General features: G+C 66.6%; 53 protein-coding genes, 3 pseudogenes and 1 riboswitch (1 of these 57 cut by a window edge). Of the genes and pseudogenes, 24 read left to right on the forward strand and 32 right to left on the reverse strand.

From position 1 onward, the window contains the following. Window positions 1–109 precede the first annotated feature (109 nt). The 3 genes from ACP694_RS07245 to ACP694_RS07255 all read right to left on the reverse strand — a co-directional run bounded on the left by ACP694_RS07245 (window position 110) and on the right by ACP694_RS07255 (window position 2,395). Window positions 110–778 carry a response regulator gene (locus ACP694_RS07245; protein WP_426011465.1) on the reverse strand — a complete coding sequence of 223 codons (669 nt, stop codon included), beginning with the start codon at window positions 776–778 and terminating at the stop codon, window positions 110–112. Window positions 779–1,107: 329 nt separating this feature from the next. Beyond that, complete coding sequence (locus ACP694_RS07250) at window positions 1,108–2,259, reverse strand: DSD1 family PLP-dependent enzyme (protein WP_426011466.1); 1,152 nt, start codon at window positions 2,257–2,259, stop codon at window positions 1,108–1,110. 13 nt (window positions 2,260–2,272) lie between these two features. Further along, window positions 2,273–2,395, reverse strand: a complete 123-nt coding sequence (locus tag ACP694_RS07255; protein WP_426011828.1) for a D-arabinono-1,4-lactone oxidase — start codon at window positions 2,393–2,395, stop codon at window positions 2,273–2,275. 423 nt (window positions 2,396–2,818) lie between these two features. Here ACP694_RS07255 and ACP694_RS07260 point away from each other — a divergent pair, with 423 nt between their 5' ends. Together ACP694_RS07260 and ACP694_RS07265 are read left to right on the forward strand one after the other, a co-directional pair. Beyond that, a complete protein-coding gene (locus ACP694_RS07260) occupies window positions 2,819–3,784 on the forward strand; it encodes an IS1595 family transposase (RefSeq protein WP_426011467.1) in 966 nt (321 codons plus the stop codon). 170 nt (window positions 3,785–3,954) lie between these two features. Further along, window positions 3,955–4,572 (forward strand): hypothetical protein, encoded by a 618-nt coding sequence (locus ACP694_RS07265; RefSeq protein WP_426011468.1) that lies wholly within the window; start codon window positions 3,955–3,957, stop codon window positions 4,570–4,572. Between the two features lie 276 nt (window positions 4,573–4,848). Here the strand turns inward: ACP694_RS07265 and ACP694_RS07270 are convergent, their stop codons facing one another. From ACP694_RS07270 to ACP694_RS07355, 18 genes and pseudogenes are all read right to left on the reverse strand, one after another. Continuing rightward, a complete protein-coding gene (locus ACP694_RS07270) occupies window positions 4,849–5,466 on the reverse strand; it encodes a hypothetical protein (RefSeq protein ID WP_426011469.1) in 618 nt (205 codons plus the stop codon). Between the two features lie 308 nt (window positions 5,467–5,774). Continuing rightward, the gene (locus ACP694_RS07275) at window positions 5,775–6,026 is read right to left on the reverse strand and encodes a hypothetical protein (RefSeq protein ID WP_426011470.1); all 252 of its coding nucleotides are present in this window, start codon (window positions 6,024–6,026) and stop codon (window positions 5,775–5,777) included. A 336-nt stretch (window positions 6,027–6,362) separates the two neighbouring features. Further along, a pseudogene (locus tag ACP694_RS07280) lies at window positions 6,363–6,452 on the reverse strand (winged helix-turn-helix domain-containing protein); the annotation flags it as partial. A gap of 106 nt (window positions 6,453–6,558) precedes the next feature. Then, complete coding sequence (locus ACP694_RS07285) at window positions 6,559–7,827, reverse strand: class I SAM-dependent methyltransferase (RefSeq protein WP_426011471.1); 1,269 nt, start codon at window positions 7,825–7,827, stop codon at window positions 6,559–6,561. Further along, window positions 7,824–8,945, reverse strand: coding sequence for a glycosyltransferase family 4 protein (locus tag ACP694_RS07290; protein ID WP_426011472.1), 1,122 nt, complete (start codon window positions 8,943–8,945; stop codon window positions 7,824–7,826). The genes ACP694_RS07285 and ACP694_RS07290 overlap by 4 nt, the downstream gene beginning before the upstream one ends. Continuing rightward, window positions 8,945–10,177, reverse strand: a complete 1,233-nt coding sequence (locus ACP694_RS07295; protein ID WP_426011473.1) for a hypothetical protein — start codon at window positions 10,175–10,177, stop codon at window positions 8,945–8,947. Before ACP694_RS07295 ends, ACP694_RS07290 begins: the two co-directional genes overlap by 1 nt. A 62-nt stretch (window positions 10,178–10,239) precedes the next feature. Then, window positions 10,240–10,521, reverse strand: a complete 282-nt coding sequence (locus ACP694_RS07300) for a hypothetical protein (RefSeq protein WP_426011474.1) — start codon at window positions 10,519–10,521, stop codon at window positions 10,240–10,242. A 74-nt stretch (window positions 10,522–10,595) separates the two neighbouring features. After that, window positions 10,596–11,189: pseudogene (locus ACP694_RS07305) on the reverse strand (ABC transporter ATP-binding protein); the annotation flags it as partial. Between the two features lie 77 nt (window positions 11,190–11,266). Further along, window positions 11,267–12,589 carry a TolC family protein gene (locus tag ACP694_RS07310; RefSeq protein WP_426011475.1) on the reverse strand — a complete coding sequence of 441 codons (1,323 nt, stop codon included), beginning with the start codon at window positions 12,587–12,589 and terminating at the stop codon, window positions 11,267–11,269. After that, a complete protein-coding gene (locus ACP694_RS07315) occupies window positions 12,586–13,491 on the reverse strand; it encodes an HlyD family secretion protein (protein WP_426011476.1) in 906 nt (301 codons plus the stop codon). The genes ACP694_RS07310 and ACP694_RS07315 overlap by 4 nt, the downstream gene beginning before the upstream one ends. Before the next feature lie 8 nt (window positions 13,492–13,499). Beyond that, a complete protein-coding gene (locus ACP694_RS07320; RefSeq protein ID WP_426011477.1) occupies window positions 13,500–14,630 on the reverse strand; it encodes an ABC transporter permease in 1,131 nt (376 codons plus the stop codon). Next, window positions 14,627–15,052, reverse strand: a complete 426-nt coding sequence (locus tag ACP694_RS07325) for a hypothetical protein (RefSeq protein ID WP_426011478.1) — start codon at window positions 15,050–15,052, stop codon at window positions 14,627–14,629. The genes ACP694_RS07320 and ACP694_RS07325 overlap by 4 nt, the downstream gene beginning before the upstream one ends. Further along, window positions 15,049–16,161 carry a GNAT family N-acetyltransferase gene (locus tag ACP694_RS07330; RefSeq protein ID WP_426011479.1) on the reverse strand — a complete coding sequence of 371 codons (1,113 nt, stop codon included), beginning with the start codon at window positions 16,159–16,161 and terminating at the stop codon, window positions 15,049–15,051. Before ACP694_RS07330 ends, ACP694_RS07325 begins: the two co-directional genes overlap by 4 nt. Beyond that, on the reverse strand, window positions 16,154–16,990 hold the full coding sequence (locus ACP694_RS07335; protein WP_426011480.1) for an alpha/beta hydrolase: 837 nt from the start codon (window positions 16,988–16,990) through the stop codon (window positions 16,154–16,156). The genes ACP694_RS07330 and ACP694_RS07335 overlap by 8 nt, the downstream gene beginning before the upstream one ends. Beyond that, window positions 16,987–17,355, reverse strand: coding sequence for a permease (locus tag ACP694_RS07340; protein ID WP_426011481.1), 369 nt, complete (start codon window positions 17,353–17,355; stop codon window positions 16,987–16,989). Before ACP694_RS07340 ends, ACP694_RS07335 begins: the two co-directional genes overlap by 4 nt. Continuing rightward, entirely contained in the window at window positions 17,352–18,260 is a 909-nt protein-coding gene (locus ACP694_RS07345) for a hypothetical protein (protein ID WP_426011482.1), read from the reverse strand. Before ACP694_RS07345 ends, ACP694_RS07340 begins: the two co-directional genes overlap by 4 nt. 7 nt (window positions 18,261–18,267) lie before the next feature. Continuing rightward, window positions 18,268–19,665 carry an aspartate aminotransferase family protein gene (locus ACP694_RS07350; protein ID WP_426011483.1) on the reverse strand — a complete coding sequence of 466 codons (1,398 nt, stop codon included), beginning with the start codon at window positions 19,663–19,665 and terminating at the stop codon, window positions 18,268–18,270. A 14-nt stretch (window positions 19,666–19,679) separates the two neighbouring features. After that, entirely contained in the window at window positions 19,680–20,357 is a 678-nt protein-coding gene (locus ACP694_RS07355) for an MtnX-like HAD-IB family phosphatase (RefSeq protein WP_426011484.1), read from the reverse strand. Window positions 20,358–20,613: 256 nt separating this feature from the next. Between ACP694_RS07355 and ACP694_RS07360 the strand changes: the two genes are divergently transcribed. The 5 genes and pseudogenes from ACP694_RS07360 (at window position 20,614) to ACP694_RS07380 (ending at window position 25,589) form a co-directional block, all read left to right on the forward strand. Next, entirely contained in the window at window positions 20,614–21,138 is a 525-nt protein-coding gene (locus ACP694_RS07360) for an RNA polymerase sigma factor (RefSeq protein WP_426011485.1), read from the forward strand. 112 nt (window positions 21,139–21,250) lie between these two features. Then, window positions 21,251–22,246, forward strand: coding sequence for a FecR family protein (locus ACP694_RS07365; protein WP_426011486.1), 996 nt, complete (start codon window positions 21,251–21,253; stop codon window positions 22,244–22,246). Between the two features lie 2 nt (window positions 22,247–22,248). Further along, window positions 22,249–24,669: a TonB-dependent receptor gene (locus ACP694_RS07370; RefSeq protein WP_426011487.1), complete on the forward strand. Its 2,421-nt coding sequence runs from the start codon at window positions 22,249–22,251 to the stop codon at window positions 24,667–24,669. A 105-nt stretch (window positions 24,670–24,774) separates the two neighbouring features. Beyond that, window positions 24,775–24,894: pseudogene (locus tag ACP694_RS07375) on the forward strand (IS5/IS1182 family transposase); the annotation flags it as partial. Window positions 24,895–24,899: 5 nt separating this feature from the next. Then, complete coding sequence (locus tag ACP694_RS07380) at window positions 24,900–25,589, forward strand: DNA polymerase III subunit epsilon (protein ID WP_426011488.1); 690 nt, start codon at window positions 24,900–24,902, stop codon at window positions 25,587–25,589. Window positions 25,590–25,724: 135 nt separating this feature from the next. Here ACP694_RS07380 and ACP694_RS07385 read toward each other — a convergent pair whose 3' ends face one another. The 3 genes from ACP694_RS07385 to ACP694_RS07395 form a co-directional block, all read right to left on the reverse strand. Next, window positions 25,725–27,287: an alpha-N-arabinofuranosidase gene (locus ACP694_RS07385; protein WP_426011489.1), complete on the reverse strand. Its 1,563-nt coding sequence runs from the start codon at window positions 27,285–27,287 to the stop codon at window positions 25,725–25,727. A 74-nt stretch (window positions 27,288–27,361) separates the two neighbouring features. Further along, window positions 27,362–29,164 carry an IlvD/Edd family dehydratase gene (locus ACP694_RS07390; protein WP_426011490.1) on the reverse strand — a complete coding sequence of 601 codons (1,803 nt, stop codon included), beginning with the start codon at window positions 29,162–29,164 and terminating at the stop codon, window positions 27,362–27,364. A 271-nt stretch (window positions 29,165–29,435) separates the two neighbouring features. After that, the gene (locus tag ACP694_RS07395) at window positions 29,436–30,164 is read right to left on the reverse strand and encodes a FadR/GntR family transcriptional regulator (RefSeq protein WP_426011829.1); all 729 of its coding nucleotides are present in this window, start codon (window positions 30,162–30,164) and stop codon (window positions 29,436–29,438) included. A gap of 343 nt (window positions 30,165–30,507) precedes the next feature. On the opposite strand from ACP694_RS07395, the gene araD1 reads away from it, so the two are divergent. The 3 genes from araD1 to ACP694_RS07410 all read left to right on the forward strand — a co-directional run bounded on the left by araD1 (window position 30,508) and on the right by ACP694_RS07410 (window position 34,600). Further along, window positions 30,508–31,500: an AraD1 family protein gene (gene araD1, locus ACP694_RS07400; RefSeq protein WP_426011491.1), complete on the forward strand. Its 993-nt coding sequence runs from the start codon at window positions 30,508–30,510 to the stop codon at window positions 31,498–31,500. A gap of 260 nt (window positions 31,501–31,760) precedes the next feature. Then, complete coding sequence (locus ACP694_RS07405) at window positions 31,761–33,287, forward strand: aldehyde dehydrogenase (NADP(+)) (protein WP_426011492.1); 1,527 nt, start codon at window positions 31,761–31,763, stop codon at window positions 33,285–33,287. Window positions 33,288–33,451: 164 nt separating this feature from the next. After that, window positions 33,452–34,600 (forward strand): aldose epimerase family protein, encoded by a 1,149-nt coding sequence (locus ACP694_RS07410; RefSeq protein ID WP_426011493.1) that lies wholly within the window; start codon window positions 33,452–33,454, stop codon window positions 34,598–34,600. A gap of 352 nt (window positions 34,601–34,952) precedes the next feature. On the opposite strand, the gene ACP694_RS07415 is transcribed toward ACP694_RS07410, so the two are convergent. The 5 genes from ACP694_RS07415 to ACP694_RS07435 form a co-directional block, all read right to left on the reverse strand. Continuing rightward, on the reverse strand, window positions 34,953–35,747 hold the full coding sequence (locus tag ACP694_RS07415; protein ID WP_426011494.1) for a polysaccharide deacetylase family protein: 795 nt from the start codon (window positions 35,745–35,747) through the stop codon (window positions 34,953–34,955). Between the two features lie 9 nt (window positions 35,748–35,756). Continuing rightward, window positions 35,757–36,602 (reverse strand): glycosyltransferase family 2 protein, encoded by an 846-nt coding sequence (locus ACP694_RS07420; RefSeq protein WP_426011495.1) that lies wholly within the window; start codon window positions 36,600–36,602, stop codon window positions 35,757–35,759. Between the two features lie 143 nt (window positions 36,603–36,745). After that, the gene (locus tag ACP694_RS07425) at window positions 36,746–39,097 is read right to left on the reverse strand and encodes a TonB-dependent receptor (RefSeq protein WP_426011496.1); all 2,352 of its coding nucleotides are present in this window, start codon (window positions 39,095–39,097) and stop codon (window positions 36,746–36,748) included. Between the two features lie 187 nt (window positions 39,098–39,284). Beyond that, the gene (locus ACP694_RS07430) at window positions 39,285–40,253 is read right to left on the reverse strand and encodes a FecR family protein (protein ID WP_426011497.1); all 969 of its coding nucleotides are present in this window, start codon (window positions 40,251–40,253) and stop codon (window positions 39,285–39,287) included. Window positions 40,254–40,347: 94 nt separating this feature from the next. After that, window positions 40,348–40,866 carry an RNA polymerase sigma factor gene (locus tag ACP694_RS07435; RefSeq protein WP_426011498.1) on the reverse strand — a complete coding sequence of 173 codons (519 nt, stop codon included), beginning with the start codon at window positions 40,864–40,866 and terminating at the stop codon, window positions 40,348–40,350. Window positions 40,867–41,044: 178 nt separating this feature from the next. Between ACP694_RS07435 and ACP694_RS07440 the strand changes: the two genes are divergently transcribed. Continuing rightward, window positions 41,045–41,512 carry a hypothetical protein gene (locus ACP694_RS07440; protein WP_426011499.1) on the forward strand — a complete coding sequence of 156 codons (468 nt, stop codon included), beginning with the start codon at window positions 41,045–41,047 and terminating at the stop codon, window positions 41,510–41,512. Between the two features lie 51 nt (window positions 41,513–41,563). Here the strand turns inward: ACP694_RS07440 and ACP694_RS07445 are convergent, their stop codons facing one another. After that, window positions 41,564–42,352 carry a TOBE domain-containing protein gene (locus ACP694_RS07445; RefSeq protein WP_426011500.1) on the reverse strand — a complete coding sequence of 263 codons (789 nt, stop codon included), beginning with the start codon at window positions 42,350–42,352 and terminating at the stop codon, window positions 41,564–41,566. An 88-nt stretch (window positions 42,353–42,440) separates the two neighbouring features. On the opposite strand from ACP694_RS07445, the gene modA reads away from it, so the two are divergent. Next, complete coding sequence (gene modA / locus ACP694_RS07450; protein ID WP_426011501.1) at window positions 42,441–43,199, forward strand: molybdate ABC transporter substrate-binding protein; 759 nt, start codon at window positions 42,441–42,443, stop codon at window positions 43,197–43,199. A 2-nt stretch (window positions 43,200–43,201) separates the two neighbouring features. Next, on the forward strand, window positions 43,202–43,873 hold the full coding sequence (gene modB / locus ACP694_RS07455; protein ID WP_426011502.1) for a molybdate ABC transporter permease subunit: 672 nt from the start codon (window positions 43,202–43,204) through the stop codon (window positions 43,871–43,873). A gap of 190 nt (window positions 43,874–44,063) precedes the next feature. Here modB and ACP694_RS07460 read toward each other — a convergent pair whose 3' ends face one another. Next, window positions 44,064–44,963: a TauD/TfdA dioxygenase family protein gene (locus ACP694_RS07460; RefSeq protein ID WP_426011503.1), complete on the reverse strand. Its 900-nt coding sequence runs from the start codon at window positions 44,961–44,963 to the stop codon at window positions 44,064–44,066. Window positions 44,964–45,055: 92 nt separating this feature from the next. Next, complete coding sequence (gene cobU, locus ACP694_RS07465; protein WP_426011504.1) at window positions 45,056–45,571, reverse strand: bifunctional adenosylcobinamide kinase/adenosylcobinamide-phosphate guanylyltransferase; 516 nt, start codon at window positions 45,569–45,571, stop codon at window positions 45,056–45,058. Window positions 45,572–45,607: 36 nt separating this feature from the next. Continuing rightward, window positions 45,608–45,807: riboswitch (cobalamin riboswitch) on the forward strand. Between the two features lie 108 nt (window positions 45,808–45,915). Here cobU and ACP694_RS07470 point away from each other — a divergent pair. The 11 genes from ACP694_RS07470 to ACP694_RS07520 all read left to right on the forward strand — a co-directional run. Continuing rightward, entirely contained in the window at window positions 45,916–47,868 is a 1,953-nt protein-coding gene (locus tag ACP694_RS07470) for a TonB-dependent receptor plug domain-containing protein (RefSeq protein WP_426011505.1), read from the forward strand. A gap of 2 nt (window positions 47,869–47,870) precedes the next feature. Further along, on the forward strand, window positions 47,871–48,857 hold the full coding sequence (gene cobD, locus ACP694_RS07475; protein ID WP_426011506.1) for a threonine-phosphate decarboxylase CobD: 987 nt from the start codon (window positions 47,871–47,873) through the stop codon (window positions 48,855–48,857). After that, window positions 48,854–49,459, forward strand: coding sequence for a cob(I)yrinic acid a,c-diamide adenosyltransferase (cobO, locus tag ACP694_RS07480; protein WP_426011507.1), 606 nt, complete (start codon window positions 48,854–48,856; stop codon window positions 49,457–49,459). Before cobD ends, cobO begins: the two co-directional genes overlap by 4 nt. Next, the gene (locus tag ACP694_RS07485; RefSeq protein ID WP_426011508.1) at window positions 49,456–50,301 is read left to right on the forward strand and encodes an ABC transporter substrate-binding protein; all 846 of its coding nucleotides are present in this window, start codon (window positions 49,456–49,458) and stop codon (window positions 50,299–50,301) included. Before cobO ends, ACP694_RS07485 begins: the two co-directional genes overlap by 4 nt. After that, the gene (locus tag ACP694_RS07490) at window positions 50,298–51,281 is read left to right on the forward strand and encodes a FecCD family ABC transporter permease (RefSeq protein WP_426011509.1); all 984 of its coding nucleotides are present in this window, start codon (window positions 50,298–50,300) and stop codon (window positions 51,279–51,281) included. The genes ACP694_RS07485 and ACP694_RS07490 overlap by 4 nt, the downstream gene beginning before the upstream one ends. After that, window positions 51,278–52,072: an ABC transporter ATP-binding protein gene (locus ACP694_RS07495; protein WP_426011510.1), complete on the forward strand. Its 795-nt coding sequence runs from the start codon at window positions 51,278–51,280 to the stop codon at window positions 52,070–52,072. Before ACP694_RS07490 ends, ACP694_RS07495 begins: the two co-directional genes overlap by 4 nt. Then, window positions 52,065–53,021: an adenosylcobinamide-phosphate synthase CbiB gene (cbiB, locus tag ACP694_RS07500; RefSeq protein WP_426011511.1), complete on the forward strand. Its 957-nt coding sequence runs from the start codon at window positions 52,065–52,067 to the stop codon at window positions 53,019–53,021. The genes ACP694_RS07495 and cbiB overlap by 8 nt, the downstream gene beginning before the upstream one ends. 28 nt (window positions 53,022–53,049) lie before the next feature. Next, on the forward strand, window positions 53,050–54,084 hold the full coding sequence (gene cobT / locus ACP694_RS07505) for a nicotinate-nucleotide--dimethylbenzimidazole phosphoribosyltransferase (protein WP_426011512.1): 1,035 nt from the start codon (window positions 53,050–53,052) through the stop codon (window positions 54,082–54,084). After that, window positions 54,084–54,842 carry an adenosylcobinamide-GDP ribazoletransferase gene (cobS, locus tag ACP694_RS07510; RefSeq protein WP_426011513.1) on the forward strand — a complete coding sequence of 253 codons (759 nt, stop codon included), beginning with the start codon at window positions 54,084–54,086 and terminating at the stop codon, window positions 54,840–54,842. The genes cobT and cobS overlap by 1 nt, the downstream gene beginning before the upstream one ends. Continuing rightward, window positions 54,839–55,351 (forward strand): tyrosine phosphatase family protein, encoded by a 513-nt coding sequence (locus tag ACP694_RS07515; RefSeq protein ID WP_426011514.1) that lies wholly within the window; start codon window positions 54,839–54,841, stop codon window positions 55,349–55,351. Before cobS ends, ACP694_RS07515 begins: the two co-directional genes overlap by 4 nt. An 84-nt stretch (window positions 55,352–55,435) precedes the next feature. Then, window positions 55,436–56,018, forward strand: partial view of a DNA glycosylase AlkZ-like family protein gene (locus ACP694_RS07520; protein WP_426011515.1) — the 5' portion only. 128 nt of this gene lie beyond the right edge of the window; the window shows 583 of its 711 coding nt (coding positions 1–583); its start codon is at window positions 55,436–55,438; its stop codon lies off the right edge, out of view.

Consider the following 56,018-nt stretch of genomic DNA (forward strand, 5'->3'; position numbering starts at 1 on the left):
GCGCGGGGGGCGCGCGGCGCCCCCGGGCCGCCCCCCCCCCCCCCCCCCCCCCCCCGCCCCCCCCCCCCCCCCCCCCCCCCCCCCCCCCCCCCCGCGGCGCAGCCAGTCGCTAGGCCTCGATCAGCCTGTTGCGAATGGCGTAGCGCACGATGTCGGCGAGCGAATGCGCGCCCAATTTGCGCATGATGTTTCCGCGGTGGCTCTCGACCGTCTTGACGCTGATGTCCAGCATCGAGGCGATAACCTTGTTGCTGCGGGATTCCGCGAGCAGCTGAACGATCAGCAGCTCGCGCGTCGTCAGCGCCTCCGAGCCCTCAATGACCCCGCCAAGGCCGTGTCCTCTAGGGGACGGATAGCTGCGCAGAACAGCGGCGGTTATGCCGGGACAGAAGTAGGGCTTGTGGTTCAACAGGGACGCCACGGCGGCGATGATGTTTTCCGTCGACGCCGACTTCAGTACGAACCCTCGCGCGCCGGCGCTCAGCACTTCGCGAACCAGTTGCTCGCTGTCATGCATCGTGAAGATGAGCAATTCGGTGTGGGTCTTCAGCTTCCGAACGTCTCGCGCAACGATGACGCCGCTCAGATCCGGCATGCTGATGTCCAGGATCATGACGTCGGGCGTTAGTTCCTTGGCCATCCGCACCGCGTCTCGGCCATTTGAGGCCTCACCGCAGATCGTCCACCCTGGCTGGGACTCGAGCGCCTCGCGCAAACCCGCCCTGACGATGGAATGATCGTCGGCCAGCAAGATTGTGGGCGAACTTGTCGATAGCATCGAAAACTCTCGGTGGAATAGTGAAGACGCGCGTTAATTCTCTACTTCCGTTTGAAATAGATGGTGAATTCGCCGCGCAAGGTTGCAACAAGCTGCAGCATTGAGATTAGGAATCGCTTGGGGGCACATATTGGTAGGTGCAAAAGGCGTTCGATCTGGCGGGTCTCGCGGGAGACCCTTCTGTTCACCGGCGGCTTGCTGCTGCTGATCGGCTCGTTTCAAGATCTTGTCGAGTGTCCTGGCGCCGAACGCAGCACTCGCGCCACCGCCCGCGCCGCTGGCCGAACGACCGGTCGGCATCGTGATTTCCCCCTTGCAGCGGCGACCGCCTATCGCGAGCGCCCCCGGGCCGAGACGGGCCACAAGGCCACAAGGGTGTCGCCATCCACCACATGATAGGTGTCGTAGAGGTTTACGGTGGGATCGCAGTGCGGCGCGCCCAGGATCACCCGGTCGCCCAAGGCGGGCGCCGCTTGGCCTGAGGGTGGCAGGATGGCCCCGTGCTCGTCGCCCATGAAAAAATAGCGCGAGCCTTCCGGCGCGCCGCCCAGCACTTTTGGCGGTTCGGCGTCGGTCGACATGGCCTTGAAGCCCGCATCGACAGTGGCCATGCCGGGGTTGTTGGCGCTGACCACTCGGGCGTCGATCAGCAGCGACGCCTCGTAGGGACTGGCGTCCGCGCCGTCGCCGGCGATGTCGCAGATCAGGTACTGGCCGTCCATGAACACGTAGGAGCCGACCTGGAACTCGGTGAAGATTCCAAGCTCGGCGTCGATGCGGTGTGAACCCGTACCCGAGCCGGATACGATGGGCGGCGGGCCTCCAGCTGCGGTCAAGGCTTCGATCACCGAGCGGATATAGTCGCCGCGGCCCTCCAGGTTGGCCTTGCGGTCGGCGAAACTCTCGATGTGCTGCTGCATGCCGCAATAGCATTGCAGCCCAGCATAGATCAGTCCGGGCTGGCCGCCGATGGCCTCCAACAGCGCGACCGCGGCCTCGGGCGAGGCGACGCCGGTGCGGTGGATGCCCGGATCCAGATCGATCATGACCTTCAGCGGCTTCCCGGCCGCGGCGGCGGCCAGGCCGAGCGCCGCGATATTGGCAGGGTGATCGGTAACGACCATCAGGTCGGTCGTCACGGCGTTGAGGGCGATCAGGCGCGCGATGGCCGGGGTTGAAACCACGGGCGAGGTGATCAGCAGGCCGTTCGTCACCCCGCCTTCGGCAAGGGCCTCGGCCTCGCCGATCTTGGCGCAGCACAGGCCCACGGCGCCGGCCGCAAGTTGCAGCTTGGCGATGTCGACGCTCTTGTGGGTCTTGGCGTGGGGACGCAGCTTCAGACCCTTGCCAGCGGCAAACTCGGCCATGCGGGCGATATTGCGTTCCAAGGCAGGCTTGTCGATCACCAGCACCGGCGTGTTGAGATCACGACGCGAGCCTTGGGCGCCGATCAGGTGGGCGTGCAGGTCGTGGTCGGTCATGGCGCGGTTCCGATCAGAGGCCGAAAAGTTCGGTCAGGTGTGTATTGGCGAACTTGCCGGTCGGGTCCCAGGTCTTGCGCGCGGCCAGGAAATCGGCGGCGCGCGGATAAAGCCTGTGGACGTCGGCGGCGGTCAGCGTGTGTCGCTTGGCCCAGTGTGGTCAGCCCGCGCCGTCGCGCAGACCCGACTCCATCTCGGCGAAGGCTGGCCGCCAGGGCAGCTTGGCGTATTGATGGAACGAGATCGAGGCGCAGGTCCAGCGTTGAACGGGCTTATCCAGATGTCGTCACCAGCCGCGAGGCGAAACTCGAACGGAAAGCTGATCGGCAATCTGCGCTTGCGGATGTGATCGATGGACGGCATCCACCACGACCTGCGAAGAAACCCAAGGGCGCTCGAGGGCGTAAGGGGAGGGTCGGCATGCCCCGTGGGCATAGTCAGGAATATATTCCTAACACCCTAGCGCGCCCGGGATTGTCCGCCTTGCCGACCAGTGAAGATAGGACAATATTCCTTACTATGCACTTTACATACCAAGCCAATTTCGGTATGAAAGCGCATGGCAACCGCAACGCTTTCAGATCCGATCTTCCACGACGCAGACGCCGCCCGCGCGCACTTCGAAAAGCTGCGCTGGCCCGACGGTCGTGTGTGCCCGCATTGCGGCGTGGTTGGTGACGATTCCTCGACCCTGCTCAAGGGCAAGTCGCACCGCGCCGGGCTCTACAAGTGCAAGGCTTGTGACTTGCCCTTCACCGCGACCATCGGCACCGTCTACGAGGATAGCAAGGTTCCCCTGAACAAGTGGCTGCTGGCCACTCACCTAATGTGCGCCAGCAAGAAGGGCATCAGCGCCCTCCAATTGCAACGCGAGTTGGCCCTTGGCTCGTACCGCACCGCTTGGTTCATGGCGCACCGCATCCGCGAGGCGATGACCGACACCGACGACACCCCTCTGGGTGGCGAAGGCAAGATCGTGGAAGCCGACGAAACCTATTATGGCAAGCCCGCCGTCTCGCCCGTGAAGCGGGCCGATGGTCGCGAGTTCATCAAGCGCAGAAAGAAGGCCCGCAATAGCCGCCCCGTTGTCGCCCTGGTCGAGCGTGGCGGTCGCGCAAAGGTGTTTCACGTCGCGGTGGCGGACAAGGCGACCGTGTCGGCTATCGTCATGGCGAACGTTCACCCGGCGACCCGCCTGCACACCGACGAGAGCCGCCTCTACAAGGGCTCTGCCGACGTGTTCGCGTCACATGAGACCGTCAAGCACTCCGCTGGCGAATACGCCCGTGGCGATGTGAACACGAACAGCGCTGAAGGCTTCTTCGGCGTGTTCAAGAAAGGCATGAAGGGCGTGTATCAACACTGCTCCGAGAAGCACCTGAACCGCTACGTCACCGAGTTTGGGTTCCGCCATAACACCCGCGCCCTGCTGGGCTTCAACGATGGGGAACGGACGGATGCTGCGATCAAAGGCACGATCGGCAAGCGCCTGACGTACCGACAGACTGACGAAGCCTACGTTTAAGTTTCAGGCTTTGCGTTTGGCGCGGAAGCGTCGGCGGAAGCCTTCCGCTTCTTGGGACTCACCTTAGGCTGTGGCGGGGTGGCGAGCATTCGCTTGACCACCTCATCACGGCGGCGGGCGGCTTCCTCGGGGGTGAGCTGATCTGTGTCCATCATGGGCGAGAAGATAACATGAGTTCGGGCGCGGGCGACAAGATGAGCGCCCAAGAAGCTATTGATCGCGCCTTCGCCATGCACACCAGTGTCGTGGGCGAGGTCGCTTACCATTGGAATCTGCTGCATGAGCGCTTGGGCGTCCTATTCAGCATAGCCGCTGCCATCAACAACCAAGTGGGGATGGCCGTCTGGTATTCCGTGCAAAGCGACCGAGGGCAGCGCGAAATGCTGCTAGCTGCACTGCGGGCCAACAAAGAGGATACTTGGGAGATACGGCCTAAGGCAAAGGTCGAAATCAAATGGCTGACCGACTATGTTTCGGGAACACTTGCGGATCGGCGCAACGACGCCCTGCACGCCCCATGCGAATTGGGCGTGGGTATTTTTCAGGACAAAGACGGTAATCTTTTGCACTCGATTGAGGTCGGCCCGGCCTATTTTTTGGGAAACCCGCGCGCCTCAAAGCTGAGCCAAAAGAACCTGTACAAGGAGTTCACTTGGTATGCCGAGACCGCGCAAGCGCTGGCACATTACGCCGACGCCATGGTCAAAGCTCTAACGGTGATAGAGGCGCCATGGCCAGAAAGACCGCGACTGCCATCCCTCGGCCAGTCTCGCTCCCAAACGGCATAATGTCGCCGAAGGCCCGCCATAGAACGTCAGCCCCCGCCTCGATCATCTCGTCAGTAATCTCAGTCTCGGTAAGCGCCGGCCTGTCGGTGTCGATCATAGGGCTATATTCCAGGTATGCAAAGTGCATAGTTAGGACAATATTCCTAACGATCCACTTTGCACACCTAGAATATAGTCTTATGGTCGGCACCGACAGTCTGGCGCTAGAAGAGATTAAAATTACTCCCGAGATGATCGAGGCGGGGGCTGACGTCGTATGGCGGGCTTTCGGCGACATCATGTCTTTCGGGAATGAGACTGGCGGAGCGACGGCAGTCGTGGTCTTTCTGGCCATGTTGCCTCTATCACCGTTAGAGCGGTGACCATGGCGTCAGCGTAGCGCGCCAGCGCTTGCGCGGTCTCTGCATACCAAGTGAACTCCTTGTGCAGGTTCTTTTGGCTTAGCTTTGAGGCGCGTGGGTTTCCTAAGAAATAGGCCGGACCTACCTCAATCGCCTGCGAAAGATTGCCGTCCCTATCCTCAAAAATACCCATCCCCAATTCGCATGGGGCATGCAGGGCGTCGTTGCGCCGTTCCGCAAGCGTTCCCGATACATAGTCGGTCAGCCATTTGATTTCGGCCTTGGCCTTAGGTCGTATCTCCCAAACGTCCTCTTTGTTGGCGCGCAGTGCAGCTAGCAGCATTCCGCGCTGCCCTCGGTCGCTTTGCACGGAGTACCAGACGGCCATTCCCACTTGATTGTTGATGGCGGCGGCTATGCTGAACAGGACGCCCAAGCGCTCATGCAGCAGATTCCAGTAGTAAGCGACCTCGCCTACGACGCTAGTGTGCCTAGCGAAGGCGCGCTCTATGGCCTCCTGGGCGCTCATCTTTTCGCCCGCGTCCGCACTCATGCTAGCCTCCTGACATGAAAGACGATCAGCACCTAGAAGACGAAACCGCGCGCCGCCGTGACAGGTGGTCAAGCGTATGCTCGACACCCCGCCACAGCCTAAGGTGAGTCCCAAGAAGCGGAAGCCTTCCGCCGACGCTTCCGCGCCTGCCGCAAAGCCTGAAACCTAAACGTAGGCTTCGTCAGCTTGTCGGTACGTCAGGCGCTTGCCGATCGTACCTTTGGTCGCAGCGTCCGTCCGTTCCCCATCGTTGAAGCCCAGCAGGGCGCCGGTGTTGTGGCGGAACCCAAACTCAGTGACGTAAAGGTTCAGGTGCTTCTCAGAGCAGCGCTGATACACGCGACCGCGACGTGAAAGACCTTGGCTCGACGCTGGCTGAGCATCCGCTTCAGGGCGTCGGTGCTGGGATGAGCCGCGTGCCAGCCCTGGACGATCCAGGCTCGGGGCCGCAGCGCTCGCACGACATCCGCCCCCGAGGCGTCGTACATGCCGTGATGCCCCGCGACGGCGACCTCGACCGGGCCCGCGACTTGGGCGGCGGGGGTCTCGGCGTCGCGCAAAGGCGGGGCGCCGTCGAAGGTGGCGAAAGCGTGAGAATCATTGTTTGTCTACGCGCCTAAGTAATATTATCAGCAATAATGTTATGACTCCTAGCCACCGAATTTGAGGTTTCCAAGATCCTTGCAAACCGCCGGCTTTCACGACGTTCCCGCTTGCGAATGTCCCAACGCACTGACGTGACTCCATAATCCATGAGAATCTCAGTCTCAGATTTTGGAGTCAGAACCCGGACCAATTGGAGTCAGTTGCGGAGTTTGGAGTCAGCCACCCCCGCGCCCCCAAAGGCTTTCGCATTCTCAGGGTTTGGAGTCTTTTGACACGCTCTCACTAACGGAATGAAAATCCCAGACGCTCTCCAGCAGCATGGTGCGGGTCACCAGCCGGCTGGCGTGGCGCATCAGATATTCCAGCAGCTGAAATTCCCGCTTCAGATAGGCGGCGGCTTCCTTGTCGTCCTCGACCAGCAACAGCTTCATGCGATCAACCTGCCTCTATTCGTGCGGAGAGGAAGGGCAAATCGCCCAGGAGGCGTCACCAATCGCCTAGCCGCTCGCCCCAGAAGACCGCGGCTTCGCGCGCTCGCAGCGTGGCCTCCGCGTCGTTCAAATAGTCACGAGTCATCGGAACGGCGTCTTGCCGGCGGGCGAGCTGCACCTGGAACACCACGACCTGTTCGTAGCGAAAGGCTGTCTCCGACATCGCCAGATAGTACTCCCACATCCGACAGAAGCGCTCGTCGAACATCGCCACCGCCTCGTCGCGGCGGGCCATGAAGGCCTGCCGCCAAGCCCGCAAAGTCTCGGCGTAGTGCAGCCGCAGCACCTCGATGTCGGTAACCACCAGGCCCGACCGCTCGACCGCCTTGAGGATATCCGACAGCGACGGCAGATGGCCGCCCGGGAAGATGTAGCGGGTGATCCATGGATTGGTGACGCTGGGCTCGTCCGAGCAACCGATGGTGTGCAGCAGCATCACGCCGTCATCGGTCAGGCGCTCGCGGCAGGTTCGGAAGAAGGTCTCGTAGTTTCCCAGGCCGACATGCTCGAACATCCCGACCGAGACGATGCGGTCGAACCGGCCCTCGACCGCGCGGTAGTCGGTCAGGGCGAAGCGGGCCCGGTCCGCCAGCCCTGACGCCCGGGCCCGAGCTTCGGCACGCGCGATCTGTTCCTCGGACAGGGTGACGCCCAACACCTCCGCCACACGCGCGACGCCGGACAGATAGAGCGCCAGGCCGCCCCAGCCGCACCCGATGTCCAGCACCCGATGGTCCGGTTTCAGCAGCAGCTTGGCGGCGATATGGCGCTTCTTGGCTCGCTGGGCGTCGGCCAGGCTCTGGCCCGGATGCTCGAAATAGGCGCAGGAATATTGCCAGTCCGGATCCAGGAACAGGGCGTAGAACGCGTCGCCCAGGTCGTAGTGATGAGCGACATTGCGGCGCGATCGACGCGGATCATTGCGCTGGCGCCAGAGCTGGGTCGCGATGCGAAGGCGGTCTAACGCCCGGACGATCGGCGATGGGTTTGGCGGGCCGTCATTGTCGAGGATCAGGCTGAGGAAGTCGTAGATCGAGCCGCGCTCCATCACCAGCCGACCATCGGTGAACAGCTCGCCGGTCCGCATGTCGGGGTCTAGCAGCAGGGTCCAGACAGCGGGGTTGTCGATCAGGCGGGCGATGATCGGCTCGCCTGCGCCATCGCCGAACACCAGGCGCTCGCCGGAAGGTGCGATCAGCGTCAGGGCGCCGCGCGGGACCAGCGGCGTCAGCGCCTTGCCCAGCGCCCAGGCCGCCAGGCTCACGAGGCCAGGCTCGTGAGCGCCGTGACAGCCCGATCCCGCCTGACCGGAAGGCGGGCGAAGATCTCAGCGCCCGTTGCCGCAAAGCGCGCCTGGCCAAACCGGTCCAGCACTCGTGAGCGCGCGACCTCGCCCATCGTCGCCAGCTTGTCCGGCGCAAGCAGCAACCGCTTCAAACCCTTGGCCAAGTCCTCGCTATCGCAGGGCGCGACGACCCGTCCCGTCAGCCCGTCCACGACGCTGTAGGGCATCTCGCCCACGGCGGTGACCAAGGCCGGCAGGCCGGCTTGCATCGCCTCGTGCACCGCGATGCACAGGCCCTCGCGCCGCGAGGGTTGCAGATAAAGATGCAGTCCGCTCAGGAACTCGCGCGGCGTGTCGCAAAAGCCGGTTAGGAACACATTGTCCAGGCCCGCCTGGTCAATCATGGCCTGCAGCCGTTCTCGCTGCGCGCCCTCCCCGGCGATGCGAACCTCGAACGGTGTCGGCGAGCGAAAGCCGGTCGCGCGCAGGTGCGCCAGGGCCTTGATCAGCACGTCGTAGCCCTTGGCGGGGTGCAAACGGCCGAGCGCGCCCAACTGAAGCGTCTCGCCTGGCCGCCAGGGCGTCGCCTGTGGCGCGCTCGCATCGGCGGCGAACAGCGGCCAGGTCGCGAGGCGATCGGCCTTCACATTCAATCGCGAGGCGGTCAGGGTCGTGACGCTCTGAGAGTCTCCGATCCACAATCCCGAAAGTCCCTGGGTCGCGCGCAGCAGCAGCCGATTAGCGGGCTTCAGGAAGGCGTTATGCTGCCAGCTGACGACGGGCACGCGGCGGCGCAGCCCGACGATCTGACCCAGCAAGGTGGCGCGGGTCAGCGAGGTCCAGATCAGGTCTGGCTGTTCCTCGGCGACGATGCGGTCGAGCCAAGCCAGGGCGTCGACCTGATCGCGCTCGCCGCCCTGCCTGACATGGACCTTGAGCCCCTGGCGGGTCATCGGCGGCAGAGCCCGGCCGTCACGTTGCGTCAGGGCGAGAATCTCAACGTCCGCGCCCTGGTCGGCCAAAACCTTGGCCACGGCCGGAACCGGGAGGGCCGCTCCGCCGCCCTCAAGGGAGTTGATCACGTAGAAGATGCGCATCAGAACGCCCCTGTTCCGATGCGCGCCGGCTCGTGTTCAACAACCGCCGATCCGATCGGCAGATCGAGCCAGGCCTGCCCCGCGAACCGCGCAACGGCGCGCGCCGCGCGCTCGGACGAGGGTTCGTCGGTCAGGTCGAAACTCTCGTCGAACAGGGCCTCCTGGACCGGCCGCCAGACGGTCTCATGCTCCTGACGGGACTGGGTTATGGCTGCGCCCAGATCGGCGACATCCTCGATCACCGGACCCGCGCGCCAATGACCGAAGTTGGGGTCGCCGGTCCAGGCGAAACGGTGGCTGTTGAGGAAGACGCACGGCCGGGGCTTGAGCAGGAACTCGTAGACCTGGCTGCTGGCGTCGCCGAGATAGAGATCGGCGCGCTGTGTGTAGGCCATGGTCGTCGAGGCCCGGCTGCCCAGGTCGATATGGATGTTGGGTGCGCGCAGGTAGCGCTCCTCGATCCGGCCGGCGCGGTCGAGCCGCAGCTTGTCGATCGTCGCCACGAACGGTCGCTCGAACAGCATGACGTGGGGCGCGAAGACCAGGTTGTGGTCATCGTGCTCGACGAACCAGTCCAGCACCTGGCGACCGGCCTCGTACCAGGACGACAGGTGTGGTGAGACGTGAGGGTTGTACAGCGCAACGGGCCGGCCGTCGTCGAGCAGCGGATGGGTCGACGCCTTCGCGGGCAGCAGGTCGAACTTGGGGTAGCCGACGATCGAGATCCTGGTCGGATCGACGCCGGTCTCATGGACCAACCGGTCGCGGATCTTGCGGCCGGAGACCAGCACATGGTCGAACCCGGCGCTGGCCTTGTCGAAACCGATGGCGCGATCGCCGGCCCCATGGCGGGTGTGAACGATCTTCAGGTCGCGAAGGCCATAGCGGGTCTTGAGGATCAGCGAGGTCTTCTCGGCGACCACCAGCACGTCGAGCGACCGAAAAAAGTCGAGGTTGTCGCTGTAGACCAGCAGTTTGGTCGCTGGCAGCACCGCCTCGGTCGTGGCGGCCAGCAGCCTGGACGTACGCCGGGTCAGGCCCAGCTCGACCAGGTCCACGCCGTGGCCGATCAGGCCCCCGCCCAACCGGATCACTTCGGCGGTTAGGCGGCGATTGGTGGTGGCCACCACGATGTCCAGGTCAGTGCCGCCGCGCGCCAAGGCCAAGGCGATCGGCAGGCTGTGGGCGACCTGATGGACCTGATCGTGGTTGAAGAGGAATCCAATGCGCATAATCCAACGACGCCAGGCCCAGGAAAACCCCTCACCGATTTTTCAACCGCAGCACGGGCTGGTCAGGCCGCTCGGCGTGGCAAGCTTGAGGGAGGCGAGACGCGGGCCTTGAGACGGTCCATCAGCGCGCCGAGCGTTGCGCAGTCGGCGCCGACGAGGTCGTCGATCTCGACATGGAAATGGTCCTCGATCTCGACCAGCACCGCCATATAGGCCTCCAGCGGCAGGCCCAGGTCGCAGATCCGGGTCGGGCGCTGCAGACCGTAGCGGCCAGTCTTGCTGGAGATCAGGTTGGCGATGTCGTCGTCTGTCAGGAAGGCGTGGGCGAAAAGGGCGTCGGTCATGGCGCGATACTCCCGTGGAGGTCTGGCCCAATGACGCCGCACGCCCTACCGCCCCTCACCGATTTACGCGTCGCTCACGCCAGCATCCTGCCGTCTTCCATGCACAGGACCTGATCGGCCAGGTCAGCGAGCCGAGAGTCGTGGGTCACGCACACCACCGTGGCGCCGCTGGCGTGCGCCTCGGCGCGGAGGAGAGCGGCGATCTGCCGTCCGTTCTCGGAGTCCAGGGCCGAAGTCGGCTCGTCGGCGAAGATCAAGGCGGGGCGCTTGGCCAAGGCGCGGGCGATGGCGACACGCTGCTTTTCGCCACCCGACATCTCGCCGGGTCGATTGGACATCCGCCGCTCCAGACCGACCGCCGCCAGGGCCTGGGCGGCCCGTGACCTCGCCTCCCGCGCCGGTACGCCCAGTCGCCGCAGCACAATCTCGACCTGTTCGCTGGCGGTCAGGGCGGGCAGCAGATGGAAGCCCTGAAAGATGAAACCGGAATGGGCCAACCGAAAGCGGTCGCGCTGGTCGCCGCTCATCGGCGTCAAGGCGCTGCCCAGGGCCTCGACCGATCCCGCATCGGGGCTCAGCAGTCCGGAAAGAATCGCCAGCAGGGTCGACTTCCCCGATCCCGATGGGCCGGTGATCATCACCATCTCGCCGGACCTCAGGCTCAGACTGACGGGGTGCAAGGCATCAACACGCTGGACACCTTGGCCGTAGTGTTTCCGCACCGCTCCGGCGCGCAGCGACACCGTCATGTCGCTTGGCCGCCCAAGGTCAACAGCAGATCGACATAGGCCCGGGCCCGGGCGGCCTGGGCGTTGGTCAGCGCCACGTCCGCGTCCACGGCGCGCGCCTCCAGCGTGGCCAGGGCGACCCCGTCCATGTCGCCGTCCTGATGCCGCGTCTGGCCCGCTCCGAACCCCGCGACCGCCTGGGTCCAGGCCTTCCTCGCCAGATGCTCGGCTGCGCTGGCGTCCTGCAGCGTGGCCAGATCCAATCGCGATTGGCCCCAGGCCTCGCCGACCGCCTTGCGATAGGCCAGTTCGGCCAACGCCGCTTCAGCCGCGGCGCCGCGCTTGCGAGCCTTGGCCGCGCCGCCGTCCAGCAACTCGTGAGACAGCCCACCGGCGACCGCCCAAGCCAAGGCTCGGACGTCCAGCAGATAGAGCAGGTCGGGATCGCCCGACCCGATCCCGGCAGTCAGCATGAAGCGGGGTCGCGACGCGGCGACGGCTTCGGCCCGACGCGCGTCGGCGGCTTGAAGTCGGGCGAACGCGGCCTGGATGTCAGGACGCGCCAGCACGGCCTCGGACGAGATCGTGTGAACTGACGGGGTGACCGGGATTTCGTCGCCCGCATAGGCCGGCTCGTCGATGGGAGCCTCTTGCCCGAGCAACAGCCCCAGTCGCAGACAATTGGCCTCGACGATGTGACCGGCGACTTGAACCTCGGCGCGCGCCTGGGCCTGAGCCGAGCGCGCGGTCGTCAGGTCTCCGTCCGTGGCTGAACCCTCCAACGTCCGGTGGCGGATCAGATCCGCAGTCCGTTGGACCAGGGTCGCCTTGAGCTCGGCGGCGATCCGGTGCTCCTGGTCGGCGCGCAGGGTCACATAGGACCTGGCCACTTCCGCCAGCACCAGCCGGCGCGCGGCTGCGGCGTCCTGCAGGGCGGCGGTCTCATCGGATCTGGCCGCATCCAGACCCCGCTTGAGCCGGTGGAAGAGGTCGACCTCGTAGCTGCCTAGCACCGGGGCGCCGACCCCGGAGGTGCTCGACGAGAAATCGGCGCCGCCGATCGCGGCCTCGGCGCCGATCGTCAGGTGCGGCCGACGCCCGGCCTGGGCCAGGTCGACATCGGCGCGGGCCTTCTCCAGCCGCGCCAGGGCCATGCGAATATCCAACGAGCCCAGTTCGGTGCGGATCAGCAGATCCGCCAGAACGGGATCGGCGAGATCTGGAGACCAGGGCCGCTCCAATTGTGCAGAGGCCACAGGCGCATCCATCCCACCCCTTGCCGCCGCGAACGCCATCGCGGGTGTTGCGACCAAGGCGGCGGCCAGAATATGCCCGATCATTGTCCTATCCTCGCCAGCACGCGCTGGCCCAGTCGCAAGGTGTTTGGCTCTTCGATGGACAGGATCAGGCGCAGCACCCGACCGTCGGCGCGTCCGCCCGGCTGGTCGTCCAGGGCCGCAGCCTCGAACGCTGGCGAAATCCTCACGACCCGCGCCTTGAAGACACGCCCGCCGCCGCTCGCATCGGTGACCCAGGCGCTGGCCCCGGGGCTGATCCGTCCGACGAAGGCTTCGTCGAGCTCGGCGCGGATGATCCGGGGGCCGTCTGGGGCCAGAACGAACAGCGGCGTACCGGAGGCGGCGACCGCAGCCGCGCCCACCGCTGCTGTTCGGCGCAGAACCAGGCCCGACATGGGCGCGCGGACGGTGCGGACGGTCCGTTCCAGCTCGGCCAGGCGCTGGCGGGTTCGCGCCACGTCCACGGCGCGGGCCGCCTCCTCGCTCTGGGCCAAGGTCAACGTCGCCGCCTGCCTGGCCTGCTTGGCCTCGTGCTCTGAAACGGCGTCCGCCGAGGCCAGGCGCGCAAGGCGCGCGGCTTCGGCCTGGGCGGCGGACGACCTGGCCTGGGCGCCGCGCCAAGCGGCTTCTCCCTGCGCGGTCTCCGCCGCGGCTTGGGCCGCCAGCAGGACGCTGCGGTCGGTGTCGAGCTGGGCCAGCACCGCCCCGCGATCGACGTGCGCGCCCTCCTCGACATTGACCTTGGCGATCAGGCCGTCACGCGGCGCGGCGATTGGGATCAAGCCCCCTTCGATGGCGACCACGCCGCGGGCCACGGCCGCAGCCGCTGGACGGTTTTGGGCGTGAGCGGCGTCAGGTCCCCGCTGGCAAGCGGTTAGCAACGCGCCTGTCGCCAGCAGGATCGGTAAAAGGACGCGGCCGGACGGCGCGTGGCGAAGGACCATGAAAAACCTCATAGAAGCAACGCGGCGGGATCGGCCCGCGCGACACGGCGCAGCGCCCAGAGACCGGAACCGAAGGCGACCAGCGCCACCAGACCGATCGCGCCCGCGACCATCGGCGCGGTCATCACCAGGGGCGTAGATGACGCAGTCGCCACCGCCGCCAGGATCGCGGCCAGGACGCCGGCCAGAAGCACGCCGGCCGCCGCGATCCAGGCGGTCTGGGCCAGGACGATGACGCGCAGGGCGCCGATGGTGAACCCCAGGGCCCGCAAGGCCGCGTAGTCCTTGAGAGAGGCGGCCACGGCGGCCGCCAAGGTCTGGCTGGTGACGATCACCGCCACCAGAATGGCCACGGCGCTGCCGAACACGAAGGCTACGCCGGCTCCTGACTCGCTCAGCCAGTAGCGGACGCTTCGATCGGCGAAGGCCTGGCGGGTCATCGGCTCGAAGCCCCGCTGGCGTCCCACCTCGCGCAGATCGGCGACAGCCGCGGCGGCCTGGGTAGGATCGTTGAGCCGGGCGGTGAAATAGGCCGCGCCCTCCCCGTCACCAAGGGCGGTATCCAGCCGATGGGCCGTGGCGGCCGAGGCGATGACATTGACACCGCCCAAGGCGCGCAGCCCCTCGGTGACCCCGACGATCCGCACCCGCCGGCCGTTGATCTCGGCGAGACCCCCGACGCTCGTCTCCAGCTTGCCCAGGTCGGCGCGATCCACCAGCACCGCGTCCGGCTCGGCCAGCGCGGCGCGCAGGTCGGTCGACAGGACGTCGGACAGCACCATCGCGCCAGGCATAGGGTCCAGGCCGACAATGTAGACATTGACCATGCCGTGCCGGCCGGTGCGCCATTCGCCCGTGCCCCAATAGAAGGGCTCGACCTGGGCGATGCGCGGGTCGGCGCGGAGGAAGAGCTCGGTGGCCCCGCCGATCGGCCGGCCCAGATCGATGCTCTGCACGCCCGGAAATCCAACCCACAGGTCAGCCGAGGACTTGGTCACGTAGACGCTGGCCAGAGAGAACACGCCCAGGATCAATCCGGCCTGCAGCAGCACCAGAAGGCCGGAAAAGCCCACCGCCACGGCCGCCGGCGCGAAACGACGCCACTCGAACAACAGGGTCTTGAGCGCGATGGAGGTCATGCGTCGGCTTCCGACGCGGCCAACTCGACCGTCTTGGCGCCGCGGCCGATCAGCAGGACGCCGAGCAGGATCGCCAGGCTGCCGACCACCTGCAGCCCGCTGATGGGCTCATGAAAGACCACCGCGCTGGCGGCGATGATCAGCACATAGCTGACAGCCGACAACGGGAACGCCGCGCTGAGCGGCATCTCCGCCAACACCGTCATCCAGGCCGCGAAGGCGGCGATCTCCAGCGCCACCAACAGCCGAACGCTGGGCATGCGCGCGGCGGCGGCCAACCACGCCAGATCGAACCGCGCGTGCGCCAGTTGGTTGGCCGAGGTCTTGGCGGTGATCTGGTAGGCCAGACTGATGATCGGCAGGATGGCGAACAGGATGGCCGGCGCGAAACGGCGGCGCGGCTTGTGGATCGCGATGTTCATGCGGCCAAGCCTTCGAGCGCGTCGCCCATGAGCAGCGGCGCCAGCAGGCGTAGCGCGCCGTTGACCAGCCCATTGCGATGCTTGAAATACATGGCCACGGGGGTCAGCCGACTGCCCAGTCGCAGCTTGTCGCCCAGATTGGCCTGGCCGCTTTGGTAGCGCTTCAAGCCAAGCTCGAGGCAGCGCTCCAGATTGAAGAACCAGCTGAGAAAATAGAGGTTGTGGGCGCGGCCGCGTGCGGCCTCCATGCAGAAGAACTTGTCGAGCAGGACCTCGCCGTCTTCGAGCAGCAGGTTGAAGGCCAACAGGTCATCCTCGACATAGTAGAGGGCGAACACCGCCCGGCCGGGCATGCGCTCGGCCACGGCCTTGAAGAAGCCCGGCGTCAGGGTCTCCAGCTGCGCGTCGGCCCGGGCAAGGGTCTGGCGATAGAGCGCCATGGCCCGAGGCAGGTCCGCGCCCAGCTCCACGCGCAGTTCGATCCGCACCTTGCCGCGCGACCTCAGCTTGCGGCGCATGTCGCGACGAGCGCCGCTGGACAGCCGCGCCAGATAGGTTTCGAGATCGGCGAAATCGATGGCGAGATCGGCGATCGCCTGCCCGGGCACGGCGCTGTAGCCTGCCCCGGCCATGGCGCTTGACCACAGGTCGGCCTGCGCAGGATCGGCGTCCTTGACGCCCATCAACGAACACCCGGCCCGCGCCGCGTCCTGCTCGAAGGCGAAGATCAGGGCCTCGAGGACGGCGAGACGATCGGCTTCAGATAGTCCTGCCGCGAAACCGACGGTCGCGGTCTCCGCGCAAGGTGATCCCAGGCAGGCCAGCCTTGGCGTCATTACGCCCGGCGCGAGCCGACGGATCTGTTCGGCCACCTTGCGACCGCCCCCTTCGAAGGTGGTCTCGAGCCGATAGTCGGTGATGAAGGCCGGCGCTGCGCCGACCAGACGTCCGTCGCGCTGAACCAGGACATAGCGCCAGCCAAACCCCTCCAGCGCCGCGCTCTCGACCGCCCGCAGATAGTCGAAGCCTTCCAGCGCGCCGCCGAACAGGGCGTCCCAGCTGGCGCGCGGTAGGTCGTCCAGGCTAGTGAGGACACGGGTCTCAAACATGCGATCGCCGTCCCAACACCGGGTCGCCCTGGGGCTCGACGGCGCCGAAGAAGCTGGCGGTCATGGCCGCGACCACGTCGCGCTCCTGGTCGACGTGGATCATGTGGTAGCTGTCTTCCAGCAGATGCAGCCGCGTGGGCCCGCCCAAGGCGCTCTGCAGCCGGTAGGCGTTGCGCGGATGGCTCATGTCGTCGTCGCGCGCGTGCAGGATCAGGGTCGGGGTCGTGATCGCCTTGCCCATCCGCTCCAGATGCCGGCCCAGGCGATACATCTGGAACAGCGCCCCGAGCGGCAGGCGGTCGATCGCGCCCTCGATCAGGCTGTCCGGCGCGCGTTGGGCCAGGCTGCGCAAGCGTTCGTCCTTCAGACCGAAGGGATGGGTCTCAGCCCAGGCCAACCGGCGCACGCCAGGGAGGTTGGCGGCCAGTTGGATCACTGGCGCGGCGACGGCGAAGCGCGGCATGTTCCAGCCGTCATATTCGAAGGTCATCGAATAGACCGCTGCGGCGCGGATCGCGGGGCGCTCGGCGGCCAGCATCAGGCCCAGGGCTCCGCCGACGCAGATACCGGCCACGTGCACCGTATCGACCTCTGCGGCGAAAGCGTCATAAGAGCGGCACAGGCCGTCCAGCCAGTCGCGCCATGTGGTCTTGAGCAGGGTGGCCTCGTCGACGCCGTGTCCGACCAGCAAGGGCGCGGCGACCTCGAAACCACGACGCGCCAAGCGCTTGGCCAGGGGTTTCATCTCGGCCGGCGCGCCGGTCAGGCCGTGGACCAGCAGGACGCCATGGCCGGACTTGCCCGCCAGTCTGAGCGGTTGAACGGTCATAGCCCCGACAGCCCCACGAAGGTGACGCCGACGGCGACCAGGGCGGCGCCCGCGATCTGCATCGGGGCCAGGCGCTCCTTGAGGATCAGGGTCCCGGCCAGGGGCACGCCGGCATAGGTCAGGGTCATGATCGGGAAGGCCAGACCCAGCGGCGTGTGCTCCAGCACCAGCAGCCAGGCGATCATCTCGACGAACCAGAAGACGATCCCCAGCCACAGCACCGGCTGCAGGGCCAGGGCGGCGAGGTAGGCCGGCTTGCCCTCGGCGCCGTCGGACGCGGCCTTGAAGCTGAGTTCGCGGCCGATCTCGGTGACGATACAAAAGGCGAGCAGGCCCGCGCTGGCGGCGGTCAGGGTCGAGCTCACGACGCGAGCTCCGAAAACAACGACAGCAGCCGCAGGTTCGCCGCCTCGTTGGTCCGCGCCAGGTCCCCCGGAACGCGCCCGCGCGGCTGGTCGAGGAAGGCCTCGCCGCGTTTGAGCAGGTTCGACAGCAGGTCCGGGCCATAGCGCGGCGCGGACCAGTCTCCGACCACGTCGGCCCCGATCACGCGCGCCCGGCCCGCCACCGCGCGGATCAGACGCTCCAAGCCATCCAGGCTCAACTCGCCTTGATCCCAGTTGGTGACGGCGTCATCGGCGCGCAGCACGTCCTTGTCGATGGTGATGTAGACGGCCTGGGTCGTGATCCTGGACACCAGCAGTTCGAGGAAACCGCCCTCGCCCATCGCCGCCATGGATGGCCAGCCCTGGTCGCCGATCCGCAGGACCGGGCCGCCATCCGGGGCGCGCCAGGGGTAGAGCTCGACCCGACCTTCGGCGACCAGATCAAGATCCGCGCGCTTGGTTTCGGGACGGTCGATGTCGCCACTGCAGACGCCCACGGTGACCACCTTGGTCACGCCCGGCAGCCGCGCCGCGCGTCCGACCCAAGACCCGCAGTGAAGGCCGTTCTCGAACCGCACCCAGTCGGGGTGGTTGTCGAAGTGAACGACGGTCACGGGCCCGGCCTGCGCCCTCTCAATGGCCCGCTCGATCAGCAGCGGCGTGACGTGATGGAAGTCCCCCGAGCCGGCGAACACCATCTCGGGTCCTGGCCCGATCGGTTGCTCGCGCAGGCGATCGGCGAGCGCCGCCAAGGCCCGGGGGCGGCTCCACAGGCGTAGAGCCGGCCCCAAATCACGCGCTTCAATCGCCCGCCCGCCCGCCTGGCCAAGCAAGGCGGGTTGCTCGCCCAAGGCGCCATCCAGGTTCAGGAATACGGGACGCATGCGTTGATCAGTCGACGCAGCGACGCAGGATTGCGTCGAGCAGCTTCAGGCCCAGGTCGATTTCGCCCTTGCTGATCTCCAGCGACGGGGCCAGCGTGATGACGTTCTTGTGGTAGCCGCCGACGTCGAGGATCAAGCCGTAGCGCTTGCCGTCGACCTCGATGTCGCCCTTCATCCCTTCGGCTTCCATGCGGTTAAGCAGGGCCTTGTTGGGGGTGAAGCCGTCGGCCTCGCAGATCTCAGCGCGCAAGGCCAGGCCCAGGCCGTCCACGTCGCCGATCTGCGGCCAGCGCTTTTGCAGGTCCTTCAGGCCCTCCAGGAAGTAGGCGCCCTTCTCCAGGACCTTGGCGCCGTAATCGACCTCCGAGGTCATCCGAAGGACTTCCAGCGCCACGGCCGTGCCCATTGGGTTGGAGTTGAACGTCGAATGGGTCGAGCCCGGAGGGAAGATTTCTGGATTGATCAGCTCTTCGCGAGCCCAGACGCCCGACAGCGGGTTGAGGCCGTTGGTCAAGGCCTTGCCGAACACCAGCACGTCGGGCTGCACGCCGAAGTGCTCGATCGACCACAGCTTGCCGGTCCTCCACATGCCCATCTGGATCTCATCGACCACCAGCAGGATGCCGTGCTGATCGAGAACCTTCTTCAGCTCGATGAAGAAGTTGGGCGGCGGGATCACATAGCCGCCGGCGCCCTGGATCGGCTCGATATAGAAGGCGGCGAATTCGGCCTGGCCGGTCTTGGTGTCGAGCACGCCGTTATATTCAGTCTCGAACAGGCGGGCGAACTTGGCCACGCAGGCCTCGCCGTACTCTTCCTTGCTCATGCCCTTGGGGCCACGGAAGTGATACGGAAATTCGATGAACTGGGCGCGGTCGCTGAAGTGACCGAAGCGCCGGCGATAGCGGTAGGACGAGGTGATCGCCGAGGCGCCCAGGGTGCGGCCGTGATAGCCGCCCTCGAAGGCGAACATCAACTGTTTGCCATTGCTGGCGTTGCGCACCAGCTTGAGCGAGTCCTCGACCGCCTGGGCGCCGCCGACATTGAAGTGGACCCGGCCCTTGCGGCCGAACTTCTTCTCGGCGTCCTGGGCGATCATCGCCGCCAGCTCGACCTTCTCGCGATGCAGGTACTGGCTGGCGACCTGCGGCAGGGTGTCGAGCTGACGGTGGGCGACGGCGTTCAAGCGCGGGTTGCGGTAGCCGAAATTGACGGCCGAGTACCACATCTGCAGATCAAGAAACTGGCGCCCCTGAGCGTCGTACATGAACGAGCCTTCGCATCCGTCGAAGAACTTCGGTTCCGGCAGATAGTGCACGGTGTCGCCGTAGGAGCAGTACTGGGCCTCAAGTTCGCGCAAGGCGGCTTCGTCTAGGACTTCGGGGGTCTGTTCAGCATCGTACATGGGATAAACTCCGGTCAGATGGCGGCGCGGCGCGCCAAGCGGCCGTGGGCGGCCGCGAGCGTCGTCGTGATGGTGTGGAAGTCGGAGAATTCGTGGTGCGGCATGGCCCGCGAGCGGGCGTAGGCGGCCAGCTTGTCGCGCGCGAACAGCAGGTCGGCGCGGCTTGAGACGCAGAAGTCGGAGCGCCCGTCGCCGATGAAGACCATCAGGTCCCCAGGATCGCTGGCCCGCTCGTCGGACTTGTCCGCGACCTGGCACTTACAGACGCCCGAGCCGGCGGCGCAGCCGGCGCGCGACCAAGGCTGCTCCAGCCGTCTACCCATCTCGGCGCTGCCGACCAGATGATTGGCGATCACCGGCAGATGACCCAGGCGGTGGCGGCCCAGGATGCGAGAAATGAAACGATCGACGCCGTCACTGACCACGGTCAGCGAAAGGGCGTTGGCCTGGCACCAGGCGACGAACTCCGAAAAGCCGTCGGCCAGTTCCACGGTGTCGAGCAGGGCGTCCAGCGCCGCATCGTCGCCACCGATCAGCGCGACCTGGCCTCGCATGCACTCGGCGGCGGTGATCTCGCCCCGGGTCCAGCGCTCTTCGAGCTCTTCCCAGGCCGGCTCGGCCAGACGGGTCAGGACAAGGTCGGTCGTGTCGACCTTGGCGATGGTCCCGTCGAAATCGCAAAATATCCGCATCGCACCGACTTGGCTCCAGACGCCCCCGCGCCGTTCGAGCCAATGACGCCGTGTGTACTGAGCCCCCTCATCGAATTTTCACCGGCGGCGGGGCAGCCGTTCCGAGCCTTGCCTTGAAGTCGCCGCCGCGCGATGTCTCTTGGCCCCGCCAACTCCCTCCAACCGGACCGATCGTCTTTGTGATGAACACCGACGCGTCCGTTTCGTTTTCCAGCGCCGCCTTGGCGCGGCGCCTGGCGCGGATGCGCGGCTGACCATGGAGGACCTGCAGGACCTTTCGCCGCTCGCGGCCGTCTATCTGGAGCGGCGCGAAGACACGCGGCGGTTCTTCCAGGCGCGCCTGGGCGGTCAAGCCGATGTCGAGGATCTGGTTCAGGAGCTGTATCTGAAGGTTCAGGCGGTCGCGGACGAGTTGATCGACAACCCGCCCGCCTATCTTTACCGCTTGGCCTCCAACCTGATGCTGGACCGACTGCGCCGCGCCAAGCGGGCCGGCGCGCGCGAAACCGAATGGCGGCGCGCCAACCACACCACGGTCGGCGCTCTGGATGTGGCTGAAGAGCCCGACGCCGAGAGCGCCGTCATCGCCCGCCAGCGTCTGGAGAAAATCTCCGAGGCGATGAAAACCCTGTCGCCCGTGACCCAGCAGGTGTTCCGCCTGCACAAGTTCGAGGGCCTGACACATGTCGAGACCGCGACGCGAATGGGCATTTCTCGAAGTTCGGTCGAGAAGCATGTCAGCCTGGCTCTGAGCCATCTGGTCAGCAGGGTCGGCCGATGACCGTGTCTTTTTGGCATCACCTCCTGAAGAACCGAGGAGGGACTTTTCCGGTCATGGCGTCATTGTGGCAAGCGCCCTCCCCAGCCCGGCGCCAAGGAAGCACGACCCGTCGATGACACAGTCCGTCACCACCGATTCCATCCAACAGGCGGCGAGCGACTGGTTCGCGCGCCTGCAGGGTGACGCCGGTCTGGAAGACTGGACCGCGTTCCAAGCCTGGCTCGAAGCCGACCCTGCCCACGCTGCGGCCTATGACGAGGTCGAGGCGCTGTGGATCGAAATGGAAGACTTGCCTGCCGGCGAGATCCCCGCCGCCGTTGCGCCCGAGGTCGTGGCCGGAAACGTCCTGCCGTTCACCCCCCGCCCCAAGCCGCCGGCGCGGCGCTGGGTCTGGGCCGGCCTGGCCACGGCCGCGGCGGCCGCCGCCGCCGTGGTATTGGCCGTGCTGCCGCAACTGAGCCGCTCGACCTTCACCGATTATGCGACCCAGCGCGGCGAGACCCGGGAGGTCGCCCTGGCCGACGGCACGCGCCTGACCCTGGGCGGTGCCACGACCTTGCGGGTAAGGCTGACGCACGCCGAGCGTGACGTGACCCTGGTCGACGGCGAGGCCAGCTTCGATGTCGCCCACCTGGAAAACCGACCCTTCGTGGTCGCGGTGGCTGGCCGGGAGATTCGTGTCCTAGGCACCGAATTCAACATCCTCAGCCATGATAACCGCCTGGCCGTCACCGTGCGGCGGGGTTTGGTCTCGGTATCGGGCGGGCAGCAGGGCGCTGTGCGCCTGGCCAAGGGCCAGCAATTGGTCCAATCGCCCGGCCAAGCCACCTCACTGATTCGCACCACGGATCCGAATGCAGCCTTCGCCTGGAAATCGGGCAATCTCGTCTATCGTGACGCCTCCTTGGCAGAGGTGGTCGCCGACCTGAACCGCTACGTCGCCACGCCGATACGGGTTGATCCGAACGCCGCTTCGGTCAAAGTCTCCTGTGTGCTGTTGGTTGACGAGGAAGCGGCGATGATCCGGCGTTTGGAATTGTTCGCACCGATCGTCAGCCAGCGCAGCGGCGGCGAGATCGTCCTCAAGGCCAAGGCGACCCGACGCTGACCATGCGACGCAAGTCGTTGATCCGCCGCCACGGAGCTTGGCCCTTCGTGTTGATGGCCGGCCTGGGCGCCGGGGCGGCGCACGCCGCGCCCGCCGAGAGGCCATCCGCTCCCGTGCGCCTGCAGATTCCAGCCAAACCCGTCCGTGCTTCCCTGATCGACTTCGCGCTGCAGGCGGACCTGTCCCTGGGCGGCGACCTGGAAGCCTGCGTCGGCGCCGCGCCGGCCCTCTACGGCCGGATGTCTTCTCAGACGGCGCTAGAACGGATCCTCGAACACAGCGGCTGCAACTATGTCATGCCCGACCCGCGCACGGTGGTGATCCGCAAAACCGCGCCGCCCCGGGCCCGCCCCGCTTCCGTCGTCGCTCCAACCACGAGCCTAGGCTGGGGCGAGGTCGTCGTCATGGCCCAACGCTACCCTAACCTGCCCGGCCGCACGCCGTACGCCATTTCCGTCGTATCGGGATCTACGATCGCTCGCGAGACCCTCACCAGCCTGGCCGATCTCACCGGGCAGGTCGCTGGCATGACCGTGACCAACCTGGGCCCCGGGCGCGACAAGATCCTGCTGCGCGGCCTCTCGGACGGCGCCTTCACAGGCCAGGCCCAGTCGATGGTGGCGCTCTATCTGGATGACGTGCCGATCACCTACAGCGCGCCGGACCCGGACCTGCGCCTGGCCGACATCGAGCGAGTCGAGGTCATGCGCGGCCCCCAGGGCACGCTCTATGGCGGTGGATCGTTGGGCGGGGTCCTGCGCATCGCCACGCGTAAGCCCGACCTCGACCGCTATCAAGCCAACGTCCTGGCGGGCCTGGCCTATATCTGGAACGGCGGGGTGGGCGACGAACTGGAGGCGACGGCTAACATTCCCCTCATCCCCGGTCGGGTCGCCCTGCGCGCGGTCGCCTATCGCGACAGCCAGACCGGTTACATCGCCAACCCGACCCTCGGCCTCAAGCACGTCAATGGCTCCAAGCGCGAGGGCGTGCGGGCTACCCTGCGGGCGGCGCTCTCGCCACATTGGACGGCCACGCTGGGTCTGACCACCCAGTCGATCAACAACAGCGACACTCAATACGGCCTGCGTCGTCTGGGGCCGCGTCTGCGCGACAACGCCGTGCGCGAGCCGCACGACAACGATTTCGACGACGTCTCCCTGACCCTGGCGGGAAACGGCGGCTGGGGGCGGTTGACCGGATCGGTGTCGCGCCTGTCGCACCATTTCGACAGCCGTTATGACGCCACTTCGGTAGCGACACTATACGGGCTCCGCGGCGGCCCGGCGGCGTTCGACGAGGAAAAAGCCATTGACCTGACGGTTGGGGAGGTCACCTACGCCACGCCGAGCGAGCATCGGATTCATGGCCTGGTCGGCGCTTTCGGCTCGACTGGGGCGATCCACCTGCACAGCCTGCTACACGGGCTCACGGCGTCGGGTCTGACCGGCTACGACGAGCAGCGACGCGACAAGATCAACGAGACAGCTCTCTATGGCGAGGTCACGTTCGACGCCACCAAGCGTCTATCGGCGACCGCCGGCCTGCGCTGGTTCGACTTCCGGTTCGATACAGACTCCCGGACCCTCCAGACGACCGGCCAGCGCGTATTCAGTGGCTCGGACAACGCCACAGGCCTCTCACCCAAGATCCTGCTCAGCTACGCAGCACGGCCTGGTTTGCTGTTCTACGCCCAAACCGCCGAGGGCTACCGACCCGGCGGGTTCAATACCGCTGGCCGGATCGGCCAGGCCTTCGACGTCGCCGGAGCGCCAGCGCGTCGATACCAGGCCGACGAGCTTTGGAACTATGAGCTCGGCGTCAAGCTGCGGGGCTGGGACGATCGCCTACAGGCGCGGGTCGCCTTATTCTACGCGACTTGGGAAGCGGTGCAGAGTGACCAGTACCTGGCCGACGGCACGGCCTTCACGGCCAATATCGGCAACGGAGCCAACCGGGGTGTCGAGGCGGAGGCCGCCCTGCGCCTGAACGACCAGATCGACCTGCGCGCCGCCGCCCTGCTGAACGATCCGCAGATCACCCGCCAGAACCTCGACTTCAGTTCACGCCACGACGCCAGCCTTCCTGGCGTGGCTCGGACCTCGGCCAGCATCGCCGCCGACTATCATCGCCCCCTGCCCCATGAGCTGACCCTGCGTCTGCAAGGCCAAGCGACCTATGTCGGAGCTTCTTATGTGACCTTCGACGCCGACAACATGCATGAGATGGGCGAATATCTGGGCCTTCGCGGCGTCGCCAGCCTGGAGGCCGGGGCCTGGACCCTCGCCGCGACGGTGGACAATCCGTTGGGCGCGCACGCCAACAGCTTCTCGTTCGGCAACCCGTTCCTGATCACCCGCGACCAGATCATCACCCCGCCTCGGCCGAGGACCATCGCCCTGCGAATGTCCGCACGCTTCTAGACCAGCCGATAGACCAGCCGAGGCTAGGGTCTGTGTTCAGTTAGGGGATTCCCAAATATGCGGCTGAGTGATTCATAGGAGGTCGGCTTCGAGGAGGGCTGGCTGATGCGACGCTACGGACTGCGGGACGACCAATGGGAGCGGATCAAGGAGAGTCTTCCGGGCCATGAAGGTCATGTTGGCGGGACGGCGAAGGACAACCGGCTGACGGTCGTGTGCGCGTTATAGATTTGGAGACATCCGGGTCGTCCGCCCACGACGTCTGCAAGATCGGCTGGCAGGACGTGGCGCTCGGAGGCGACGGGCGGCGGGTCGTCAACGATGAGCGCGGCGCGGTCTTCGTCGATCCTGGCCGCCCCATCTCGTCGGCGACCATCGCGGTTCATCACATCGTCGATGCGGACGTCGCCGGCGCGAAGTTCTGGAAAGACGCCGCACCACCCATCCTGAAGCCGGCGGGCGGCGTTCGAGCAACGGTATTGCACGCCGCGACTGGGGGCGGCGTGCGTTGGATCTGCACCTGGAAATGCGCCTTGCGGCTCTGGCCCGACCTGCCGGGATTTTCGAACCAGATGCTGCGCTACGAGCGGATGCCCGACGGCTTGAACCGCCAGCTTTGCCTGCCCGCTCATCGCGCCATGCCCGACGCCTATGTCACCGCCCCTCACCTGCGAGACATGCTGAACATCGTCTCGGTCGAGCAATTGCTGGCCTGGAGCGACGAGCTGGAGCTGTTGCCGCGCATCCCAAAGGGGGCCAATCGCGGCAATCCCTGGTCGTGCCTGGGCGCCGATGCGCTCATCGGTTTCACAAAGGATCGTGACGTCGACATCCGATTCAGCGCGAAAATCGAGCTACGCCGCAGAGGCGAGCTTTCCGATCTTGCCTCGCCGGTCTCCGTGCAACAGAGCCTGCTCTGAGACGTCATTGGCGCCCTCGGCGGAATGAGCGCGACGCTTCCGAACCTCGATCCGGGACATTCGAGTCTCTGGGCGAGACCAGCCGGCGCCGCCTCCAGCACGGGGATGGCGGCGCCGGGCAGTCGTCGCCAGACCCTAGGTCAGGTCCAGCACGACCACGGCCTTGGCCGGCAGGGTGACGGTCAGCGTGGCGCCCTTGATCTGCGCGTCGTTGAAAGCGGCGGGCTTGACGACGTTTGGCGCGTCGAACGTGTTGTGAGCGCTCATGGTCGAGGCGGTCAGCACCCTGCCCTTCGCGCTCTTGCCGGCCACACCCGCGAGCTTGATCTTCACGGTGGCCGGCATGTTCGGATTCAGGTTCACCAACGCCACGTGCACCACGCCAGCCGTGTCGCGTCCCGCCGAGGCGCTGACGGAAGGCACGCTGTCCTTGCCCATCACATAGGCGGGGCCATCAACCTCGAGCGGCAGGGACGTCGCGCCCTGGAACGGCTTGTACAGATCGTAGACCCAGTAGGTCGGGGTCAGGACCATCCTGTCCTTGTCGGTCAGGATCATCGCCTGCAGCACATTGACCATCTGGGCGATGGCGGTCAGCCGCACCCGGTCGGCGTGCTTGTGGAAGATGTTCAGGGTCGCGGCGGCCGCCACGGCGTCGCGCATGGTGTTCTGCTGATAGAGGAAACCCGGATTGGTGCCGGGCTCGACATCATGCCAGATCCCCCACTCGTCGACGGCCAGGCCGACGCGCTTCTGCGGGTCGTACTTGTCCATGATCGCGCTATGTTTGGTGATCATCTCGTCCATGCGCAGCGCCTGCACCATGGTGTCGGCCCAGACCTGCTCGTCGAACTTCGTGGCCGAACCCTTGATCGACCACCGGCCGCTGGGGATGGTGTAATAGTGGACGCTGATCTGGTCCATGTTCTTGGCCGCGCCGGCCATCATGGTCTCGGTCCAGCTATAGTCGTCGCTATTGGCGCCGCCGGCGATCTTCTGGGTCTTGGTTCCCTGAGGCACACGGATGAATTCGGCGAAGTTGCGATAGAGGTCGGTATAGTGGGCCGCAGTCATCTGGCCGCCACAGCCCCAGTTCTCATTGCCAACGCCGAAATAGTCGAGCTTCCACGGCTGCTCGCGGCCGTTGGCGCGGCGCAGGTTGGCGATCGTCGATTTGGTGGGCGAGACCATGTATTCGACCCACTCGGCCATCTCCTGGGGCGAGCCGGTGCCGACGTTGCCGGCGACATAGGTCTTGGCGCCAATGAGTTCGGCGAATTCCATGAATTCGTTCGTGCCGAAGGCGTTGGTCTCTTCGACCCCGCCCCAGCTCACATTGACCTTGGTCGGGCGCTTGTCGCGCGGGCCCACCCCCTCGCGCCAGTGATAGTCGTCGGCGAAGCAACCGCCGGGCCAGCGCACCAGCGGCACCTTGATGGCTTTCAGCGCCGCGACGACGTCGTTGCGGTAGCCCTTGGTGTTGGGGATCTTGCTGTCCTCCCCAACCCAGACACCCTCGTAGATGCCCCGGCCCAGATGCTCGGCGAACTGGCCGTACACCTCGGGCTGGATGACCGCGCCGGGCTGGTCGGCGTGCAAGGTCGCGGTGACGGCGGTCTGGGCGCTCGCGACGCCGGTGGCCAGGATCGCGATGGCGGCGCCCGCGACGAGCGCGTGCTTCAGCGTGGTCAGCTTCACGTAGTTTCCTCCAGGTTTCCTCGCCGGTTGACCGGCTCGTTGGCGTTCGCGACCGGGGCGAGGCCCCTGTCGCCTTAGTGGTTGTCGCGCGGCAGGCCCTTGGTCTGGGCGATGCGCTGGTACTTGACCGCAGGCTCCAGCACCGCACCGGTTTCCATCTGGCCGACGATGGCCCGTTGGATCTCCTGCCAGGGCGTCTGGCTTTCGGGATAGACAAAGCCCCCTGCCCGATCGAGCGCCGCGCGACGCGCGACGATCTCTTCCGGCGTCACCAGCACATCGACCCTCGACTTGCGCAGGTCGACTCGCACCCGGTCGCCGGACTTCAGCAAGGCCAGGCCTCCGCCAGCGGCGGCTTCGGGTGAGGCGTTGAGGATCGACGGCGAGCCCGAAGTGCCCGACTGACGCCCGTCGCCGATGCAGGGCAACTGATGGATGCCGCGCTTGATCAAGTAATCAGGGGCTCGCATGTTCACGACCTCGGCCGCGCCGGGATAGCCGATCGGTCCGGCGCCGCGCATGAACAGCACACTACGCTCGGTGATGCCCACCGATGGATCGTCGATCCGCCGGTGATAGTCCTCTGGCCCGTCGAACACGATCGCGTCGCCTTCGAAGGCGTCTGGATCGTCGGGGTCGGAAAGGTAGCGATCGCGGAATTCGGCGGTGATGACGCTGGTCTTCATGATCGCCGAATTGAACAGATTGCCGCGCATGACAACGAAGCCGGCCCGCTGGACCAGCGGCTTGTCGAAGGGCCGTATGACCGCCTCGTCTTCGATGATGGCGTCCCGGCAGGCGTCGCCCAGGCTTTGACCCGAGACCGTCAAGGCGTCCTCGCGGATCAGGCCTTGGCTCATCAGCTGATTGACCACGGCCGGCACGCCGCCGGCCCGGTAGTAGTCCTCCCCGAGATATTCGCCAGCCGGCTGCAGATTGACCAGCAGCGGCACCTCTTCACCATAGGTCTGCCAATCGTCGACGCTCAGCTCCACACCGATGTGGCGGGCCAGGGCGTTGAGATGGATCGGGGCGTTGGTCGAGCCGCCGATCGCTGAGTTGACAACCACGGCGTTGAGGAAGGCGTCGCGGGTTAGTATGTCGGACGGCTTGATGTCCTGGCTGACCAGATCGACGATCCGAAGGCCCGTCTCGTAGGCGTTCTGTTGCCTGTCGCGGTAGGGCGCGGGAATGGCCGCCGAACCGGTCAGCGACATGCCCAGCACCTCGGTCAGCGAATTCATGGTCGTGGCCGTGCCCATGGTGTTGCAGTAGCCTGTCGAGGGGGCCGAACTGGCGACCAGCTTGATGAAACCGGCGCGGTCGATCTCGCCGGCCGCCAGCAGCTCGCGGGCCTTCCAGACGATGGTGCCCGAGCCGGTGCGTTCGCCCTTGTACCAACCGTTCAGCATGGGGCCGACCGACAGGGCGATGGCGGGAATATTGACCGTGGCGGCGGCCATCAGACAGGCTGGGGTGGTCTTGTCGCAGCCGATCGTCAGTACGACGCCGTCGATCGGATAGCCGTAGAGCGTCTCGACCAAGCCCAAATAGGCCAGATTGCGGTCCAGGCCGGCGGTCGGTCGCTTGCCGGTTTCCTGGATGGGGTGGACCGGGAATTCCAGGGCGATGCCGCCTGCCGTGCGGATGCCCTCGCGGACACGCTCGGCCAAGACCAGATGGTGACGGTTGCAGGGCGAGAGGTCGCTGCCGGTCTGGGCGATGCCGATGATCGGCTTGCCCGACTGCAGCTCGTCCAGAGACAGGCCGAAATTCAGGTAGCGCTCAAGATAGAGCGCCGTCATGTCCGCGTTGTCCGGATTGTCGAACCAGGCGCGCGAACGAAGGGCGCGGGGCGGAACAGCGTTAGAGCTCATGACGATCCTTGGCACGGCGACACCGGAAGGGTCCGTCGCGACGTACTGACTATTGATCCGCCACGTCAGCGGGTCAGCGACATCCGACCGTCTCATTCCAATTCATTTGTCTGACTATACCGAGCACTCCCATGCGTCAACGCGGAGCCACGCCGCTGACAACGGTCATGAGCCGCTTTCACAAAGGGAAGGCAGCGCTACCTATTTTCGGACGATGGGCAATCCACGGCAATTTACGCGGAAATCCGCCTGCGTAGCGCAGCTTGCGCGTCTACCTCTTCGGATCGATCGCCGCGCGGGTATCCTGCAGCGCCAGACTGACCAAACGCTCCATGGCTTCACGAGCCTGGTCGGGGCGAGCCGCGGCGATGGCGTCGAACACCATCCAGTGCTCGGGCATCGGATCGCGCGGCAGCTCGCGATTGCGCTGCTTGAAGATCGTCGTCCAGCGGACGGCCGCTCCGATGCTGCTGCTCAGCGTGAACAGCGGCGCATTGCAGGTCGCTTCCAGCACGGTGTCATGGAAATCGCGGTCGGCGGCCTGGCCAGCCTCGGTGGCCAGGGTCTCGTGCTGCATCTGGATCAGGGCCTGGCGCATCCGCTCCAATTGCCGCGCGTCGCGGCGCTCGGCGGCCAGGGCGGCGGCCGCCGGCTCGACGATCATCCGCAATTCATAGAGACCCTTGAGGAACTCCTCGCTTGGCTCCGACACGAAGAGCCAGGCCAAGACCTCCGGGTCCAGCAAGCTCCATCGGGCGCGGGGGGTGACCCGAGTGCCAGTCTTCGGCCGGCTCTCGACCAGGCCCTTGGCGGCCAGGATGCGGATGGCCTCACGGTAGGCGCTGCGGGAGACCTGCAGCTGTTCGCTGGAATCGATCTCATTGTTGAGAATGTCGCCCGGCGCATATTGCCCCGAGACGATGGCCACGCCGAGTGTGCGGGCGATCGAGCCGTGGATGCGCCCCCGATGCGGCTCGCGCCCCGGATCGCCGTCGCCCATCGTGTCTTTCGTCTTTCGCACGTGCCCTCTGCTCCGCCTCGGCCCCTCGGGCGGACGGCGATCGTCCATCGCTTCCGGCCATCTCGCGGCGACACTAGGAAGACAATTTGTCTGACGACAAGAAAATTTCAGGGTCGACCACGGCCCGGCCGCGATCCGACCAGAATCGCGAGTAACACAATGATTACGACAGGCGACAGGTGGTGGTGTTTTACCAGGGTCGAAATTCTAAGCGTTTTTCTTTCCTGTTCTTGCGGCCTCCGCCACGGAAGCTGGTTTGACAGCTCATCTAAATTGCTATTTGTCAGACTTAATCGCAGACGGCGCGTGAGGCGGAAAGAGCATGGTGTTTCGGTTCGTGCAGTTGAAGGAACCGGACCGGCGAACCCTCGCCGCGGTCAACGACGCCGGCCTGGCCCGCCGCGTGGAAGTGGCCGATACGCTTTATGATCTGGCTCAGATGGCGCTTGGTGTCGGCGCCACCCTAGTCGAGGCGGCGCAGTCGAGCCCGCTGGGCGAAGAGATCGACATCCCCTCGGCGCTCGCCGATGGCCGGGTCCTGGCTCCCATCGACCATGTTGACCCCGCCCACCTCATCCTGACCGGCACGGGCCTGACCCATCTGGGTTCGGCCGAAGGGCGTGACAAGATGCACAAGGCCGCCCAGGCCGGAGAACAGCTCACCGACTCCATGCGCATGTTCCTGATGGGCGTCGAGGGCGGAAAGCCCGCCCCAGGCGCCGTCGGGGCGCAGCCGGAATGGTTCTACAAGGGCGATGGCTCGCACGTGGTCGGGCCGGGCAGTCCCCTCACCTCGCCCGCTTTCGCCCAGGACGGCGGCGAGGAGCCCGAGATCGCGGGCGTCTATCTGATCGGATCGGACGGTTCGCCCCACCGCCTGGGCTTTTGCCTGGCCAACGAGTTTTCCGACCATATCGTCGAGCGTGGGAACTATCTGTGGCTGGCTCACTCCAAGCTGCGCCAAGCTGCCCTGGGTCCCGAACTGCTGACCGGCGAACTGCCCGCCGACGTCCGCGGCGCCAGCCGCATCCTGCGCGGCAATGAGATCGTCTGGGAAAAGCCTTTCCTGTCGGGCGAGGTCAACATGTCCCACACCATCGCCAACCTCGAACATCACCATTTCAAGTACGACCTGTTTCGTCGCCCAGGCGATATTCACATCCACTTCTTCGGCGCCGCCACCCTGTCGTTCTCCGAGGGGTTCCAGACCAAGCTGGACGACATTTTCGAGATCAGCGCCGCGCCCTTCCTCTACCCCGCCCGAAACAGCCTGGCCCAGGCGCAGCCACGTCAGGTGACGGTGCGCAGTCTGTGACGGTCTGAAAGCTCGGCATCGCGATTGAAACGTGCAGGGCCAGTTGAAACTGTCACACGGCGCCGCCAAATTGTGGACCGATGTGACCCCGATCCTTGAGGCGCCTGGCGCCGAGCCTCCCGGTCGCTACAACGCCTTCGCCAATCTGATCGCCAACCGTCAAAAGCGACGTGGATATCAGCCCGTTGCGCCACGTCCGCCGCCCCCCTGTTGGGGCGAAGGGCGTTGCGCCAGCCCTTGTGGAACAAGCGAGTATCCAAATGTCAGACGCCGCGCTGCGAGCTCTCAATCCCGCCACCAACGAGGCCTTCGGGCCAAGCTTCGTCGAGCCGGACGCGGCGGCGATCGCCGCAGCCTGCGCCGCCGCAGCGGCCGCCTTTGACGTCTATCGCGAGACCGACCTGGAAACCCGCGCGGCGTTTCTGGAGGCGATCGCCAGCGAGATCGAGGCGATCGGCGACCCACTGATCGAGACCGCCATGGCCGAGACCGGCCTGCCGCAGGCCCGGCTGACTGGAGAGCGCGGTCGCACGACCGGTCAGCTCCGGCTGTTCGCGCAGGTGGTGCGGCGCGGCGACTGGATCGGCGCGCGCATCGACCCGGCCCAGCCCGACCGCCAGCCCATGCCGCGCTCGGACCTGCGCCAGCGTTTCATTCCGCTGGGTCCCGTGGTGGTGTTCGGCGCCAGCAACTTCCCACTGGCCTTCTCGACGGCGGGTGGTGACACCGCCTCGGCCCTGGCTGCGGGCTGCCCGGTGATCGTCAAGGGCCACCCCGCCCACCCCAATACCGGCGCCCTGGTCGGCGGGGCGATCGCGCGCGCTGTTGCGTCGGACGGACTGCCGAGCGGCGTCTTCGCTCTGCTGACGGGGCAGTCGCACGCGCTGGGCGGCGCCCTGGTGCGCGATCCGCGCGTAAAGGCTGTGGGCTTCACCGGCTCAAGGGCTGGCGGCGTGGCCCTGGTCAAGATCGCCGCCGAGCGACCCGAACCCATTCCGGTCTTCGCCGAGATGAGCAGCGTCAATCCCGTGGTCCTGTGTCCGAGCGCCCTGGCGGCGCGAGCCGAGGCCCTGGGGGCGGCGTTCATCGGCTCCCTCACCTTGGGCGCGGGCCAGTTCTGCACCAATCCCGGCCTGATCTTCGCGCTCGCGGGCCCCGACCTGGAGCGCTTCACGGCTTCCGCCAGCGCGGCGCTCAACGCCGCCGCGCCGCATCTCATGCTGACCCCCGGGATTTTCGGCGCCTATGAGCAGGGTGTCGATCGCCTCGCCGGCCGCGACGGCGTCCGCCTACTGGGGCGTGGTTGCGTCGGGGACGGCGTCAACCAGGCGGTCGGCGCGCTGTTCGAGGTCGACGCCAAGACCTTCCTGAGCGACGCGGTGCTAGGCCACGAAGTCTTTGGCTCTTCCTCGCTGATCGTCCGTGTTCGGGACCTTGAGCAGCTTCAGATGCTGCTCGAAAGCCTGGAAGGCCAGTTGACGGCCACTCTGCACATGGACGCCGCCGACTCCGATCTGGTGCGGAGCCTGCTGCCGATCCTGGAGCGCAAGGCCGGGCGAATCCTGGCCAATGGCTGGCCGACCGGCGTGGAGGTGTCGCACGCCATGGTCCATGGCGGCCCCTTCCCGGCCACCTCCGACCCGCGCGGAACGTCGGTCGGCACCCGAGCGCTCGAACGCTTCCTGCGGCCCGTTTGCTATCAGGACATTCCGGGTAATCTGCTGCCGGCCGCTCTGCAGGACGGCAATCCGCTGGGCGTCGCGCGCGCGACCGACGGCGTTTTTTAGAACAGCTCTGAAGATCAGGTCGCCGATGCGCGGCGACCTGGTTGCATCGGTCCATGGTCGACTGCCGACAAGCCGGATTGCGTCTGAATTATTTGTCTGAGTATATGACCTGAAGCGACCGTTCCGTCGGTTAGAGTCGCGCAGTCCGCTCTGGAGAGGAATTCATGAAAGCTCGGCGTCGCGCCTTCTATGGCGCCATCCTGCTGACCGCCGCTGTCTTGCCGACGACCGGTCTGGCGGGGGACTACGCCCGCAGGTCGTTCGGCCAGACACCGTCTGGCGAGGCCGTCGAAGCCATCACCTTGAGCAATGGTCACGGCGTAAGCGCCACGGTGATCACCTATGGCGCGACGCTGCAGGCCTTGATCGCTCCGGACCGGAGCGGAAAGTCCGCCGACATCGCGCTGGGCTTCGCCGACGCCGGCGCCTATGTCCGTAACGCCAGCTATTTTGGCGCCTCGGTCGGGCGCTTCGCCAATCGCCTTGGCAAGGGGCAGTTCAGCCTGGACGGCAAGACCTATCAGTTGGCCCTGAACAACAACGGCGTCGCGGCCCTGCACGGTGGGACCAAGGGGTTCGACAAGGTCGTGTGGAAGGTCCAAGAGGTCAAACGCGGCCCGGTGACCTCCGTGACCTTCAGCCATGTCAGTCCGGACGGCGACGAGGGCTATCCCGGAACCCTGACCGCCACGGCGACCTATGCGCTGAACGAGAACAACGAGCTGACGATCACCTATGCCGCGACGACCGACAAGCCGACCATCGTCAATCTAACCAATCACGCCCTGTTCAACCTCGCCGGTGAGGGCGCGGCCGAGGGGGCGATGGGCAATGTCCTGACCCTGACCGCCGATGCTTATACCCCCGTCGACGCGGAGCTCATTCCGACCGGCGTAATCACCCCCGTGGCGACGACGGCGTTCGACTTTCGCGCTCCAACGGCCGTCGGTGATCGGATCCGCGACGCTGGCGACCCCCAACTGGTCATCGGCCGAGGCTACGACCACAATTACGTCCTGACGGGAACCTCCGGCGCGGCGCCGCGCCTGGCCGCCCGCCTGTCCGATCCCAAGAGCGGCCGGGGGCTGGAAATCCTGACGGATCAGCCCGGCATTCAGTTCTACTCGGGGAACTTCATCGACGGCACGACGGTCGGCAAGAGCAGGCGGATCTATCGTCAAGGCGACGGTATCGCGCTGGAGCCGCAACGCTTTCCAGACGCCCCCAACAAGCCGAGCTTCGCTTCGGCGCGTCTGGATCCGGGCCAGACCTATCGGAACACAATGATTTTCAGGCTGACGATCGACAAATAGGTCCAGCCGCTTCATCCGCATCGACGGCGGCGGGGGCTATTCGACGGAATCCGGGCCGCCGCGGCATTTCCTTGGAATCGCCGGGAAAAGACATTTCGTCTGTCGGGGTTCTGGCGAGACCCGCCCAGGGAAATCCCCCGATATACCGCCGTGAGCGGCGGGGTCATTCTGCCAGCTCTTCAAACCATATTGGCTGGGAGGCAAGACGCCGTGAGCATTCTTCGAGGTTGCTCAACGGTGATCGTCAACGGCTTGAGCTACTCGCAGGTGCGGTAGCACCTGGTACGCGCCCTAATATTCGCGGACGACGGTCCAATATATCGTGGTCAATCCATCACGGTGACGCGGAGGCCTAGCCGACTTTCAGCGACGGCGTTGTCGCGGAGGCGAGCGCGCCCATGCCGACGGGGCCGCCGGCCAATGAACGGCGGCTGACCGGCTTGACCACGGGCAGCAGGGCCTCAAGGAAGTGCCATGCCGCTTCGTCATGGTCGAGATGATGGGTCAACAGGCCCACGGGCTCGTCCCATAGCGTCTTGAGGCGGCGTTCGGCGAGATGACGACGGGTTCTCAGAAGAAAGCGAACCGCGCCCCGAAAGCGGGCGCGAGGTTTCCAGCGCATGATATCCAAATGGGTGTCCAGGCGCGCCGTCGGTTCGTGCTCGTCGCGCATCTCGCCGTAGCAGGACAGCGTCAACCCCCGCAAGCGGAGCGCGGTCTTCAGGGTCGGATGGGCGTTGTTCCATGGCGGCACGAACAGGCTGGCCCTGACACCCGCGCGACGGAACACCTCGATCGCTTCGCCGAGCTCCTGGATGACGTCGGTCAGCAGGTCGAGTTCGTTGACCTCGCCCGAAGGCTGGCCAGGCGGAGCCCTGTTCTCGTGGCGGAACCCGTGGATGGCGAGTTCGACGCACGGCGTCTCGCGACAGGTCTTCGACAGGGCCGGTATGTCGCCGTCCGGCACTGCGGCCAAGGTGATGGGTGCATCGAAGCGGCGCGACAGGGCGAGTAGCCGGTCAAGGGCCGGGCCTGGCTGGCGGGCATCGTCATCCCGCCACCAGACCAACGGTCCATGGCCGCCAGCTTTCCAGCGGGCGAGCTCGGGACCGAGGATGACCGCGATCAGAAGACGATTTGGCAACATGGCGAAAGCCTAGGCCGAATGACCCAGTCTGGCGTCCTCGCTAGCGAGGCTTACCAGGGTTGAATGGCCCAATCGCACCGTGGTGAGGTCCCGGGCGTTCAAGAAGCGGATTTCGCGGGCCTTCAGGTTGGACAATAAGGGGTAGAGCGCCGCCATGACGGCGATCAGGAAGCCCAGATCGCCCTCCTTGTAACCCTTGCGCGAAACGTAGCATTTGTAGAAGCGGCGCACGCCACGGAACAGGTCGTCCCACAGGCTCTTGATCTTGCCGCTTTCCGCCAGATCCTGGCCGCGCAGCGCCGTGTAGCGATTGAGACGCTGGATCATGTCGGCGATATCATCATCGACCTTGTGCAGGATGGCGTTGCTCAAGCGCCCGCCGTAGACGCCCGTAAAAATGGTGCCGGGATGGACCCGCTCGCTCTTCCAGCTCTTCACGCCCTTGCGGAACAGTCGCGCTACCGACGAGGCGCCGAACGAGCCGCCCCAACCGTGCCGCACCAGTTGCTCGCCGACGAAATTGTCGACCGGGACTTGGTACCAATCGCCGGCGTCCGGACGGGCGACGGTCTCGCGGATCTCCTGGGCCAGCGCCGGCGGCACGGCCTCGTCGGCGTCCAACTCAACGATCCAGTCTCCTCGGCAAGCGGCTACGCCGGCTTCCTTGCGAAGGCCCTCGACGGGGAAGATGCCGGAGACGACCCGCGCGCCCATGCGGCGCGCGATGGCCTCAGTGCGGTCGGTGCAGCGATCGGCCACCACGACAATTTCATCGCAGAACGCCAGACGCGCCAGGCATTGCGCGATACGCGCTTCTTCATTGTGGGCGCAAACGAGCCCCGACAGCACAGGCATTGATCTTCCCCGACCTTGGGGATCGCGGTTCCTGTCGCAATCCCGTCATGGGGTAGACGCCGCCACGGCGGGGGAACCTCATAAGAACCATCGCGTTTGCGCGCGAGGAGCTGTCGAGATATGCCCAGGTCGAAGCCTCGCCTCTAAAACGCGCGTGAAATATCCAGGCTCCACGTGCGGGGCCGCAGTGGGGTGACCTGTCGGACCTGCCCAAAGCTGAACGGATTGCCATAGGCGAAGGTGTCGCTCGAGGCGTTGGCCGGATTGGTGACCGCCAGGGTCACACCCCAATCGGCCATCGCCATTTCCGCCGACAGTCGGCCCGTCATGTAGCCCCCCATCGACGGGGAAAGTCGGCGATCGAAGGTCAATCGCGATTGGCCGACGTACTCCATCTCGGCGGTCATGATGAGCCGTCGATCGGCGGACAGACTCTTCTCGTAGCGCGCCAGTCCGCCCGCCGAGACGTCGGGGACGCCGGGCAATTCGCTCTGCGCGGCCGAAGCGAAATTGCGGTCCACCTTGCTCAGGCGTGGCCGGTTGAACAAGGCGTTCACCTCGATGGTCAGGCCTGGTCGCGGGCGGACCGTACCCTCGATCTCCAGGCCGGTGTTGCGACCGTCACCGACATTGGCGGTGTAGGAGAGTCCGGAGGGGCTTAGGTACTGGTCGGTCTGGATGTCGGTCCAGACATCATGGAACAATGCCGCGCGCAGGACCACGCGGCCTGCCAACGGGCTGACGCTGGCGCCGACTTCATAGTTGCGCAGGTGGTCCGGCTTGAACGAGCCTCGGAGCGCCGAGGGCGCGGCAAGGCCGCCAGAGTTGAAACCGCCTGACCTGTATCCCTCCGAGGTCAGCACATAGACCATTGCCTGCTTTCCAAGGGTCCTTTGCAGGGAGAACTTGGGTGAAATGCCGCTGAAGCGAGCCTTGCGATCGAGCTTGCGTGTGAGGGCGGGGGGAGCCTTGACCGCCGAAGTGGTGTGAACTTCCGTCTGAAAGGCGCGACCGCCCAGGCTGACGGTCCAACCGCCGCCCAACAGGTAGAACGCTTCCCCGTAAGCCGCCAACTCGCGGCGCCGGTCGCGGCGGGCCTCCAGATAGATCAGCCGCGACGGGTTGAACGTGGTGCGCGCCCGGAGTTCGCCGTCGCTATCTTCCAAGCTTGCTAGCCCATAGAGGCCTATCAACCAGCGGAACCGATCATTGTCGGGCGATGACAGGACAGCGTCCTCGACCAGCAGCCGGACTTTGCTTGCCTCGTCGAACAGGCCGATGTCCACGCCCCCCGCGCCGGCTCCGTTCAGCGCCGCCGTGGCGTCGAACCGGCTAGCGAACCGGTGGCGGACATAGCCTGTCGAGGACTCGAACCGTCCCCAGTCGCCGGAACCGGCGACCGTCACCGCGCCTTGCAGAAGAACGTTGTCGTGGGTTTCACGCACCTGATTGGCGCGCTTTTGTCCGCCGAGGCTGGGCGTCGTATACTGGCTATCGGTGGCGTGCAGATCCTGGTGCGCGCCGGACACCATTGCGGTCCAGTTGTCGTCGAGCCGAACCGATAGCGCCGCACGCCCCCCGCTTCGGGTCGTCCGATCGACGTTGGATAGGCGCAGATTGACGTCATCGACATAACCGCCTTCCGCATCGCTATAGAGCGCCAGTCGCAGCGCCGCTCGATCGTTGACGACCGGCAGGTTGACCACCCCCTCCAGGCGGCTGCTGGGCGAGCCCGACTCGGTGAGCGCTCCGCCCACGAGCACCGAGCCGGACCATTCGTCCAGCACGGGCTTGCGTGACACGATCCGATAGACGCCGCTGAGCGATCCACCGCCGTACAACGCGCCCTGCGGCCCGCGCAGGATTTCCACCCGTTCGATGTCGATCAGACGCAGGTCGGGGTCCGGCGCGTTGTAGGTCAGAGGAATGTTGTCGAGATAGGTGCCGACCGTCTGCTGTGTGCGCCCGGTGAAGGCGCCGTCCGACAGTCCGCGTAGCATGATCTTGTTGCGGGCCGCGCCGAGGTTGGTGGTGATGAAGCCGGCCGTCTGCTGCGAGATGCCGCGGGTGTCGACCGCGCCCGTGTCGTTGAGCTGGCCCGCGCCAATCACGCTGACGCCCCCCGCCGCCGATCCCAGGCGGGTCGGCCGTTTGGTGGCGGTGACGATCACGCTTTCAAGCAGGGAAACCGGCTCCACCACGGTGGTGACCGACGACGCTCGCGCCGTCGGTCCGCCGCGCAGGATGCTGACCGTGGCGTCGTCGAGGATCTCAAACCGGCATGGCGCGCCTGCGGTGATCGCATCCAGGGCTTGCCGCAGGCTCATGGCGCCGACGACGGCAGGACTGCGTCCAGGACAGGACGACGCCCCGCCCAAGGTCACCCGGGCCTGGACGCCCAGGTCGATCAGCGCTTCCGAACGCGCCTTGGCGGGGATCGCGATGGCGTATCGCGCCTGCGCCGCACGGGCCGCATCGGCCGAGGCCCACGTCAAGGCCAATGCGAGGGGGAAAATTAAGCTGGAGGCCAGCGCGCGCGCGGCGACGCTCGCCCTCGGAGGACCGAGGTCGCTAAATCGGCGTCGAAACGGAATATCCGCTTTCGAGGTCATCGCGCTCCAGCTCTAGACCCCTAGAGCCCAAGCTTCGCGCTTCGAACGATTCCGTTCCCGTCAGCAAGGCCTAGCGCGCCCGGATCACGATAGCGTCTTTGGTCGTCGTCGTTCGGACGGGAAGCAGATGTGACAGTCGGCCGACCATCGCATCCTGCTCATCGACGATCAACACACCGGAAAGTCGCATATCCGCCGCCTTCGCGTCAGCCAGCTTCACCGGACGAGGGAAAAGACGGTTCAGATCGCCGACAACCTGCGACAAGGGCTGGTCCCGATAGATCAGTCGGCCCTGGCGCCACCCGGAGACCTCTTCGATCGCCACGGTCGCGAGGCGGGCGTCCGCCTGGCCCTCGGCGTGCGAAAGCCCCTGCCCCGGACGCAGCCGGAAGGGGTTCGCGTCGGCGGGACGCACCTCGACCTCGCCGCGCTGGACGGCCACGGCGACCTGGCCGTCGCGATGACGGACGTCGAACGCCGTGCCCACCACACGCACCTGGGTGTCGCCCGCTTCGATCAGGAACGGACGCTTGGGGTCCTTTGCGACGTCGAAGAACGCCTGGGCGTCACCCAGGGCGACGTGGCGGGTCTTGCGTTCGAACCGCACGGTCAGGCTTGAGGCGGCGTTCAGCTCGATCCGGGTGCCGTCGTCCAGCGCAATGGTCTTCCGCTCGCCAACGCCCGTGGAATAGGTGGTTTCTTGGCCGCTCATCACACCGCTGGCTGGAACCAGCACGGCGCCGGCGACCAAGGCCGCCGCGATCGCGGCGCCGGCCGACCAAGCCCAGGCGCGATGGCTTTGGCGCAGCGGCACAACATTGTCTGTCGCAGGGTCGTCGGCCGGCGCGTGCTCGGCCAGGCGAGCGTCGAGGTCCAGGCGCTGATCGAAGGCCTGGGCGGCGTCATAGGCTTCGGCATGGACCAGCGACGCCGTCAGCCAGGCGTCGAACGCATGCCAATCGCTTTCTGTGGCGGCTTCCCCCTGTAGGCGGACAAGCCAACCGATCGCGGTTTCGATATCTGCCTGAGACCGCGTCATCGTGCTCCGCCCCGGCGCCGTGTGGCGCCCTGTGGGTAAGACGCCACCGAAGGCCCGGAACCTCCGAATCTTGTTTCCGTGCGGTTAGAGTCCCTCATGGCAGTTTCGCTATCAGCGCCTTGAGGGCGGCGCTTACATGTTTCTCGATCGAGCTACGGCTGACACCCATCTGCGCGGCGGTCTCGGCGTGACTCAGGCCTTGCAGCTTGTGCAGGGTGAAGGCCCGCGCGATGGGAGCCGGCAGGGTTTCCAGCGTGGCCATCATCACCTTCAGCCGCTGGCGACTGGTCACCACGTCCTCGGCCGAGGGCGCATCGATCGCCTGCTGGTCGCCCAAGGTGGTGACCTGCAGACTGCGCCAGCCTTCATCGCGCGCTCCGGCTCGCGCCTGACTGCGCAGACGATCGAGCATCAGATTGTTGGCCATGCGAAACAGCAGCGCGGAGCCGTCGCCTTCGACCTCCAAGTCGCCCAGGGCCTGAACCTTGAGAAACAGGTCCTGGATCAGGTCCTCGGCCTCTGCGACCGACCGCAGGCGGGCGGCGAACACGCGCGCCAGATTGGCCCGCTTCTCGCCGTACAGCCGCATCATCGGCGTGATCGATCGCGGCACGGCGGACAGAAGAGAGCTCCGGAACGGGATCGGCGACAATCCGATCGTGGCGAACGGCCAGCCTAGGCCGTCAAGGATCGACGGTCCAGTGTCGCCCAGTTGCGATTGACTCGCAACTATGGGGGCCGTAACTATTGCGGACGGTTTTGAATTTGTCGCGGGACCGTTTGGAGGCCTGATGTCCCTTTCGCCCACCACATCTCACGAAATACTCGCTCCGGCCGTCGGGGAGAGGCTGCTGCTCGGGGCTATCCGCGATTGGGCTGGCGCGCGCTCGACCGACTCAACCCCCAATCGCCGCGTGGCTCAGGCCCTGGCTTGCCAGTCGTCAGACCGTGTCGCCGGCCTGTTCATCGCCTGGATGCAAACCGTGGAAGCCGCGTTGCGCAGACCGATCCAGATCCGCTGCCCAGTCTGCGGTGGGATTTTGACTGACGAGCAACGGCGGATCGTCTCCTGCGGTCTGGCTGGAACCGCCAGCGCGTTGGGCGAGGAACTCCTCAAGCCCCTGCTCACCGACGGACGGTCGGTCATGGTCCTGGCGCGGGCCCTGAACGCCGCGCTTCGCGCCGAGGGATATCCCCTGCCCGTCAGGCTGCAGAACAGGCCAGCCGAGCATCAGGTTTCCTACCCCACTGTCCATTAAGCGCGGAAGTTTCGCCAGACGAGTTCGGCAAACCGCACGCAAACGGCGTTCCTATTCAACGGCGAGTATGATGTTGGCGGGTTCGATGATCGCCACGACTCGCGCGCCAACCGAGGGTGTGGTGGCGTTCAGTGGCACGGTCGCGACCAGGGTCTTGCCGGTGGCCAGGGACAGGCGAATCTCGCTGGCGCTGGCGCCGTCTTCGCGGTCGGCGACGAGCCCCGACAATCGATTGCCGTCCGCGCTCGAGGCGGGCTCGGCCAGCACCACGAAGCTGGACTTGATCAAGGCCACGGCCGGCTTGCCGACCCTCAGGCCCAACTCGTCCAGGCTTCGCCGTGTGATCACCGAGACGATCTCGACGCCGTCACCGAGCGAGAGGGTCACACGGGCCGTCACCGCGCCGAGCTCGATCCCCATGACTGTTCCACGCACGGCGTTGCGAGCGCTGGTGCGCAGACCCAGACTCCAGAACAGCTCACCCAGGTTCTCGCTCGGCGCGGCGAGCCCGGTCTCGAGACGCGCGAGGGCGGCGCCGATCTCGCGCTCGACGTCGCGGAAGGCCTTGATCACCGCACGGCCCCTGGCCGTGACGCTCGCGGCCCCTCCGGCCTTCCCACCCGCATTGGCGACGATCAAGGGTGCGTCAAACAGGTTGTTGAGCGCCTGCACCCCGTCCCAGGCGCCCTTGTAGCTGAGGCCCAGCTTTTTGGCGGCGGCGCTGATCGAGCCCAACTCGGCCACAGCCTCGATCAGCGCCACACGCTCCAGTCCCACGCGGGCCAAGGCGCCGCGTCGCAGGATCAGGGAGGCGCTGAGATCGCCATCGATCGACATCATGCGCCCGAGCCCCGCAAAAAACCCTCAACGTCCGGCTAAACACCGTTATGTAGTCTTGCTACATATCCCCTTGATGAGGATGCCGTCCATGCGCAACCCCCACCCCTTCCTGATCGCCGCCCTGGCTGGCGCCGTGTCGCTTATGATGGTCGCCTCAGCGCTCGCCGCCGAGACCAAGGTCGCGGTCGCCGCCAACTTCACCGAGCCCGTCAAGGAGATCGCCGCCAAGTTCGAGGCGGCGACCGGCCACAAGGTGACGCTGAGCTTTGGCTCGTCCGGCCAGTTCTACACCCAGATCGCCAATGGTGCGCCGTTCGAGGTCTTCCTGTCGGCCGATAGCGAGCGCCCGATCAAGGCCGAGGCCGGCGGTCTGGCCGTACCTGGAACGCGCTTCACCTACGCCACCGGCCGGCTGGTGCTGTTCAGCAAGACCCCGGGCCTGGTCGACTCCAAGGGCGCGGTGCTGAGGAAGGGTGGCTTCGAGAAGCTGTCGATCGCCGATCCCAAGGCCGCGCCCTATGGTCAGGCGGCGGTCGAGACCCTGACCAAGCTCAGGCTCTACAATGTGCTGAAACAGAAGATCGTCACGGGCTCGTCGATCACCCAGGCCTATCAGTATGTGCAGACCGGCGCGGCCGAACTTGGCTTCGTGGCGCTGTCGCAGGTGATCAACGAGACGGGCGGCTCGCGATGGATCGTGCCGAGCGCCGACCATACGCCGATCGACCAACAGGCCGTCTTGCTGAAGACCGGCGTCGACAACCCCGCCGCCAAGGCCTTCCTGCAATATCTGAAGAGCAAGGACGCCAAGGCCATCATCAGGCGTTACGGCTACGAGGTGAAGTGACCATGGTCGAGGTGGCGTGGCTGACGATCAAGCTGGCGGGCATCACCACGATCCTGCTGCTGATCCTGGCCACGCCCCTGGCCTGGTGGCTGGCCCGCGGCCGCTCGCGCTGGAAGGCGCCAGTCGGGGCGCTGGTCGCCCTGCCGATCGTCCTGCCGCCGACCGTTCTGGGCTTCTACCTTTTGATCGCCCTGGGCCCCCATAGCCCCTTGATGATGCTGCTGCATCCCTTCGGGATCCGCACCCTGGCCTTCACCTTCGAGGGCCTGGTGATCGGTTCACTGATCTATTCCCTGCCCTTCGCGGTGCAGCCGCTGCGCAACGCCTTTATCGCGGTCGGGGACGAACCGCTGGAGGCCGCCGCGACCCTTGGCGCCTCGTCGTGGAGCACCTTTCGCCGGGTCGCCCTGCCGTTGGCGCTACCGGGCTACGCCGTCGCCGCCATCCTCGCCTTCGCCCATACGGTCGGGGAGTTCGGAGTGGTCATGATGCTGGGAGGGGGCATTCCGGGTGAAACCCAGGTGCTGTCGATCGAGATCTACCGCCTGGTCGAGGCCCTGGAATGGGATAAGGCCCACCAACTGTCGGCCGCCCTACTGGCCTTCGCCTTCGTCGTGATGTTGACCCTGCTGCTGATGGAGCGTCGGGTGATAGAGCGGGATGGGCGGGGTTGAGGTTTCACTGTCAGGTGCGGTCCCGCCCATACCAATCATCCCGGCGAAAGCCTGGAGCCAAGCAGAGCCCAGTGGTTTCGCTCAGACAAGACAGCCCACTCGGCTTGGGTCCCGACTTGCGTCGGGATGAAGGAGGTCAAGAGAGTCAATGTGCTGTGATAATAATCTGAAAATGCTATCTATTTCGGCTCTAGCCTAACGTCAGAAACGGCGCATCCCCCTGGATGGTCACCCGTTCGACGATGCGGTCTTGAGGCCAATAGTCGAGGATGGCGTAGTGCTGGGTGGCGCGGTTGTCCCAGAACACGATGGCGTTGGCCGTCCAGCGGAAGCGGACCTGGTATTCCGGCGTCTTCACCCGGTCCAGCAAGTCGGCCAACAGGGTCTTGGCCTCATCGTCCGGCAAGCCCAGTATCCGCGTGGTGAAGACCTTGTTGACGAACAGATGTTGCTCGCCGGTCTCCGGATGGGTGCGGACCACGGGGTGGATCTGGGGTGGATAGGCCGCGCGCAATTCGGCGCGCTTGACCTCGTCGACGCGGTAGCCATAGCTTTGCAGAATGTCGTGCTCTGCGGTCAGGGTCAGCAACCTGGCCTTCAACGTCTCGGGCAGGTCGCGATAGATCGCGGCGGTGTCTGCGAACAGGGTGTCGCCGCCCAGCGGTGGCAAGTGGCGCGCCCGCAGCACGCCGCCCATGGACGGAGCAGGCCGGAAGGTGACGTCGGTGTGCCACTTGTTGGCCGCCCGAACCAGCGGCACGATTTCCTCGCGCAACTTCATGCCGTCGGCGGCCTCGATGTGCAGAATTTCGGGAAAACCCGGGACGTGGGCGGTGACAGGATGTCCTTCCAAGTCCCCGAAATAGCGACCAAAACGGACATGATCCTCGTGGCTGATATCCTGGTCGCGGAAGAACACCACCTTGTGGCGGAGCAAGGCCGCGCGGATCGCCGCGACACGCTGCGGCGTCAGGGGCTGACGCAGGTCAACGCCAGAGATTTCCGCGCCGAGCACCGTGCCGACGGGCGTGACGGTCAGGCCCGCATAGTCGGGGGCTTCGGCTGCGATGATGGGGGCGATGGCGTTCATGGCTTCCTCCCGGAGCGCCGCTCGTCCACGCGAGCCGCGTCTTCCTTAGCCCCACCTTAGTCGCGGGATATCGGCGCTCAACGGAGTTTTTCTCACTTCATTCGCAGCGTGAGGCCGGCCACGACCAGAGTTACGTTGTCCGCCGCCTGGGCCAGCACCTGGTGCAGCCGCCCGGCTTCGTCGCGGAAGCGTCGAGCCAGGGCGTTGTCGGGCACGATGCCGAAGCCGACTTCGTTGGCCACCAGCCACAGCGCGCCGTCGAAGCCCGCGGTCGCCTCGACCAACTCGGCGGCCGCCGCGGGGATATCCTGCTCGGTCAGGATCAGGTTCGAGAGCCACAGGGTCAGGCAGTCGACCACAACGATATCGGACGCGCTCAAGCCAGCCAACGCCGCGCTCAAGTCGATCGGCGCCTCTAGGGTGACCCAGGCCTCTCCGCGATCCAGACGGTGTCGGGCGATACGCTCGACCATCTCGTCGTCGAAGGCCTGGGCGGTCGCGATCATCACCAAGCGACCACCGACGAGCGCCGCTTGCGCCTCGGCCTCGCCTTGCGCGAAGGCGCTCTTGCCGGACCGGGCTCCGCCGAGGACGAGGGTGAACGACAAGATACGCTCCGATTGACCGTGTGCGACGCAGCATATAGTGCAGCCCCTGCGACAGGTTCCTCGAAAGAGGATGAAAAGGGAACTCGGGTGTGAAGCCCGGGCTGCCCCCGCAACTGTAAGCGGCGAGCCCGCGTGTCATATGCCACTGGACGTCTTCCTCGGAAGACAACTGGGAAGGCGACGCGCACCGGCATTGACCCGCAAGCCAGGAGACCTGCCCGTCGCAGTCGTCCTTCGTCCGGCCGGGGTGCGCCGAACGATGGGGTTCTTTCCCCCGAGGCGACATCGTCAGGCCGGTCCGAATCCTCGGGCCAGCCTTCGTTGCCGCGCACGGAGGATTTGAAATGCGCCACTATTCCGTCTTGGCCGTACTGGCCGCCACCACCGCCCTTACCCTGCCCCAGCTGGCTCACGCCGCTGACTCGACGGCCCCGGCTAATGAGGTCGACCAGATCGTGGTCACCGCCAGCCGCACGGCCGACAAGCTGTCTGAAGTACCCATCAGCATGACCATCATCGACGCCGAGCACCTGCGCTCGCACCAGGCCGTGGTGATCTCCGACCTGCTGTCACGCACCCCAGGCGTCACCGTCACTCGAAACGGCGGTGTCGGCGGCTCGACCCAGGTGCGTATCCGCGGCGCCGAGAGCGACCAGACCGCCGTGCTGATCGACGGCGTCAAGCTCAACGACCCCTCCTCCACCGGCGGCGGCTACGACTTTGCCACCCAGCTGGCCGGCAATCTCAGCCGCATCGAGGTGTTGCGCGGCCCGCAGTCCACCCTGTGGGGCAGCCAGGCGATCGGCGGCGTTGTCAACATGATCACCGAGACGCCCAAGGGGGCGCTCTCGACCTCCGTCGCGCTGGAAGGCGGTTCGCGCGCCACGGCCTATGGCCGTGTCGGGGTCGGGGCCGGCGGCGACTGGGGCGGCTGGCGACTGGCGGCCGGCTCCTACACCACGGCCGGGATCTCCAACTTCAACGAGACCCGCGGCGGCAAGGAGAAGGACGGCTACCACAACGCCTCGATCAGCGGGCGCCTGGATCTCAACGTCACCAGCGACCTGGCCCTGGACGCACGCGCGTCCTACGCCGCCGGTCGCAACGAGTACGACGGCTCCTCGCCTGCTCCGCCCTATGCCTTGGGCGACAGCGCCGAGTACGGCAGGACCAAGGAATTGGTGAGCTATCTGGGCGGCCGGCTGTCCAGCTTCGGCGGCGCGCTGAACAGCCGCCTGGGCTTCAGCTACACCCAGACCGACCGCGACAACTACGATCCCACCTACAGCCCGTCAAAAACCTTCGACGCCAAGGGCACCGACGGGACGCTGCAGTACCAGGGCACCTGGACCATCAACCCGATCTGGCGCGCGGTGGTCGGCGCCGAGACCGAACGCTCGTGGTTCCGCTCCATCTCGCCGCAATACGACACCGTCGCCGACCGTCACGCGACCGGTATGGACAGCGTCTACGGCCAAGTTCAGGCCAAGCCGATCGCCGGCCTGACCCTGACCGGCGGCGTGCGTCACGACGATCACGACACCTTCGGCGGCGCTACCACCTATCAGGCTGGCGCGGCCTATTCCCTCAATGCCGGCGCGACCGTGGTGCGGCTCAACTATGGCGAAGGCTTCAAGGCCCCGTCGCTGTACCAGCTGTTCAGCCCCTACGGCCCCGACGCGATCAACCGGCTGAAGATCATCCAGGTCGCCGACCTGATGCCCGAAGAGGCCAAGAGCTGGGACCTGGCCATAGAGCACACGCTGCTTGAGGGCCGCCTGCGCGGCTCGATCACCTACTTCGACCGCGACACCACCAACCAGATCGACTTCCTGTCCAACTACGACCTGCCGACCTACGGCTACTACGCCAATACCGCCAAGACGCGGGCCAAGGGGGTCGAGCTGGACGGCGCCTACGAGATCAATACGATGGTCACCGTCTCGGCCAACTACACCAACATGGATGCCACCAACCGCTCTCCGGGCGCCAACTACGGCAAAGACCTGGCGCGCCGCGCCGGCGAAACCGGTTCGGGCGACGTGACGGTCAACCTGCCGGGCGGCCTCAACGGCGGGGTGACGATGCAGTATGTCGGCCACAGCTTCGATAACGCCAGCAACAGCCGGCGGCTGAAGAGTTACGTGCTGACCGAGGTGCGTCTGTCGTATCCGATCAATGACATCTTCGAGGTCTACGGCCGGGTCGAGAACCTGTTCGATCAGCAATACGAGACGCTTTATCGCTATGGGACCCTGGGGCGCGGCGCCTTCGCCGGCGTGCGAGCCCGGTTCTAACCATGGCGACGCCGGCGGCCCTGTTGGGTCACGGCGGTCAGCTGGGCGCGGCGCGGACGGCTTTTCCGGCCGCACCGACGCCCTGGCTGGACCTGTCGACGGGAATAAACCCCTGGCCCTATCCCATGCCGAACCATGGGCCGGAAGCCTACTCGCGCCTGCCCGATCCGGAGACCTTGCGGTCCCTGGAGCGCGCAGCGGCCTCGGCGTTCGGCGTCGATGATCCGGCCCGGATCGTGGCGGCGGCCGGCAGCGAGGCTTTGATACGCCTCCTGCCGCGTCTGCTGCCAGCCCGGAGGATCGCCGTCTCTGCCCAGACCTATGGCGGGCACGCCCAGGCATGGCGGTTGGCGGACGCGGACCTGACGGATGAAGCAGACCCGTCGGCCCATCTGCGGGTGCTGGTCAATCCAAACAACCCGGATGGCCGCGTCCTGCCGCTCGCGCAGGTTCTCGCCCTGACCGACGGCCTGATGATCGTCGACGAGGCCTTCGCCGAAGCCGCGCCGGGTTCGTCTGCGGCGGCGCAGGCCGGTGCGCCTGGCCATGAGCGGCTGATCGTCCTGCGGTCGTTCGGCAAGTTCTATGGCCTGGCCGGCGTGCGGCTGGGTTTCCTGGTTGCCGAGCCTCGTCTCGCCGCGCGCGTCCGCCAGGCGCTGGGCGATTGGCCTGTGTCGGGGCCGGCGCTCGCGGTGGGGCTGGCGGCCTATGCCGATCCCGTCTGGGCCGCGCAGACCCGGGCTCGCCTCGCCGCGGACGCCGCTCGCCTCAACGCCCTACTGATCACAGCCCGGTTCGAGATCGTGGGCGGAACCGCGCTGTTCCGACTAGCCCGCGCCGCCGACGCGCCACGCCGTTTCGAGGCCCTGGCCCGCGCTGGAATCCTGACCCGACCCTTCCCCTGGGACGAGACGCTGATCCGCTTTGGCCTGCCTGGCCCGCAAGCCGACTGGCTCCGTCTGGCCCAAGCCCTGGAGACTTTCCGATGAGCGAAGATCTCAACGCCAAGCACGCCGAGGCCATGCGCGCCCTCAAGGCCGAGCGCGAGGCGATGATGGAGACCAAGACCCTCGAAAAGGGCCTGCTACTGGTTCACACCGGCGACGGCAAGGGCAAGTCCTCGGCGGGCTTCGGCATGGTGGCGCGCCACCTCGGCTGGGGCCTCCAGGTCGGGGTCGTCCAGTATATCAAGGGAAAGTGGAAGACCGGCGAGCGCCTGTTCTTCAAGAAGTTTCCCGACCAGGTCCGCTACGAGGTCATGGGCGAGGGCTTCACCTGGGACACCCAGGACCGCGCGCGCGACGTCGCCGCCGCCCAGGCCGCCTGGCTTGTTTCCCAAGAAATGATCGCCGATCCCAAGCTCGACTTCGTGCTGCTGGACGAGATCAACATCGCCCTGCGCTACGACTATCTCGACATCGACGAGGTGGTGGCGGCCTTGAAGGCCCGTCCCAACGACAAGCACGTGTGCCTGACCGGCCGCAACGCCAAACCGCAACTCATCGAGATCGCCGACCTGGTCACCGAGATGACCTTGGTCAAGCATCCGTTCGAGCAGGGCTTCAAGGCCCAGCGCGGGGTCGAGTTTTGACCGGCCTGACCCGAAGAGCCGCCGTCGGCGCCGGCCTGGCCGTCGGACTGACGGCCAGCGCGCGCGCCCTGCCGCGCGTCGTCTCGCTCAATCCCTGCATCGACGCGGTGCTGGTCAATGTCGCCGACCGAAGCCAGATTCTGGCGCTCAGCCACTATGCCCGCGACGGCCGGCAGTCGACGATCGCCGCAGTCGCCCGAACCTATCCAATGACCTACGAGAGCGCCGAGGAGGTGATCGCCCTGCGGCCCGACGTGGTGTTGACTGCGGCCCACTCCTCGCCCGCCACCCGCGCGGCGCTGAAACGGCTGGGCGTGCGCACCGAGCTCTTCAAGGTGCCCAACAGCTGGGTGGAGAACCAGGCTCAGATCCGCCGGATCGCGCAGGCGGTTGGGCACCCCCAGCGCGGCGAGACGCTGATCGCCCGGGTCGAGGCGGCGATGGCCCTGGGCGCGCCGCGTCCTGGGACCCGGCCGATCACCGCCCTGGTCTTCCAGCCGAACGGCTTCGCCGCAGGCCACGGCACGCTGGTCGACGAGATGATGCGCCGCGCCGGCTTCGTGAACGTCGCCGAGCGCTATGGCCTGAAGAAGTGGGGCAATGTCTCGCTTGAGCGACTGCTCGACGATCCGCCCGAGGTGCTGCTGGCCGGCCAGGCCTCGCCCCACGCCCCGACCTGGGCTGAACGCATTCTGAACCATCCGGCCCTGGCCAGCGTCGGGCCCCACATGAAGCGGGCGGTGTTTGCCGAGCGTCTGCTCTATTGCGGCGGGCCCGTGCTGATCGAGACCGCCGCCGTCCTGGCCACCGCCCGGCGACAGGTTCTCGGAGAGGCGGCATGATAGGCAAACGGCCTCTGCTGATTGGAGGGCTGTGCCTCCTCGTCATCTTGCTGAGCGGGTTATCCCTTATGGCCGGACGGGTCTGGGTGCCGTGGAGCGCCTGGTCCCCCGCCTCGCACGATCCGCGCTGGGCGATCATCTTCGAGCTTCGTGTGCCGCGCACGATCCTGGCCATCGCCGTTGGCGCCGCCTTGGGCCTGTCCGGTGCGGCCATGCAGGGCTATACGCGCAACCCCCTGGCCGATCCTGGGGTCATGGGCGTCTCTTCGGCTGCCGCCCTCGGCGCCGTGATGACCATGTACCTGGCCGCCAGCCTGGCCACGCCTTGGATGCTGTTCGCCGCCGCCATGGCCGGGGCGGGGATCGGTGTGGCGATGACGTTGCTATTGGCCGGTGGGACGGGTGGGACCATCACCTTCATCCTGGCGGGCATGATCCTCAACGCCGTCGCCAGCGCCGGGGTCGCCCTCGCCTTGAGCCTGGCCCCCAGCCCTTGGGCGGCGCAGGAGATCATCAACTGGCTACTGGGGTCGCTGGCCGATCGCAGCACGGACGACGTGTTCATGGCCCTGCCCTTCATCGGGGTCGGCTGCGGGATCATGCTGCTGCTGGGCCGGGCGCTCGATGCCCTGACCCTGGGTGAGACCGGAGCCAGGGCCCTGGGCGTGAACCTGACCCTGGCCCGCGTGTTGCTGGCGATCGGGGTGGGCATGGCGACCGGCGCCAGCGTCGCCGTCACCGGCATGATCGGCTTCGTCGGCCTGATCGTGCCGCACCTGATGCGACCCTTGGTCGGGAATCGACCTGGCGCGCTGCTGGCGCCCAGCGCTGTCGCCGGCGCGGTGCTGGTGCTGGTGGCCGACATCGTGGTGCGCCTGACGCCCTCGGTCGCGGAGGTTCGGCTGGGCGTGGCCATGGCCGCAGTGGGCGGGCCGTTCTTCCTGGCCCTGTTGATCTCGCTGCGCCGGAGGATGGCATGACCGGAATGAGCGAGAGTGACCTGGTCGCCGATAATGTCGCCGTCACCCTGGGCGGTCGATCGATCCTGGTCGGGATCAGCGCCCGGTTTCGGCCTGGCGAGGTCACCGCCATTGTCGGTCCCAACGGCGCGGGCAAGTCGACCCTGCTGGCCTGCCTGGCGGGCCTTCGAGCCCCGGACACTGGGCGGGTCACGCTCGGCCACGCGCCGCTCCTCGCCCTGGCTCACCGCGAGCGCGCCCGCCGTATCGGCTTTCTGCCTCAGACGCCGGAGGTGGCCTGGGCCGTGGATGTCGAGACCTTGGTGGGCCTGGGCCGCACCCCGCACAGCGGCGCGCGCGGCCTCACGGAGGCCGACCGTCTCGCCGTGCGGGCCGCCCTCGTTCGGACCCACACGACCGACCTGGCCCGCCGCGACGTCACCACCCTGTCGGGCGGTGAGCGGGCCCGAGCCCTGCTGGCGCGTGTCCTGGCCGGCGAGCCCGCGTGGCTGCTGGCCGACGAACCCCTCGCCGGTCTCGACCCCGGTCACCAGTTGGACGCCGTCGACCTGCTGCGGGGCTTCGCGGCCGAGAGCGGTCATGGCGTGGTCATGACCTTGCACGACCTGGGCGTGGCCTTGCGCCTGGCGGACCGCGTGATCGTGTTGCAGGGCGGGTCCGTGATCGCCGACGCCGCGCCGCTGGCCGCCCTGACGCCGGAGGTGCTGGCTCGGGCCTATGGCGTCGAAGCCGCCGTGGTGGCCGGAACCGCCGGTCCGCTGATCGAACTGATCGGGCGACGGGATGGCTGACGCCCCGCCCTGGCCCTGGGTGGTCGCCCTGGCCCTGGCGCTGGAGGCGGCGCTCGGCTATCCGGCCTGGCTGCTGCGCCTCGCGCCGCATCCGGTGGCCTGGCCGGCTGCCTTGATCGAGATATTGGAGCTAGGCTGGAACCGTCCGGCGTTCGGCGACCAGGGCCGTCGCTTCCTGGGCGTGGCGGTCATGGTCATCGTGGCCGGCCTCGCGATCGGTCTGGGCCTGGTCCTGCACCGCGCGCTCGCCGGGCACTGGCTCGGCGTCCTGGCGATCGCGCTGATCGCCACGGTCGGCCTGGCCCAGCGCAGCCTTCACCAACATGTCGCCGCAGTCCTGACGGCGCTGCGGGCCGACGACATTCCGACCGCCCGCGTGGCCTTGGCGATGATTGTCGGACGCGACACCGAGCGGCTCGGCGCTCACGAGATCGCGGCTGCGGCGCTGGAAAGCCTGGCCGAGAGCTTCAACGACGGCGTCGTCGCGCCGGCCTTCTGGTTGCTGGTCGGCGGTTTGCCAGGCCTTTTCGCCTACAAGGCCGTCAACACCGCCGACAGTCTGATAGGCCACCGCGAACCGCGCTGGCGGATGTTTGGTTGGGCCGCCGCCCGAGCCGACGATGTGATGAACCTGGTCCCGGCCCGCATAGCCGGCCCGCTGATCGCCCTGGCGGCCGGACGCGGCTGGGCGATCATGTTCCGCGACGCCCGGTTACATGCCTCGCCCAACGCCGGTTGGCCCGAGGCCGCCATGGCCGGCGGGCTGGCGGTCAGGGTGGGCGGCGAGGCGCGCTACGAAGGTGTGACCAAGCTTGGAGCCGCGCTCGGCGACGGACCCGCTCCGACCACCCTCGACCTCGAGCGCGGCTTGTCATTGTATCGCCGGGCCTGCGTCCTGCTGTGGATGATCCACCTGATGATCGGCCTGATCGCCAGGCTTGCGCGATGACACCGCCTCACCTCTCCTGGATATCGCCATGACCGCCCTGCCCGTCGTCGTCCCCGTCAACGCCGCGCTCGAGCCGCAGCTGCGCGCTTGCCTGGACGCGAAGGCCAAACCGCCCGGCTCGCTGGGCCGGATCGAGGATCTGGCGGTGCGGATCGGCCTGATCCAGAACCGGCTCGACCCGCGCATCGCCCGCACCGACCTCTATGTGTTTGCCGGCGACCATGGCCTGACCAACGAGGGGGTCTCGGCCTATCCGTCCAGCGTCACCGCCGCCATGGTCGAGCTCTTCCTGTCGGGTCGGTCCAGTGTCAGCGCCTTCGCCAAGGCGACCGGGGTTCGGATTCGGGTCGTCGACGCCGGGGTCGACGCCGATCTGCCGGAGCATATTGAAATGATCTCCGCGAAGATCCGGCGCGGAGCCCGCAACGCGGCGCGCGAGAGCGCCCTGACACAGGACGAGGTCCTCGCCGCCATCGCCAAGGGCGGAGAGATCGCCCGTGCGGCCGCCGAGGACGGGGCGGACGTCATCGCTCTTGGCGAGATGGGCGTCGGCAACAGCTCTTCGGCCGCCCTGATCATGCATCGTCTGGCCCCCGCCGCGCTCGACGACTGTGTCGGCCAGGGCACGGGTCACGACGCCGAGGGCATGGCGCGCAAGCGCGCTGGCATCGTTCGCGCCGCCCTGCGCTCCGACGCCAGTGCGCCGCTGGCCGTGCTGGCGGAATTCGGCGGTTGTGAGATCGCCATGATGGTCGGCGCCATGCTGGGCGCGGCGGCCGCGCGGCGGGTGGTGCTGGTCGACGGCTTCATCAGCACGGCGGCGGCCCTGGCGGCGGTGCGTCTGGTCCCGGCGGCATTGGACTACTGCGTCTTCGCCCATGGTTCGGCCGAGCGCGGCCACCCGTTGATGCTCCGAGCCTTGGGGGTTCAACCGTTGCTGGACCTCGATCTTCGGCTGGGAGAGGGCACCGGCGCGGCCCTGGCGGCTCCGCTGTTGGTCGCCGCCGCAAACCTGCTGACGGAGGTGGCCGACCTGGCCGACGTGCTGGCGGGACCAGGCTGATGCTTCGCCAGATCAAGCTCTTTCTGTGCGCGGTGCAGTTCCTGACCCGTCTGCCCGCGCCGTCCTTCGCAGACTTCCAGGCGGACTGGATCACCCGTTCCGCGCGCTACTTCCCGCTGGTTGGCATCCTGGTCGGGGCCTTGAGCGCAGGAGTGCTGCTGGCGGCTGGGCAGCTGTGGAGTGGCGCCCTGCCCGCCCTGCTGGCCTTGGCGGCCGGCGTGCTGATCACCGGCGGCTTCCACGAGGACGGCCTGGCCGACACCGCCGATGGCCTAGGCGGCGGCCAGACGCCCGAGCGACGCCTGGAAATCATGAAGGACAGCCGGGTTGGAACCTACGGCGTGTTGGCGCTTGGCCTGGCCCTGGCCATCAAGGTCGCGGCCCTGGCGACCTTGCCCCTGACGACCGCCGCCCTGGCCCTTGTCGCCGCCCACGGAGCTGGTCGCACAGCCGCCGTCGCGGTGATGGTGATGCAACGGCATGTCAGCGATCCGTCCAGCGCCAAGTACAAGCCCGCGCCGGAGGGCGTCCGGCCGTCCGAGCTTTTGATCGCGGCCGTGCTAGGCCTGTGGCCCCTGGCCTTGCTGGGCGCCTCCGGACTGGTCGGCGCGGCCGTTGGCGTTAGCCTGGCCGCGCCGCTGGCTTGGGCGGCGAGACGGCTGATCGGCGGCTATACGGGCGACGTTCTGGGCGGCGTCGAACAGGTCTTCGAACTGGGCGTGCTGATGGGCGTATCGGCCATGGTGGTGGCGCGATGAGTCTGCTGGTCTGCCCGCTCAGCCAAGTCGAGACGGCGCGAGGCCTGCACCGGCCGTCTCACCTGATCAGCCTGCTGTCGCCGACCTCGCCTGCGGACCTATGGCCCGCCGACCACGTCGGGCCTCACCTGAAGCTCGCCTTCCATGACATCGCCGCACCGGCGCCCGACCTGGTCGCGCCCGACGCCGCGCTCGTCGATCAACTGCTCGCCTTCGCCGCGACCTGGGACGAGACCCGCCCCATGCTCGTTCACTGCTGGGCGGGGGTGAGCCGCTCCACGGCCGCCGCCTTCATCGTCGCCTGCCAGCACGCGCCTGGGCGATCCGAACATCAGATCGCCCATGCCCTGCGCGCGGCTGCCCCCTATGCCACGCCCAATCCGCTGATGGTCGCTCTGGCGGACGTCGCGCTGGAGCGAGACGGCGCGATGTCCGCCGCCATCGCCAGCATCGGCCGGGGCGCCGACACCTTCGAAGGCGCGCTGTTCGAGTTTTCCGACTTGTCATAGCGCGCAAGCACCAGGCCGTCGTCGCCTCGCCTCGCCTCGCCTCGCCTCACCATCGGCCATGAAGCGCAGCCTCGACGATCCTGAGTGGCGGGCGCCTTATTGTCTTGGACCCAAGCCTCGCCTCACGCCGCGCGGCCACGCTCACTCCGGGGATGGTCCAGACCCTGTCTCACAAGAAAGCCCGCCGCGACCCCGTCGCGCGACGAAGCCCACCGCGTGCTGCTGCGCCGCGCTGCCTGGGCCATGGGCGTGGCCACCGAACGCGACCTGCGCGACTATTTCCGCATGGGCCTGGCCGACGCCCAACGGGGCGTTGCGGAGCTGGTCGAGGCCGGTGAGCTGACGCCGGTCCAAGTCGACGGTTGGGACCAGATCGCCTATCTGGCCCCGAACGCTCAGAGACCGCGCGCCGTCAAGGCCAACGCCCTGCTGTCGCCGTTTGACAACCTGATCTGGTTTCGCGAGCGGGCCGAGCGCCTGTTCAACATCCGCATAAGGCTCGAAATCTACACGCCCGCCCACAAGCGCACCCACGGCTATTATGTGCTGCCGTTCCTGCAGGGCGAGACGATCACCGCCCGGGTCGATCTGAAGGCCGACCGCAAGGCCGGCGTCCTGCGTGTGCTCTCGGCCCACCGAGAGCCCGCCGCCGACGCCCTGACCTCCG

It is taken from the genome of Caulobacter sp. DWR2-3-1b2, from assembly GCF_049896345.1.
In the GTDB taxonomy this organism is placed as follows: Bacteria; Pseudomonadota; Alphaproteobacteria; order Caulobacterales; family Caulobacteraceae; genus Caulobacter.

What these genes read in the sequence shown, in the direction of transcription:
- ACP694_RS07470 (WP_426011505.1), top strand. Translation starts at nt 45,916, where the DNA reads ATGCGCCACTATTCCGTCTTGGCCGTACTGGCCGCCACCACCGCCCTT.
- ACP694_RS07440 (WP_426011499.1), top strand. Translation starts at nt 41,045, where the DNA reads ATGTCCCTTTCGCCCACCACATCTCACGAAATACTCGCTCCGGCCGTC.
- ACP694_RS07320 (WP_426011477.1), bottom strand. Translation starts at nt 14,630, where the DNA reads ATGACCTCCATCGCGCTCAAGACCCTGTTGTTCGAGTGGCGTCGTTTC.
- ACP694_RS07495 (WP_426011510.1), top strand. Translation starts at nt 51,278, where the DNA reads ATGACCGGAATGAGCGAGAGTGACCTGGTCGCCGATAATGTCGCCGTC.
- ACP694_RS07445 (WP_426011500.1), bottom strand. Translation starts at nt 42,352, where the DNA reads ATGATGTCGATCGATGGCGATCTCAGCGCCTCCCTGATCCTGCGACGC.
- ACP694_RS07345 (WP_426011482.1), bottom strand. Translation starts at nt 18,260, where the DNA reads ATGCGTCCCGTATTCCTGAACCTGGATGGCGCCTTGGGCGAGCAACCC.
- ACP694_RS07270 (WP_426011469.1), bottom strand. Translation starts at nt 5,466, where the DNA reads ATGAGTGCGGACGCGGGCGAAAAGATGAGCGCCCAGGAGGCCATAGAG.
- ACP694_RS07250 (WP_426011466.1), bottom strand. Translation starts at nt 2,259, where the DNA reads ATGACCGACCACGACCTGCACGCCCACCTGATCGGCGCCCAAGGCTCG.
- ACP694_RS07310 (WP_426011475.1), bottom strand. Translation starts at nt 12,589, where the DNA reads ATGATCGGGCATATTCTGGCCGCCGCCTTGGTCGCAACACCCGCGATG.
- ACP694_RS07415 (WP_426011494.1), bottom strand. Translation starts at nt 35,747, where the DNA reads ATGTTGCCAAATCGTCTTCTGATCGCGGTCATCCTCGGTCCCGAGCTC.
- ACP694_RS07355 (WP_426011484.1), bottom strand. Translation starts at nt 20,357, where the DNA reads ATGCGGATATTTTGCGATTTCGACGGGACCATCGCCAAGGTCGACACG.
- ACP694_RS07265 (WP_426011468.1), top strand. Translation starts at nt 3,955, where the DNA reads ATGAGTTCGGGCGCGGGCGACAAGATGAGCGCCCAAGAAGCTATTGAT.
- cobO (WP_426011507.1), top strand. Translation starts at nt 48,854, where the DNA reads ATGAGCGAAGATCTCAACGCCAAGCACGCCGAGGCCATGCGCGCCCTC.
- ACP694_RS07260 (WP_426011467.1), top strand. Translation starts at nt 2,819, where the DNA reads ATGGCAACCGCAACGCTTTCAGATCCGATCTTCCACGACGCAGACGCC.
- ACP694_RS07290 (WP_426011472.1), bottom strand. Translation starts at nt 8,945, where the DNA reads ATGCGCATCTTCTACGTGATCAACTCCCTTGAGGGCGGCGGAGCGGCC.
- cobD (WP_426011506.1), top strand. Translation starts at nt 47,871, where the DNA reads ATGGCGACGCCGGCGGCCCTGTTGGGTCACGGCGGTCAGCTGGGCGCG.
- cobT (WP_426011512.1), top strand. Translation starts at nt 53,050, where the DNA reads ATGACCGCCCTGCCCGTCGTCGTCCCCGTCAACGCCGCGCTCGAGCCG.
- cbiB (WP_426011511.1), top strand. Translation starts at nt 52,065, where the DNA reads ATGGCTGACGCCCCGCCCTGGCCCTGGGTGGTCGCCCTGGCCCTGGCG.
- ACP694_RS07405 (WP_426011492.1), top strand. Translation starts at nt 31,761, where the DNA reads ATGTCAGACGCCGCGCTGCGAGCTCTCAATCCCGCCACCAACGAGGCC.
- ACP694_RS07460 (WP_426011503.1), bottom strand. Translation starts at nt 44,963, where the DNA reads ATGAACGCCATCGCCCCCATCATCGCAGCCGAAGCCCCCGACTATGCG.
- ACP694_RS07295 (WP_426011473.1), bottom strand. Translation starts at nt 10,177, where the DNA reads ATGCGCATTGGATTCCTCTTCAACCACGATCAGGTCCATCAGGTCGCC.
- ACP694_RS07325 (WP_426011478.1), bottom strand. Translation starts at nt 15,052, where the DNA reads ATGAACATCGCGATCCACAAGCCGCGCCGCCGTTTCGCGCCGGCCATC.
- ACP694_RS07365 (WP_426011486.1), top strand. Translation starts at nt 21,251, where the DNA reads ATGACACAGTCCGTCACCACCGATTCCATCCAACAGGCGGCGAGCGAC.
- ACP694_RS07430 (WP_426011497.1), bottom strand. Translation starts at nt 40,253, where the DNA reads ATGACGCGGTCTCAGGCAGATATCGAAACCGCGATCGGTTGGCTTGTC.
- ACP694_RS07410 (WP_426011493.1), top strand. Translation starts at nt 33,452, where the DNA reads ATGAAAGCTCGGCGTCGCGCCTTCTATGGCGCCATCCTGCTGACCGCC.
- ACP694_RS07300 (WP_426011474.1), bottom strand. Translation starts at nt 10,521, where the DNA reads ATGACCGACGCCCTTTTCGCCCACGCCTTCCTGACAGACGACGACATC.
- araD1 (WP_426011491.1), top strand. Translation starts at nt 30,508, where the DNA reads ATGGTGTTTCGGTTCGTGCAGTTGAAGGAACCGGACCGGCGAACCCTC.
- ACP694_RS07395 (WP_426011829.1), bottom strand. Translation starts at nt 30,164, where the DNA reads ATGGGCGACGGCGATCCGGGGCGCGAGCCGCATCGGGGGCGCATCCAC.
- modA (WP_426011501.1), top strand. Translation starts at nt 42,441, where the DNA reads ATGCGCAACCCCCACCCCTTCCTGATCGCCGCCCTGGCTGGCGCCGTG.
- ACP694_RS07335 (WP_426011480.1), bottom strand. Translation starts at nt 16,990, where the DNA reads ATGACCGTTCAACCGCTCAGACTGGCGGGCAAGTCCGGCCATGGCGTC.
- ACP694_RS07420 (WP_426011495.1), bottom strand. Translation starts at nt 36,602, where the DNA reads ATGCCTGTGCTGTCGGGGCTCGTTTGCGCCCACAATGAAGAAGCGCGT.
- ACP694_RS07490 (WP_426011509.1), top strand. Translation starts at nt 50,298, where the DNA reads ATGATAGGCAAACGGCCTCTGCTGATTGGAGGGCTGTGCCTCCTCGTC.
- ACP694_RS07315 (WP_426011476.1), bottom strand. Translation starts at nt 13,491, where the DNA reads ATGGTCCTTCGCCACGCGCCGTCCGGCCGCGTCCTTTTACCGATCCTG.
- ACP694_RS07370 (WP_426011487.1), top strand. Translation starts at nt 22,249, where the DNA reads ATGCGACGCAAGTCGTTGATCCGCCGCCACGGAGCTTGGCCCTTCGTG.
- modB (WP_426011502.1), top strand. Translation starts at nt 43,202, where the DNA reads ATGGTCGAGGTGGCGTGGCTGACGATCAAGCTGGCGGGCATCACCACG.
- ACP694_RS07390 (WP_426011490.1), bottom strand. Translation starts at nt 29,164, where the DNA reads ATGAGCTCTAACGCTGTTCCGCCCCGCGCCCTTCGTTCGCGCGCCTGG.
- cobS (WP_426011513.1), top strand. Translation starts at nt 54,084, where the DNA reads ATGCTTCGCCAGATCAAGCTCTTTCTGTGCGCGGTGCAGTTCCTGACC.
- ACP694_RS07245 (WP_426011465.1), bottom strand. Translation starts at nt 778, where the DNA reads ATGCTATCGACAAGTTCGCCCACAATCTTGCTGGCCGACGATCATTCC.
- ACP694_RS07350 (WP_426011483.1), bottom strand. Translation starts at nt 19,665, where the DNA reads ATGTACGATGCTGAACAGACCCCCGAAGTCCTAGACGAAGCCGCCTTG.
- ACP694_RS07515 (WP_426011514.1), top strand. Translation starts at nt 54,839, where the DNA reads ATGAGTCTGCTGGTCTGCCCGCTCAGCCAAGTCGAGACGGCGCGAGGC.
- ACP694_RS07360 (WP_426011485.1), top strand. Translation starts at nt 20,614, where the DNA reads ATGGAGGACCTGCAGGACCTTTCGCCGCTCGCGGCCGTCTATCTGGAG.
- ACP694_RS07330 (WP_426011479.1), bottom strand. Translation starts at nt 16,161, where the DNA reads ATGTTTGAGACCCGTGTCCTCACTAGCCTGGACGACCTACCGCGCGCC.